The organism is Pseudomonas sp. Marseille-QA0332 (assembly GCF_054950175.1).
This window is the reverse complement of sequence record NZ_CM143106.1, coordinates 3,824,926-3,882,596: the sequence shown is the minus strand read 5'-3', so window position 1 is coordinate 3,882,596 and position 57,671 is coordinate 3,824,926. Positions and strand designations below refer to the sequence as shown.

Genomic DNA, 57,671 nt, shown 5'->3' with positions numbered 1-57,671 from the left:
ACGCGGGCAGATGGCACGCAGGAAGCCCGGACTAATAAGATGGCATTGAAATCCCCCGCGTTTCGTAGAAAGTTCCCGTTGCTGGTGACTGGCGGCCTGCTGGCGCTGCAACCTCTGGCCACGCCGTACGTGGTGGCTGCCGAGCAGTTCGACTGCCAAGTGTCCGCCTCCGGAGGCTGGGACTGCAAGCCCAAGAACGCCGTCGGCAACCTGCCCCCGCGCCCGGTGCACGAAGGTGCCGCCGCGGCATCGAGCGGCGGCTCGGCGGCCGCCTCGGCCGACAGCGCAGCCCCCGGCGAGGCCGAACCGCGTCCGGTGCTGGTCACCGAAAGCAAGGGCCGTGGCCTGAAATCGCGCAGCGAAGACTACAGCCACCTGGACTGGGTGCCACGCGAGAAGCTCACCCCGGCCCAGCTAGCCGAGACCGGCCCGTATTGCGGCGGTGCCTACATCGAGCCCGTGCGCCCCGGCATGAACGACAGCACGCCCAAGGACGAGTCGCCGACCTACCTGAACGCCAAGGTATCGCGCTACCAGCAGGAGCAGCAGATCGCCACCCTCGCCGGCGACGTGGTCATGCGCCAGGGCAGCATGCAGGTCGAGGCCGACGAGGCCAACCTGTACCAGGCCGAGAACCGCGGCGAGCTCAAGGGCAACGTCAAGCTGCGCGACAACGGTTCGCTGGTCGTCGGCGACCAGGCCGAGATCCAGCTCGATACCGGCGAGGCGCAGGTCGACAACGCCGAGTACGTGATGCACAAGTCGCGCATCCGCGGCAGCGCCCTGTACGCCAAGCGCGCCGAGAACGCGATCATTCGCCTCAAGGACGGTACCTACACCACCTGCGAGCCGAACAGCAACGCCTGGCAGCTCAAGGGCAACAACATCACGCTGAACCCGGCCACCGGATTCGGCACCGCGACCAACGTCACCCTGCGGGTCAAGAATATTCCGGTGTTCTACACACCCTATATCTACTTCCCGATCGACGATCGTCGTCAGTCCGGCTTCCTGCCGCCGTCGTTCAGCACCAGCAGCGACACCGGCTTCATGCTGGTCACGCCGTACTACTTCAACCTGGCGCCCAACTACGACGCCACCCTGTACCCGCGCTACATGACCAAGCGCGGGCTGCTGATGGAAGGCGAGTTCCGCTACCTGACCCAGTCCAGCGAGGGCCAGCTCGGTGGTGCCTACCTGAATGACAGGAACGACGACCGCAAGGACCAGACTGACTACGAGGATCAGCGCTGGATGGTCAACTGGCAGCACAAGGGCGGCCTGGACGAACGCCTGATGACCGAGGTGAACTACACCGACATCAGCGACCCGTTCTACTTCCAAGACCTGGAGTCCGACCAGATCGGGGTGGAAGACAAGGATGCGCTGGACCAGCAAGGCGCACTTACCTGGCGCGGCGACTCCTACACCGCTCGACTCAACCTGCACGCCTATGAAATGGCCACCATTTCGCAGATCACACCGTACGACAGGCTGCCGCAGATCACCTTCGATGGAATGCTGCCCTACCATCCAGGCGGGCTGGACCTCAGCTACGAGACCGAGGCAGTACGCTTCGAGCGTGACCTCAAGGACGATCTGGTATTCAACGAGGATGGCCTGCCGGATGGTTCCCTCGGTTACGTACGAGATGCAGCAGGCAACGTCATCGGCGGCCGCCGTATCGACGAAGGCGTTACTGGCATCGCACGCGCCAATGGCACGCGCCTGAACGTGGCGCCAGCCATCAGCCTGCCGATGCAGTCCAGCTACGGCTTCGTCACGCCGAAGCTGAAGTACGTCTATACCAACTACGACCTTGACCTGGACAGCCAGGGCAAGGCGCAGGCGATCGCGGAGGCTGCCGATCCGGCCTATGGCAGCTACAGCAGCAGCGTGACACGCAACGTGCCGATCTTTAGCGTCGACAGCGGCTTGTACTTCGACCGCAACACCCAGCTGTTCGGTACCAACTATCGCCAGACCCTCGAGCCGCGAATGTTCTATCTGTATGTCCCGTACAAGGACCAGAAGGACATTCCGGTCTTCGACACCAGTGAATACACCTTCAGCTACGCCTCGCTGTTCCGCGACAACCGCTTCTCCGGCGTCGACCGCATCGGCGACGAGAACAAGCTGTCGCTGGGCGTGACCAGTCGCTGGATCGAGGACAACGGCTTCCAGCGCCAGCGCGTCAGCTTCGGCCAGGCTTTGTACTTCAAGGATCGCAAGGTCCAGCTGCCCGGCATCGACTACCGCGACCGACATGGCGCCAGGTCGGACGTCTCGCCATATGCCCTGGAGTACGAATATGCCTTCAACCGTGACTGGCGCTTCAGCTCCGACTTCAATTGGGACCCGGATAGCCATAGCACCCGCTCGGGCAGCGCGATGTTCCACTACCAGCCCGAAGACAACCCCAACAAGGTGGTCAACCTCGGCTATCGCTACCGCAACGACATGGTCATCTACGATTCGCTGACGGGTAGATGGAAAGTCAATGGTGGCGACTACGGCACCCCGGGCGACCCGAACTACATCAAGGACTACTACAAGATCCAGCAGCATGACTTCTCGGTCATGTGGCCGATCGTACCCCAGTGGACCGCGATCGCTCGCTGGCAGCACGACTACAACCGCAACCGTACCCTGGAAGCCTTCGGTGGCTTCGAGTACGACAACTGCTGCTGGAAGCTGCGCCTGATCAACCGTTACTGGATCGACTACGACGACTTCAGCCAGGCTGTCCCGCAGAACGAGAAAGGCGACCATGGCGTCTTCCTGCAGATCGTGCTCAAGGGCCTCGGCGGCGTCGTGGGCAACAAGGTCGAATCCTTCCTCGACCAAGGCATTCAAGGTTACCGCGAACGTGAAGAGCAAGCTTATTGATCGACTGCGCCCAGCGCTGCTGGGCGTCGCAATGCTGAGTGGCGCGGTGCATGCCGCGGTGCAACCGCTGGACCGCGTGGTAGCCATCGTCGACAACGACGTGGTCATGCAAAGCCAGCTGGACCAGCGTACCCGCGAGGTGCAGCAGACCATCGCCAAGCGCGGCGGTGGCGCACCACCAGCCGGTGCCCTGCAGCAGCAGGTGCTCGAACGCCTGATCGTCGAGAACCTGCAACTGCAGATCGGCGAACGCTCCGGCATCCGCATCACCGATGAGGAACTCAACCAGGCCATGGCCACCATTGCCCAGCGCAACGGCATGTCCCTGGAACAGTTCCGCGCCGCGCTGGCCCACGATGGCCTGTCGTTCGACGATGCCCGCGAGCAGGTCAAGCGCGAGATGATCATCAGCCGGGTGCGCCAGCGTCGCGTGGCCGAGCGCATCCAGGTCTCGGAACAGGAGGTGAAGAACTTCCTCGCCTCGGACCTGGGCAAGATGCAGCTGTCGGAGGAGTTCCGCCTGGCCAACATCCTCATCCCGACGCCGGAAAGCGCCAACTCGGACACCATCAAGGCGGCGGCGCGGCAAGCGGGCGAGGTTTATCAGCAACTCAGGCAGGGCGCCGACTTCGGCCAACTGGCCATCGCCCGCTCGGCCAGCGAGAACGCCCTCGAAGGCGGCGAGATGGGCTGGCGCAAGGCCGGCCAGCTGCCACCGGACTTCGCCAAGCTGCTCAGCAGCATGACGCCGGGCGACATCACCCAGCCGATCCGCATCCCCAATGGTTTCATCATCCTCAAGCTCGAGGAGAAGCGTGGTGGCGCGACCAACGTGCTGCGTGACGAAGTCCACGTTCGCCACATCCTGATCAAGCCCAGCGAGATCCGCAGCGACGAGGCGACCAAGCAGCTCGCCGAGCGCCTCTACGAGCGCATCAGGAACGGCGAGGACTTCGCCGAACTGGCCAAGAGCTTCTCGGAAGACCCAGGCTCGGCGCTCAATGGCGGCGATCTGAACTGGGTCGATCCCAACAGCCTGGTGCCGGAGTTCCGCGAGCAGATGGCCAACGCCGCGCAGGGCGAAGTGACCCGTCCGTTCCGCACCCAGTACGGCTGGCACGTGCTGGAAGTGCTGGGCCGCCGTGCCACCGACAGCACCGAGCAGGCACGCGAACAGCAAGCCCTCAACGTATTGCGCAATCGCAAGTACGACGAAGAGCTGCAGAGCTGGCTACGCCAGATCCGCGACGAAGCCTACGTCGAGATCAAGCTGCCTGGCGCCGACCAGGCCGCCCAGTGAAGGCCCTGCGCTTCGCCGTTACTCCCGGCGAGCCAGCCGGCATAGGTCCAGACCTGTGCCTGCTGCTGGCCCGCCAGGCCCAACCCCATGTCCTGATCGCCATCACCAGCCGTGACCTGCTCGCCGAGCGGGCCGCGCAGCTGGGCTTGGCGATCGGGCTGCTGCCGGTCGGCCCGGCTGCCTGGCCCGAACGGCCGGCACCGGCAGGCAGCCTATATGTCTGGGATACGCCACTGGCCGCCAAGGTGGTGCCTGGGCAACTGGACAAGGCCAATGGCCGCTTCGTCCTGGAAACCTTGACCCGCGCCGGGCAAGGCTGCCTGGATGGTCATTTTGCCGGGATGATCACCGCCCCCGTGCACAAGGGTGTGATCAACGAAAGCGGCATCGCGTTCTGCGGCCATACCGAATTCCTTGCCGAGCTGACCCACACCGAGCAAGTGGTGATGATGCTGGCGACCCGCGGGTTGCGCGTGGCGCTGGTGACGACTCACCTGCCCTTGCGCGAGGTCGCCGAGGCCATCACGGCAGAGCGACTGGAACGCGTGACGCGCATCCTGCATGCCGACCTGCGGGGCAAGTTCGGCATCGCCCAGCCGCGCATCCTGGTCTGCGGCCTCAACCCGCATGCCGGCGAGAGCGGACACCTGGGCCGCGAGGAAATCGACATCATCGAGCCGACCCTGGAACGCCTGCGCACCGAAGGCATCGACCTGCGCGGTCCCCTGCCGGCCGATACCCTGTTCACCCCCAAATACCTGGAGCACTGCGACGCGGTGCTGGCGATGTACCATGACCAAGGTCTGCCCGTACTCAAGTACAAAGGCTTCGGCGCCGCGGTCAATGTGACCCTGGGCCTGCCGATCATCCGCACCTCGGTCGATCACGGCACCGCGCTCGACCTGGCCGGCAGTGGCAGGATCGACACCGGCAGCCTGCAGGTCGCGCTGGAAACCGCCTACCAGATGGCCGAGAGCTGATCAATGAACGAGCACTACCAACACCGGGCGCGCAAGCGTTTCGGGCAGAACTTCCTGCACGACGCCGGGATCATCGACCGTATCCTGCGGGCGATCAATGCCAAGCCCGGCGAACATCTGCTGGAAATCGGGCCAGGCCAGGGCGCCCTGACCGAAGGCCTGCTTGGCAGCGGCGCACAGCTGGACGTCGTGGAGTTGGACAAGGACCTGGTGCCTGTCCTGCAACACCGGTTCGGCCTGCGTGACAACTTCCGCCTGCATCAGGGCGATGCGTTGAAGTTCGACTTCAACCAGCTCGGCGTTGCGCCGCGCAGCCTCAAGGTGGTCGGCAACCTGCCCTACAACATCTCCACGCCGCTGATCTTCCACCTCCTGCAGCACGCCTCGCTGATCCGCGACATGCATTTCATGCTGCAGAAGGAAGTGGTCGAGCGCCTGGCCGCCGGGCCCGGTGGAGGGGACTGGGGTCGCCTGTCGATCATGGTGCAGTACCACTGTCGCGTCGACCACCTGTTCAATGTCGGGCCCGGTGCGTTCAACCCGCCACCGAAGGTCGATTCTGCCATCGTCCGCCTGGTGCCGCATGAAACCTTGCCCCATCCGGCCAAGGACCCCGCCCTGCTGGAACGCATCGTCCGCGAGGCCTTCAACCAGCGGCGCAAGACCCTGCGCAACACCCTCAAGGGCCTGCTCGACGGCCAAGCCATCGAGGCGGCAGGCGTCGATGGCAGCCTGCGGCCCGAACAGCTCGACCTGGCGGCCTTCGTGCGCCTGGCCGACCAGCTGGCCGAGCGTTCCAGCCTGGCCTGATCGTTCGCACCCTCGCTGCCGCAGGCATGGTCGGCAGCGAGGATCGAACGGCACGCCGCTGTCGCTGCCTGTCCATTGCCCCGCTTGTTTGCCGCCACCGCTGGCCTATCCCCCCGCCAATGACCTAGACTGCGGAAACAGCCGTATCCGCGTCCGCTTGTCCAAGGCCCCTTGCATGTCCGATCCTCGCTATCAGATCGACGTCAGCGTCGTGACCCACTATCTCAACGAACAATCCGATTTCGACAACGATCGCTACGCCTTCGCCTATACCATCACGATCAACAACCGCGGCTCGCTCAAGGCGCGCCTGATGTCACGTCATTGGCTGATCACCAATGGCAATGGCGAGGTCGAGGAAGTGCGTGGCGAGGGCGTGGTCGGCCAGCAGCCGGTCATAGAGCCTGGCGGCAGCCATACCTACACCAGCGGTGCCATCCTCGCCACCCACGTGGGCGTCATGCAAGGCAGCTATGAAATGCAGGCCGAGGATGGTCAGCGCTTCGCCGCCACCATCGCGCCATTCCGGCTGGCCGTTCCCGGAGCCCTGCACTGATGGCGGTCTATGCGGTCGGCGACCTGCAAGGTTGCCTGCAACCGCTCAAGTGCTTGCTGGAACGGGTCCGCTTCGATCCAGCGGTGGACCGTCTGTGGCTCGTCGGCGACCTGGTCAATCGTGGGCCGGAGTCGCTGGAAACCTTGCGCTATCTCTACTCCATCCGGCACTCGCTGGTATGCGTGCTGGGCAACCACGACCTGCATCTGCTGGCGGCCTGGCATGACGTCGAGCGTCTCAAGAAAGGCGACACGCTACGCGAGGTGCTCGAGGCGCCGGATGCCCACCTGTTGCTCGACTGGCTGCGCCAACAGAAGTTGCTGCATTACGACGAGGCTCTGGGCGTGGCCATGGTGCATGCCGGTATCCCGCCGCAGTGGACGCTGGGCAAGGCATTGGAACTGGCCGCCGAGGTCGAGCAGGTGCTGCGCGATGACACGCGCCTCAAGCCCTACCTGGACGGCATGTATGGCAACGAGCCGAACAAGTGGAGCAAGCACCTGACCGGCATCGAACGTCTGCGAGTGATCACCAACTACTTCACCCGCATGCGCTTCTGCACCATCGAAGGCAAGCTCGACCTCAAGAGCAAGGAAGGGCTCGGGAGCGCACCGAAAGGCTACAAGCCCTGGTTCGCCCACAGCGGGCGCCGGGCACGCCACGTGAAGATCATCTTCGGTCACTGGGCCGCCCTGGAAGGCCGGGTTGCCGAACCTGGCGTCGTCGCCCTCGACACCGGCTGTGTCTGGGGTGGCGCCATGACGCTCTACAATGTCGATACGGGCGAGTACCACCGCTGCGAATGCACCGAACATGGCACCCCACGCCCATCGACGCCAACCACCAGCCCGAAAGCGTCATCCTGAAGGAACCCCCTCATGAGCGAATTCAAGCGTATCTCCCCCGAACAGGCCCGGACCCTGCGCGAGCAAGGCGCGGTCGTGGTCGACATTCGCGACCCACAAGCTTTTGCCGCCGGGCACATCAGCGGCTCGGTCCACCTGGACAACCACTCGGTGGGCGATTTCATCCGCAACGCGGACCTCGACGCGCCCACCCTGGTGGTCTGCTATCACGGCAATTCCAGCCAGAGCGCCGCGGCCTACCTGGTCAACCAGGGCTTTTCCGACGTCTACAGCCTCGATGGCGGCTTCGAACTCTGGCGCGCCACCTACCCCGCGGAAACCGCCCAGGAGCGCTCCGAATAAATTTTTCATTTCCCCTGCAGCCCGCGTCCTTCGCGGGCTGCAACCGCAGCTGAAGACCGCTTGCGTGTAACCCGCGGGCCTTGCGCCCTTGACCTCTGCGATAACCAACTATCCTTAAGCCCAGGCCATCCAAGAAAGGGGAGAGCCGGTACACCGGCGCGCGGGTCATCGGTAAGGTTTCCACGGGTGTTCTGGGGGGTTTACAGCAGGCGGCAAAGCCGTCTGCATGCCAGCATCAGCTGAATGATCCGGCGTCGGCTCCACGTATCGAGCGAGGTGACGTCATGAGTATTTTTAGCCACTTCCAACAACGTTTCGAGTCAACGCGCCAGGAAGAACTCTCGTTGCAGGAGTATCTCGAACTCTGCAAGGCGGACCGCAGTGCCTACGCTTCGGCGTCAGAACGCCTGTTGATGGCCATCGGCGAGCCCGAACTGGTCGATACCTCGACCGACCCCAGGTTGTCGCGAATCTTTTCGAACAAGGTGATACGCCGCTATCCAGCCTTCGCCGACTTCCATGGCATGGAAGAATGCATCGAACAGATCGTGTCGTACTTCCGGCACGCTGCCCAGGGCCTCGAGGAGAAGAAGCAGATCCTCTACCTCCTGGGTCCGGTGGGCGGCGGCAAGTCATCGCTGGCGGAAAAGCTCAAGCAATTGATGGAGAAGGTACCCTTCTACGCCATCAAGGGCTCGCCAGTCTTCGAGTCGCCGCTGGGCCTGTTCAACGCGGCCGAGGACGGCGCGATCCTGGAAGAGGACTACGGCATCTCGCGCCGCTATCTCAACACCATCATGTCGCCCTGGGCCACCAAGCGGCTGCAGGAGTTCGGCGGCGACATCAGCAAGTTCCGGGTCGTCAAGCTCTATCCTTCGATCCTCAACCAGATCGCCATAGCCAAGACCGAACCGGGGGACGAGAACAACCAGGACATCTCGGCCCTGGTAGGCAAGGTGGATATCCGCAAGCTCGAGGAATTCCCGCAGAACGACGCCGATGCCTACAGCTACTCGGGCGCGCTGTGCCGGGCCAACCAGGGTCTGATGGAATTCGTCGAGATGTTCAAGGCGCCGATCAAAGTCCTGCACCCACTGCTCACCGCCACCCAGGAAGGCAACTACAACAGTACCGAAGGCCTCGGCGCCATCCCTTACTCCGGGATCCTGCTGGCGCACTCCAACGAGTCGGAGTGGCACAGCTTCCGCAACAACAAGAACAACGAAGCCTTCATCGACCGGATCTACATCGTCAAGGTGCCCTACTGCCTGCGCGTCAGCGACGAGATCAAGATCTACGACAAGCTGCTGGTCAACAGCTCGCTGTCCAAGGCCCACTGCGCGCCGGATACGCTCAAGATGCTGGCGCAGTTCACCGTGCTTTCGCGCCTGAAGGAGCCGGAGAACTCCAACATCTATTCGAAGATGCGCGTCTATGATGGCGAGAACCTCAAGGACACCGACCCCAAGGCCAAGTCGATTCAGGAATACCGCGATGCCGCCGGTGTCGACGAAGGCATGAACGGCCTGTCGACCCGCTTCGCCTTCAAGATCCTGTCCAAGGTGTTCAACTTCGACCCGCACGAAGTCGCTGCCAACCCGGTCCACCTGCTCTACGTGCTCGAACAGCAGATCGAACAGGAGCAGTTCCCGGCCGAGGTTCGCGAACGCTACCTGCGCTACCTCAAGGAATACCTCGCGCCACGCTACATCGAGTTCATCGGCAAGGAAATCCAGACGGCCTACCTCGAATCCTATAGCGAGTACGGGCAGAACATCTTCGACCGCTACGTGCTGTACGCCGACTTCTGGATCCAGGACCAGGAATACCGGGACCCGGAAACCGGCGAGATCCTCAATCGTATCGCCCTCAACGAAGAACTGGAGAAGATCGAGAAACCGGCCGGCATCAGCAATCCGAAGGACTTCCGCAACGAGATCGTCAACTTCGTGCTGCGTGCCCGCGCCAACAACAACGGCAAGAACCCGAGCTGGCTGAGCTACGAAAAACTGCGCGTGGTGATCGAGAAGAAGATGTTCTCCAATACCGAGGACCTGCTGCCGGTCATCAGCTTCAACGCCAAGGCCAGCAAGGAAGACCAGCAGAAGCACAACGACTTCGTTACCCGGATGGTGGAACGTGGCTACACCGACAAGCAGGTTCGCCTGCTGTCGGAATGGTACCTGCGAGTCAGGAAATCGCAATAAGCGGCAAGTGGCAAGCCGCAGGCCGCAAGTTGTCCAGCGCCGCCAACGGGCTGCGCTGCACCTTGCGGCAGCGGTGCCTGCTTTCCTTGCAGCTTGCAGCTGGCAACTGCACTGAAGCCGCAAGCCACAAGCCGTCCAGTGCCAGTGTTCTGGCCCGCGTTACGGATTGCGGTAGCGGTGGCTGCTTTTTCTTGCAGCTTGCAGCTTGAAGCTTGCGCTGCATCCAGTCACCGGAGGGACCATGAGTTACGTGATCGACCGACGCCTGAATGGCAAGAACAAGAGCACGGTCAACCGCCAGCGATTTCTGCGGCGTTACCGTGAGCACATCAAGAAGGCCGTGGAAGAAGCCGTGAGCCGCCGTTCCATCACCGACATGGAGCATGGCGAGCAGATCAGCATTCCGGGTCGCGACATCGACGAGCCGGTGCTGCATCATGGTCGTGGCGGCAAGCAGACCATCGTCCATCCAGGGAACAAGGAGTTCGTCAGCGGCGAACGCATCCCGCGCCCGCAGGGCGGCGGCGGTGGCGGAAGCGGGCGCGGCAAGGCTGGCAACGCCGGGGAAGGCATGGACGATTTCGTCTTCCAGATCACCCAGGAGGAATTTCTCGAATTCATGTTCGAGGACCTGGAACTGCCCAACCTGGTCAAGCGGCACCTGACCGGTACCGATACCTTCAAGACCGTTCGTGCCGGGATCAGCAGCGAGGGCAATCCCTCGCGCATCAATATCGTCCGAACCCTGCGCTCGGCCCATGCGCGGCGTATCGCCCTCACCGGCAGCAGTCGCGCCCTGCTGCGCGAAGCTCAGGCCGAACTGGCGCGCCTGAAGGTCGAGGAGCCGGACAACTTCACCGACATCCAGCAGGTCGAGACCGAGATCGCCCGCCTGAGCGTGCGCATCAACCGACTGCCCTTCCTCGATACCTTCGATCTCAAGTACAACCTGCTGGTCAAGCAGCCCAACCCAAGCTCCAAGGCGGTCATGTTCTGCCTGATGGACGTTTCCGGCTCCATGACCCAGGCCACCAAGGACATCGCCAAGCGCTTCTTCATCCTCCTGTACCTGTTTCTCAAGCGTAACTACGAGCGCATCGAGGTGGTGTTCATCCGCCACCACACCAGCGCCCGCGAAGTGGACGAGGAAGAATTCTTCTACTCCCGGGAAACCGGCGGGACCATCGTCTCCAGTGCGCTCAAGCTGATGCAGGAGATCATGAGCGAGCGATACTCGGCCAACGAGTGGAACATCTACGCGGCCCAGGCTTCCGACGGGGACAACTGGAACGATGATTCGCCGGTATGCCGCGAAATACTCTCCAAACAGATCATGCCGCATGTGCAGTACTACACTTACGTGGAAATCACGCCCCGCGAGCATCAGGCCCTGTGGTACGAATACGAGCGCATCGGCGAAGCGTTCGCCGACAGCTTCGCCCAGCAGCAGTTGGTCTCGGCCGGCGATATCTACCCGGTCTTCCGTGAACTCTTCCAGCGCAGGTTATCCACATGAGCGCCAGAGAACAGAGACGCCAGCCCATTTCCACCGGCTCCGAATGGACCTTCGAGCTGATCCGGACCTATGACCGGGAAATCAGCCGCCTGGCCGAACGCTACGCCCTGGATACCTACCCCAACCAGATCGAGGTGATCACCGCCGAGCAGATGATGGATGCCTACGCCTCCGTGGGCATGCCGCTGGGTTATCATCACTGGTCCTATGGCAAGCAGTTCCTGAGTACCGAGAAGTCCTACAGCCGTGGCCAGATGGGCCTGGCCTATGAAATCGTGATCAACTCCGATCCGTGCATCGCCTATCTCATGGAAGAGAACACCATGTGCATGCAGGCGCTGGTGATCGCCCACGCCTGTTACGGCCACAACAGCTTCTTCAAGGGCAACTACCTGTTCCGCACCTGGACCGATGCCAGCTCGATCATCGACTACCTGGTGTTCGCCAAGCAGTACATCGCCCAATGCGAGGAGCGCCACGGCATCGATGCCGTCGAGGACCTGATCGACTCCTGCCATGCACTGATGAACTATGGCGTGGACCGCTACAAGCGCCCTTATCCCATCTCCGCCGAAGAAGAGCGGCAGCGCCAGAAGGATCGTGAAGAGCATCTGCAGCGGCAGATCAACGACCTGTGGCGCACCATTCCGAAAAGCACCGACAAGGTCAACGAGCGGGACGACGCACGCTTCCCGGCCGAGCCGCAGGAGAACATCCTCTACTTCATCGAGAAGCACGCCCCGCTGCTGGAGCCTTGGCAACGGGAAGTGGTGCGGATCGTGCGCAAAATCGCCCAGTATTTCTATCCGCAGCGCCAGACCCAGGTGATGAACGAAGGCTGGGCAACGTTCTGGCACTACACCTTGATGAACGACCTGTACGACGAAGGCCTGGTCACCGACGGCTTCATGATGGAGTTCCTGCAATCGCACACCAGCGTGGTCTTCCAGCCTGGCTTCGACAGCCCCTACTACAATGGCATCAACCCCTATGCGCTGGGTTTCGCGATGTACACCGACATCCGCCGCATGTGCGAGCACCCTACCGAGGAAGATCGCCGCTGGTTCCCCGACATCGCCGGCAGCGACTGGCTATCGACCCTGAAGTTCGCCATGAGCAGCTTCAAGGACGAAAGCTTCATCCTCCAGTACCTCTCGCCGAAGGTGATCCGTGATCTCAAGCTGTTCACCATTCTCGACGATGACCAGCGCGACGACCTGCTGGTACCGGCGATCCACGATGACGATGGCTACCGCATCATCCGCGAGAACCTGGCGGCCCAGTACAACCTGGGCAATCGCGAACCGAACGTGCAGATCTGGAGCATAGACCGTCGTGGCGACCGCTCGCTGACCCTGCGCCACCAGCAGCACAACCGCAAGCCTTTGGGCGAGTCGACCGAGGAGGTCATGAAGCACTTGCACAGGCTCTGGGGTTTCGACATCCATCTGGAAACCGTCCAGGGCGACAAGGTGGTCAAGACCCATCATGTCCCGCCACGTACGGGTGAGCATGATCCCGGCGAGCTGGTTCGTCCCGGCTCGGTGGTACCGCACCACTGAGCACCCTCCGTTGCTGGCGACAGGGTATCCTGTCGCCAGCAACGGAGGATTCACCATGCAGATCTACAAAGTCGGCGGCGCTGTGCGCGACCGCCTGCTGGGGCGTCCGGTCAATGACATCGACTGGCTGGTGGTCGGCGCCACGGCCGAACAGATGCAAGCGCTCGGCTATCGGCCGGTCGGTGCCGACTTCCCGGTCTTCCTTCATCCACGCAGCGGCGAGGAGTACGCCCTGGCGCGTACCGAGCGCAAGAGTGGACGTGGCTACGGTGGCTTCGTCTTCCATGCTAGCCCCGAGGTGACACTGGAGCAGGACCTGGCCCGACGCGACCTGACCATCAACGCCATGGCCGAGGACGAGAACGGTAACCTCTACGATCCCTATCATGGCAAGGCAGACCTCGATCGGCGTATTCTGCGCCATGTATCCCCGGCATTCGCCGAAGATCCCCTCAGAGTCCTACGGGTCGCCCGCTTTGCCGCCCGCTATGCGCCGCTGGGCTTTCGCGTCGCTGACGAAACGCTGGCCTTGATGCGCAGCATCGCCGATTCGGGCGAGCTGCAAGCGCTCACGGCCGAGCGTAGCTGGAAGGAAATCGAACGTGCCTTGATGGAGGCCAGCCCCCAGGTATTCATCGAGGTGTTGCGCGCCTGCGCCGCGCTGGCGCAACTGTTGCCGGAGCTCGATGCGCTGTTCGTCCTCGAGCAGCCCTCTTCTCCGGAGCACGCCCCGAGCCGCGGAGCCCATGCCCTGGCGATGCTCGAACAGGCAGCCCGCCATGACCAGCCGCTACAGGTACGCTGGGCCTGCCTGTTGAACCCACTGGGGCAGGCCAGTACCGCCGCGCAGCAGGCGCCGGCAGCGCATGACCTGCCGCCACGGCCTGCCAGCCAAGTCGTGACGGCAATCAACCAGCGCTTCAAGGCGCCACGCGAATGTCAGGAACTGGCGTTGCTGGCCGCTGAGTTTCATGGTCGGGCTCACCTTGCCTTGCAACTGGATGCGCCTGCTTTGCTGGAGCTGCTGCAGACGTTCGACATCTATCGCCGACCACAGCGGTTCGAAGATTTCCTCGCCGTTTGCGAAATGGATGCATATGCAGAGCAGGCGCCTGGGCCCTGGGATTATCCCGAGGGCGCCTATTTGCGCGGTGCGGCTGCCGTGGCCAAGTCGGTACAGGCCAAGGCCCTGGTGGAGCTTGGCTTGAAAGGCCAGGCCCTGGGCGAGGCACTCAGGGCACGGCGGCTCAAGGCTCTGGAAGCCTATGTGCAGGCGCGCCTGCCCGACGAGGCGACAAAGCCGTTGGGCAAGTCCTGACTGGCTGGGATCAGGCTCGGGTCAGCTGCTGTCCCCGCCATTCGAATGGCACTGGTGCCAGCGCCTGATCGATGCGTGCCTCCTGCCAGAGCTGGGCCATGCGCTTGCCCTCTCCAGGGTGGACCAGGTCAGGCGCAATCAGGGATAAGGGCCAAAGCACGAAGGCGTTCTTCAGGATTTCCGCTCGAGGCAGCACCAACCCGTCGAAGGTGCCCAGCAGGTCGTCGAACATCAGCACGTCGATATCCAGCGGCAGTCCCTTGCGCTCCGGCGCGTAGCGGCCATTGTCCGCCTCGATGAACTTCAAGCGGCGGTCCAGCTCCAGCAAGGGCAATCGGGTCCGGCCGGTGACCACCAGGTTGTAGAACGGTCCGCTCTTGATGCCGACCGCCTGGCTTTCGAACACCGGCGAGCAGCGCATGTCCTCGAGCAGCCCCGACAGCGCCTCGAGGCCAGCGCACAGATGCGCCTGGCGATCGATATTGCTGCCCAGCCCCAGGTAAACCGTACTCAGAGACATCCGCGCTCGATCTCCACGCCGACCCCACCACGCGCCGCGGGAACCGCGCCGGGCTTGGTCAGCCGCAGACGCAACCAGGGGATGCGGAACTCTTCCATCAGGACGGCGGCCAGCCGCTCGGCGAACGTCTCGACCAGCTCGAAACGCGCCTGCTCGGCAAAGGCCTGGATGCGTGCCGACACGCTGGCATAGTCCAGCGCGAGCGCGAGATCGTCGCCGGCGGCGGCTGGCCGGTTGTCCCAGGCGCAACTCAGGTCCAGGCGCAGGCACTGGCGAATGTCGCGTTCCCAGTCATAGGCGCCGATCACGGTATCGACTTCCAGGCCTTCGATGAACACTCTGTCCAAGCACTTCTCTCCACAGCACGACAAGGGCGACTGGCGCCGTTAGAATCAGGGCGTCCTCGCCCGGAATAGTTAGCATGTTTTGGTCACTGGCGCTGCTCGCCTACCTGCTCGGCTCGCTGTCCTTCGCCATCGTCCTGAGCCGCCTCAATGGCAGCCCGGACCCGCGCTCCAGCGGCTCGGGCAATGCCGGGGCCACCAACATGCTGCGCCTGGCCGGGCGCAGACTGGCGATCCTGACGCTGCTGGGCGACCTGTGCAAGGGGCTGTTGCCCGTGCTGGTGGCGCGCCAGGCCGGCCTGGACCTGCAGGATCAGGCCTGGATCGGGATCTGCGCCGTGCTCGGCCACCTGTTTCCCCTGTATTTTCGCTTCAAAGGTGGCAAGGGCGTGGCTACCGCCGCCGGCATGCTCATGGGACTCTACTGGCCAGCAGCCCTGCTGGCCATCGCCACCTGGCTGCTGACACTTTATCTCACCCGCACCAGTTCGCTGGCCGCGTTGATCGCCACGCCACTGACCTTGCCGCTGCTGGCCTGGCGCGAACCCGAAGCACTGCTACCAATGGCCGTGCTCACTGTAATGATCGTCTGGCGTCATCGCAGCAATCTACGCGACCTTTTTGCAGGCCGCGAACGACACTTCTGAACGCGCGGACTGAAACGGCCGGGATCAGATGGCGGGCAACTGCTCCATCGGCCAGCGTGCCTGCACGCTGATCGCCAGGTCCTGGCGCTGTCCGGCCAGCAGCCGCTGGCAACCGGCATAGGCGATCATCGCCCCGTTGTCGGTACAGAACTTGGGCCGTGCATAGAACACCTGGCCCTTGATTCCAGCCAGCATCTGCTCCAGGGAAGCACGCAGCGCCTTGTTGGCGCTCACCCCGCCAGCGATGACCAGTCGCTTGAGTCCGGTCTGCTTGAGGGCCCGCTTGCACTTGATGGTCAGCGTTTCGACCACCGCCTGCTGGAAAGCCAGCGACAGGTCGCAGCGTGTCTGCTCGCCATCGTCGCCGGCATCCCGACATTGCTGCCAGGTATTCAAGGCGAAGGTCTTGAGCCCGCTGAAACTGAAGGCCAGGCCAGGACGATCGGTCATGGGCCGGGGAAAGACGAAGCGCCCAGGGGTGCCCTGCTCGGCCAGGCGGGCGATTTCCGGCCCGCCCGGGTAGTTCAGGCCGATCAGCTTGGCGGTCTTGTCGAAGGCTTCGCCAGCTGCGTCATCCAGGCTTTCGCCCAGCAGTTCGTAGCGGCCGATGCCATCGACCCGCACCAGCTGGGTATGCCCACCCGACACCAGCAAGGCGACGAACGGGAACTGCGGCGGCTGCTCTTCGAGCATCGGTGCCAGCAGATGGCCTTCCATGTGGTGCACGCCGATGGCGGGGATATTCCAGGCAAAGGCCAGGGCCTGGGCGCAGGAGGCGCCCACCAGCAGCGCACCGACCAGGCCAGGCCCGGCGGTGTAGGCGATCGCCTCGATGTCGGCGGGCGCTCGGCCAGCCTGCTCGAGCACTTCGCGGATCAGCGGCAGCATGCGCTTGACATGGTCGCGCGAGGCCAGCTCGGGCACCACCCCGCCGTAGACGCGGTGCAGGTCGATCTGGCTGAACAGCGCATCGGCGAGCAGGCCGCGCTCGCTGTCATACAAGGCGACGCCGGTTTCGTCGCAGGATGTTTCCAATCCCAGTACTAGCATGGGTTCGTGCCTTTCGGGGGCTCAATTCGAAGGCGCGCATGATAGTCTTCGCACTGGATGCCGACCAGCGGTTTTCGATCAGAGGCTTTGCATTCCGGCTGGCTAACGGTTAACATCCGCAACCCTTGAAAACCGACGTTCTCCAGCGCACCTTTGTTCAGGAGTACGTCCACCCCGGTAATGAATTAAGGTAGCCCTGGATGCCAGCCGTCAAAGTTAAAGAGAACGAACCCTTCGACGTAGCTCTGCGTCGTTTCAAGCGCTCCTGCGAAAAAGCCGGTGTACTGGCTGAAGTTCGTAGCCGCGAGTTTTACGAGAAGCCGACTTCCGAGCGCAAGCGCAAGGCTGCTGCAGCCGTCAAGCGTCACGCCAAGAAAGTCCAGCGCGAACAGCGCCGCGCCGTTCGTCTGTACTGATTACAGGCGTTCATCGCAAGGCTTCTGCCCCGCCCGGCCTCGTGCCGGGCCGATGGCAGATGTCGCTCCAGCCCCTTGGCCATGCGCCCTGGGCGCCCGGCCAAAAGCCCACGGGCAACCTGCCTTTCCCGTCAAGCTGGCATGAGCCGACACGCGCTTGATCACCAGCGGGCCTGCCTGGCCGACGCAGCCACACCTCCGAACTCCCGTATATCGCCACTTGCCGCCAAAGCGCGCCTGGACGATTAGACTTGCCAGTTGCCAGATGACGAGACTGCCATGGCCGGGCTGATTCCCCAAAGCTTCATCGATGACTTGCTCAACCGCACCGACATCGTCGATGTGGTGTCTTCCCGCATCCAACTGAAGAAATCCGGCAAGAATCATTCGGCGTGCTGCCCGTTCCACAAGGAGAAGACCCCCTCCTTCACCGTCAGCCCCGACAAGCAGTTCTACTACTGCTTCGGCTGCGGGGCCGGTGGCAACGCGCTCGGCTTCATCATGGACCACGACAACCTGGACTTCCCCCAGGCGGTCGAGGAACTGGCCAGGGCCGCGGGCATGGAAGTGCCTCGCGAGGACAACCGGCGCGGCCAGAAGCCCCGCCAACCGGTCGACTCGCCGCTCTACCCATTGCTCAGCGCGGCCGCCGAATTCTATCGCCAGGCCCTGCGCAGCCACCCGGCGCGCAAGGCGGCGGTCGACTATCTCAAGGGCCGCGGCCTTTCCGGCGAAATCGCCCGCGACTTCGGCCTGGGCTTCGCGCCGCCTGGCTGGGACAATCTGGGCAAGCACCTGGCCAACGACAGCCTGCAGCAGAAGGCCATGATCGATGCTGGCCTGCTGATCGAGAACGCCGAAAGCGGCAAGCGCTACGACCGCTTCCGTGACCGGGTGATGTTCCCGATCCGTGATACTCGTGGGCGAGTCATTGCCTTCGGCGGACGCGTGCTGGGCGACGACAAGCCCAAGTACCTGAACTCCCCGGAGACCCCGGTATTCCACAAGGGCCAGGAACTCTACGGGTTGTACGAGGCGCGCAAGTTCAACCGCAACCTCGAGGAAATCATCGTCGTCGAGGGCTACATGGACGTCATCGCGCTGGCCCAGCAGGGCTTGCGCAATGCTGTCGCGACCCTCGGCACCGCGACCAGCGAGGAGCACCTCAAGCGTCTGTTCCGCGTGGTGCCGCACGTGCTGTTCTGCTTCGACGGCGACCAGGCTGGCCGCAAGGCGGCCTGGCGCGCCCTGGAGTCGACCCTGTCGAGCCTGCAGGATGGGCGCCGGGCGCGCTTTCTGTTCCTGCCCGAGGGCGAGGACCCGGATACCCTGGTTCGCAGCGAAGGCACCGATGCCTTCCGTGCGCGCATCAACCAGCACGCTCAGCCCCTGGCGGACTACTTCTTCGAGCAGCTGAGCAACGAGGCTGATCCGCGCTCGCTGGAAGGCAAGGCGCACATGGTGACGCTTGCCGCGCCGTTGATCGAAAAGATTCCCGGCGCCAATCTGCGCGCCTTGATGCGCAATCGGCTCAAGGAAATCACCGGGCTGGACCCGCAGCAGATGCAGGAACTGGCGCAGGCCAGGCCTGCCGAAAGCGTGCCGGACTATGACTCAGGCCTGGACTACGATGCCCTGTCCGGCCATGCCTTCGATCACCAGGCCATGTACACCGGCGGCCACGATCACCTCGCCCCAGCCCAGCCGTGGACGTCTGGCAAGGGCGCCAGGAAGCCTTGGGAGGGCAAGCCCTGGGACAAGAAAGGTGGCAAGCCCTGGCGCCGCGATGGCCAGCAAGAGCAGCCCGCCCCTCGCGTGCCCGCCCCGGTGGAACCTCCTACCCTGGCTGCCCTGCGCAGCTTGCTGCATCATCCGCAGTTGGCCACGAAGGTCGAGGACGCAAGCCGTCTTGCCGACGAAGACCATCTCTATGCCCAGCTGCTGGTGGCCTTGCTCGAGGCCTTGCAGAAGAATCCTGGGCTACGCTCTCTACAGTTGATCGCGCGTTGGCACGGCACGGAACAGGGCCGACTGCTGCAGGCATTGGCGGAGAAGGAATGGCTGATCGACGCCGACAACCTTGAACAGCAATTTTTCGACACCATAACTAGGTTGTCCGCTCGCCAGCGCGAGCGCTCTTTGGAACATCTGCTCAGGAAAGCACGTCAAAGCGAGTTGAGCGCAGAGGAAAAAAGCCAGCTGCGCGACCTGCTGAGCAGGAATGTTCCCGCACAAACCCCGACCTCATCTGGCGCGTGAGGTCCATGCTCGGGTATAATCCTCGGCTTGTTTTTTGCCCGCCAAGACCTTCAGTGGATAGGGTGTTATGTCCGGAAAAGCGCAACAGCAGTCTCGTATCAAAGAGTTGATCACCCGCGGTCGTGAGCAGGGCTACCTGACTTACGCGGAGGTCAACGACCACCTGCCCGAGGATATTTCAGATCCGGAGCAGGTGGAAGACATCATCCGCATGATCAACGACATGGGGATCAACGTATTCGAGAGTGCTCCGGATGCGGATGCCCTTCTGTTGGCCGAGGCCGACACCGACGAAGCCGCGGCCGAGGAAGCTGCCGCCGCGTTGGCAGCCGTTGAAACCGATATCGGCCGCACGACCGACCCGGTACGCATGTACATGCGCGAGATGGGTACCGTCGAGCTGCTGACCCGCGAAGGCGAGATCGAGATCGCCAAGCGCATCGAGGAAGGCATCCGCGAAGTGATGGGCGCCATTGCCCACTTCCCGGGTACCGTCGATTACATCCTCTCCGAGTACGACCGCGTCACCACCGAAGGTGGCCGTCTGTCGGACGTCCTCAGCGGCTACATCGACCCTGACGACAGCATCGCCACGCCCACCGAAGATGCGCCGCAGCTTGGCGCCAAGCCCGCGGCCGCCAAGGAAGACGAGGACGAGGACGAAGATGCCGAAGCCAGCGGTGACGACACCGAGGAAGAAGGCGAGAGCGGTCCGGACCCGGAGATCGCTCGCCAGCGTTTCGGCGCGGTGGCCGAGCAGCTCGAAGTCACCAACAAGGTCCTGAAGAAGCAGGGTCGCGGCAGCGAGCAAGGCGTGGCCGAGCTTTCCGCGCTGGCCGAGCTGTTCATGCCGATCAAGCTGGTGCCCAAGCAGTTCGAGGTTCTGGTCGAGCGCGTTCGTGGCGCGCTGGATCGCCTGCGTGCCCAGGAACGCGCGATCATGCAGTTGTGCGTCCGTGATGCCCGCATGCCACGCGCCGACTTCCTGCGCCTGTTCCCGGGCAACGAGGTGGACCAGACCTGGAGCGGCGATCTTTCCCGTCGTAATACCAAGTGGGCGGCAGCCTTGGGCGAGAAGGACGCTGCCATCGTCGCCTGCCAGCAGAAGCTGATCGACCTTGAGGCCGAAACCGGTCTGACCGTCGCCGAGATCAAGGAGATCAACCGCCGCATGTCGATCGGCGAGGCCAAGGCGCGCCGCGCGAAGAAGGAAATGGTCGAGGCCAACCTGCGCCTGGTCATCTCCATCGCCAAGAAGTACACCAACCGTGGCCTGCAGTTCCTCGACCTGATCCAGGAAGGCAACATTGGCCTGATGAAGGCGGTGGACAAGTTCGAATACCGCCGTGGCTACAAGTTCTCGACCTATGCCACCTGGTGGATTCGTCAGGCGATCACCCGCTCGATCGCCGATCAGGCACGTACCATTCGTATTCCGGTGCACATGATCGAGACGATCAACAAGCTCAACCGCATTTCCCGGCAGATGCTCCAGGAAATGGGCCGCGAACCGACCCCGGAGGAGCTTGGCGAACGCATGGAAATGCCCGAGGACAAGATCCGCAAGGTATTGAAGATCGCCAAGGAGCCGATCTCCATGGAAACGCCGATCGGTGACGACGAGGATTCCCACCTGGGCGACTTCATCGAGGACTCCACCATGCAGTCCCCGATCGACGTGGCAACGGTGGAAAGTCTCAAGGAAGCCACCCGTGACGTGCTGTCCGGCCTCACCGCACGCGAAGCCAAGGTGTTGCGCATGCGTTTCGGCATCGACATGAACACCGACCATACCCTCGAAGAAGTCGGCAAGCAGTTCGATGTGACCCGCGAGCGAATCCGTCAGATCGAGGCCAAGGCGCTGCGCAAGCTGCGCCATCCGACCCGAAGCGAGCATCTGCGCTCCTTCCTCGACGAGTGACGAAGAACCCCGGCCCCGGCCGGGGTTTTCTTTGATGACAAAATGCCTTCATTTGGGCTTGCCGTTGCCCAGCCTTTACAATGCCCGTCTACACTCGAATCAGTCCCACTGATCGAGAGGCCGATGATGCCCTTCCTGCCGGCCCTTCTATTGTCGCTCCTGCTCATCTGGACGACCACTGCCGGCGCGCTTACCCTGACTGCAGAAGAACAAGCCTGGCTCAGCGCTCATCCGAAGCTGCGCCTGGGTGTAGATGCCTCCTGGCCACCGTTCGAATACCGTGACAGGAATGGCAGCTACCAGGGACTGGCCGCCGATTACATCGCCTTGATCGAGAAGCGCCTGGGCGTGGTGCTCGAACCCATGCCAATCGACAACTGGTCGCAAGTGGTCGAGCAAGCGCAGCACAACCGCGTGGACCTGCTGCCCGGCATCATGTCCACGCCCGAGCGACGCCGCTACCTGACCTTCACCCGTCCCTACCTGGATTTTCCGATCGTCATTCTGGCCCACGATAGCGGGCCGCAACCGCGAAAGCTGGATGATCTTTATGGGCTGAAGATCGCCGTGGTGGAAAACCACGCGCCTCATGAACTTCTGCGCACCCACCACCCCGATCTCAACCTGCTGGTACTGCCAACGGTCGATGTCGCACTGCATGCCGTGGAAACCAGGCAAGTCGACGCGATGGTCGGCGACCTCGCCTCGAGCGTCTGGGGCTTGCGCCAGCTTGGACTGGAGCATTCGCATGTCAGCGGAGCTACCCCGTATCGCTACCAACTGGCGATGGCCACGCCTGCAGAGCAGAAGATCCTGGTGACGATCCTGGACAAGGTCTTCGCTGACATCGACGGCAACGAGATGGCCGCCATCCAGCAACGCTGGGTCGGCGACGTCGCCGGGCACCAGCGCCTGTGGAACGACGCGCTGATGTATGGCCTGCCCGCCATCCTGTTGCTGATGGCCATCCTGACCGCGGTGATCCGCATCAACCGTCGGCTGAGTTCGGAGATTTCCCGACGCATCGCCCTCGAGCAGGAGCTACGCAGTAGCGAGTATCACTATCGCAGCCTGATCGAAAGCCTTTCGGCGATCGCCTGGGAGGCCGATGCCATCGACTTCACCTTCACCTACGTCTCGCCACATGCCGAAGGGCTGCTTGGCTATGCGCTGAATGAATGGCTCAAGCCGGGATTCTGGCGCGACATTCTTCATCCAGAGGATGCGCAATGGGCATTGGCTTTCTACAAGGACGGAACAGCCGGTCGTGACCATAGCCTTGAATATCGCGTCATTCGTGCCGATGGGCACTGCCTGTGGGTACGCACCATCGTCAGCATGATCGAGCACGGTCACAAGCCCGTGATGCGTGGATTGATGATCGATATCAGCGAAACCAAGCGCACGGAACATGCATTGCGTCTTTCGGAGCAGAAGTTTTCCTCGGTGTTCGAGCAATGCCCGGACATCCTCGTGCTCGCCCGGCACAGCGACGGTTGCCTGCTCGAAGTCAACCAGGCTTTCCAGGAGCAGATCGGCCTGAAGCCTGCCCAAGTCATCGGGCGCACCGCGACCGAACTGGGGCTGTGGGGCCTGGAAGGCGCCGGGCCGGCGCTGCTCGAGCGTCTGAGCAGCGGCGGCGTGCGCAACCTGGAAATGACTTTCCGACGCAGCAATGGCCAAGTGTTCATCGGTCTGACCTCGGCAGGCATCTTCGAATTGGACAGTAGCCGGACACTGGTGGTAGCAGTGCGCGATATCAGTCAGTTGAAGGAGACCCAGCAGCAGCTGCAAACCTCCGAGGAAAAGTTCGCCAAGGCTTTCCACGCCTCGCCCGATGGCCTGCTGCTGTCTCGCCAGGAAGACGGTCTGTTGATCGAAGTGAACGAAGGTTTCCGCCGCCTGACCGGCTACGATTTCCATCCATCGCGCAACCAGACCTCGCTGGACCTGGATATCTGGGCCGACCCTGCCGAACGCAAGCGCCTGGTCGAGCTGCTCAAGCGGGACGGCTATGTGCGTGACTTCACCTGCCTGATCCGTCGCAGCGACGGCTTGGTCCGGCTCTGTGAGGTGTCGGCCAGGCCATTGCCGATCGGGGGCGTCGACTACATGCTGACCATTGCTCGAGACATCACCGAGCGTCACCTGATGCAGGAAAAACTGCAACTGGCTGCCACGGTATTCGAGAACACGGCCGAAGGCGTGCTGATCACCGACACCGACCAGCGCATCAGTGCGGTCAATCGCGCCTTCAGCGAGATCACGGGCTACAGCGAACTCGAGGCGCTGGGGCAGACGCCCCGCCTGCTCGCCTCTGGCCAGCACGACAGCGCTTTCTATGCAGCCATGTGGCATCAGCTGAGCGCCGCGGGCCACTGGCAAGGCGAGATCTGCAACAAGCGCAAGAACGGCGAAATCTACCCAAGCTGGCTGACCATCAGCGCCGTGCGCAACGGCGATGGCGAACTCAAGCATTTCGTCGCGGTATTCGCCGATATCTCCAGCATCAAGCATGCCCAGGCCAAGCTCGACTACCAGGCCCACCATGATTCGCTGACCGGCCTGCCCAATCGCTCGCTGTTCGAAAAGCGCCTGCAGGCAGTGCTGTCCGGGCCCCAGGATGCCAATCGCCAGGGCGCCGTACTGTTCCTTGACCTGGACCGTTTCAAGCACATCAACGACAGCCTGGGACACCCCGTTGGCGACCTGTTGCTCCAAGGCATCGCCCAACGCCTCAAGGAACAGGTACGCGACCTTGATACCGTGGCCAGGCTGGGCGGCGACGAGTTCATCATCCTGTTGCCGGGGTTGCACAAGGCCAGCGATGCCGGGGTGATCGCCAGCAAGGTCCTGGCCTGCTTCCATGCACCATTCCAGGCTGGCGAACATGAGTTCTTCACCAGTGCCAGCATCGGCATCAGCCTGTATCCACAGGATGGTACCGACGTCGCTTCGCTGATCCGCAACGCCGACGCGGCGATGTACCGCTCCAAGGCCAAGGGCCGCAATCGGGTGGAGGTGTATACACGCGACCTGACTGTCCAGGCCAGCGAGCGCATCGCCTTGGAGCACGAACTGCGCCGCGCCATCGAACGCAACGAACTGAGCCTGTGCTACCAGCCCAAGCGCAGCCTCAAGAGCGGCGGCCTGGTCGGCGCCGAAGCGCTGGTACGCTGGACCCATCCGACCCTCGGGGACGTGCCACCAGAGCATTTCATCACCTTGGCCGAGGAAAACGGCACCATCCTGCAGTTGGGCGACTGGGTGCTGGAGCAGGCCTGCCAACAGATGGACTACTGGAAAGCGCATTACCAGGCGTTCGGACCGCTGTCGATCAACCTTGCCGGGGCCCAGTTGCGCCAGCCCAACCTGGCCAAGCGTATCGAGCACCTGCTGCGGCGCTACCAGCTCCAGGCAGGCGATTTGCAGCTGGAAATCACCGAAAACTTCATCATGAGCCAGGCCGAGGAGGCGCTGGCCGTCCTGCACCAGCTCAAGAACCTTGGCGTGCAGTTGGCCATCGACGATTTCGGCACCGGCTATTCCTCGCTCAGCTACCTCAAGCGGCTGCCCCTGGATATCCTCAAGATCGACCAATCCTTCATTCGCGGCCTGCCTGACGATCCACACGATGCCGCCATCGCGCGCGCCATCATCGCTCTGGGTCGCAGCATGCAACTGACGATCATCGCCGAAGGCGTGGAAAACCAGGCGCAGCAGCAGTTCTTGGCCGCCGAAGGCTGTGAGCAGATCCAGGGCTACATCGTCAGCCTGCCGCTGCCTGCCGAGGAATTCGCCAAGAAGTTTCTTCGTATAGCACTTTCCGATCTTTCGGATGGCACACACCGCAAACCGTCGTTATAATCGCCCGACCACCGGATCCTGGGTCCGGCTGGTCGAGTCACCTGCAGCAAAGGGCCCTTAGCTCAGTCGGTTAGAGCACACGACTCATAATCGTTCGGTCCCCGGTTCGAGCCCGGGAGGGCCCACCATTTTCCTACCTGGATCCTTCGATCCTTCGCCTGGTCTGACAGCCACGTTCCGAACCCTATCTTTCATGCCTTTGCGCTAGCGTCACGGTTTCTCGCAGTCGTCGTTCGAAGCCGTTGTGCAATCACGGTGTTCGCGGCATTCAGGATTTCCCAACCCTAGGGAAGCGCCCACGACGCCCCTTGCATCGGCAGATGCAGGCTGGCTACCCTAGCCAGTCCCTCCGCCGAGCTCGCACATGCCAGATTCGCGCCCACCCACTCTCGATGAAATCGATCGCCAACTGATCGACCTGCTACGCATCAACGCTCGCGAAAGCGTCGCCAGCCTCGCGCGCCAGCTCGGCATCGCACGCACCACCGTCGATGCCCGCCTTGCCCGGCTGGAGAAGGGCAATGTGATCATCGGCTACGGCGTACGCCTTGGACAGGCGCTGATCGATGGTGGCTTGCAAGCGTATGTCGGCATCAGCGTGCGACCACGATCAGGCAAGGACGTGGTACGAAGACTCAGCGCCATGGGCCAGGTCCGGCAGCTGTGCGCGGTGAGTGGCGAATATGACTACGTGGCCTGGCTGCGCGGCGACTCGCCCGAGCAGCTGGATCAACTGCTCGACCAGATCGGCAGCGTCGAGGGAGTGGAAAGGACCACCACCTCGATCATCCTCAGCAGCAAGGTGGACCGCAGGTAGCCTGTTCGCCGGCATGACCGTTGGGCATCGGCAGACACCTCGCTGACTGATTTCGTCATAACTGCCCATGCATCTAGCAAAGCGACGAAAACCAGCCCATATCGCCAATACTCTTCGTCTTAACTCCGAAACGCCTACTGCGCAAACTGACCACCAGTGATTACCTATACTCAGGCTGTCCAGCCTCCCACCACTGGCAAGGTCAAGACATGAAGAAGAACAACCGTCACCCCATCGATGGCAAGCCGCCAGTCACCGTGTTCGGTCCGGACTTTCCATTCGCCTTCGACGACTGGCTGGAGCATCCGGCCGGCTTGGGCAGCATCCCGGCGCAGCGGCATGGTGAAGAGGTGGCGATCGTCGGGGCCGGGATCGCCGGGCTGGTGGCCGCCTACGAGCTCATGAAGCTGGGCCTCAAGCCCGTGGTCTACGAGGCTTCCAAATTGGGTGGACGGCTGCGTTCTCAAGCGTTCAATGGCACCGACGGGATCGTTGCCGAGCTGGGCGGGATGCGTTTTCCGGCCTCCTCCACTGCCTTCTACCATTATGTCGACAAGCTGGGCCTGCAGACCCGGCCATTTCCCAACCCGTTGAGCGCTGCCTCGAGCAGCACGGTGATCGACCTGGAGGGGCAGACTTTCTATGCCGAACGGCCGAGCGACCTGCCAGCCTTGTTCCACGAAGTCGCCCAGGCCTGGGCCGATGCGCTGGAGGAGCGGGCGCAGTTCAGCGACATCCAGCAAGCTATCCGCAACCGCGACGTGCCTCGCCTGAAGCAGCTGTGGAACAGCTTGGTGCCATTGTGGGACGACCGCACCTTCTATGATTTCGTCGCCACCTCCAAATCCTTCGCCAAGCTGAGCTTCCTGCATCGCGAGGTATTCGGCCAGGTCGGCTTCGGCACGGGCGGCTGGGATTCGGACTTCCCCAATTCGATGCTGGAGATCTTCCGCGTGGTGATGACCAACTGCGACGACCACCAGCACCTGGTGGTCGGTGGCGTGGAGCAGGTACCGCAGGGCATCTGGCGCCACGCACCGGAGCGTTGCCAGCATTGGCCGGCCGGCACCAGCCTGCGTTCGCTGCATGGCGGCGCGCCACGCACCGGGGTCAGGCGCATCGCCCGGGCCGCCGAGGGGCGTCTGGCAGTGACCGATAACTGGGGCGATACCCGCGAGTATGCCGCGGTCCTGGTGACCTGCCAGAGCTGGCTCTTGACCACGCAGATCGACTGTGAGGAAGCGCTGTTTTCCCAGAAGCTGTGGATGGCCCTGGATCGGACCCGCTACATGCAGTCGTCGAAGACCTTCGTCATGGTCGACCGTCCTTTCTGGAAGGACAAGGACCCGCAGACCGGCCGCGACCTGCTGAGCATGACCCTGACCGACCGACTGACCCGTGGTACCTATCTGTTCGACAATGGCGATGACAAGCCGGGAGTGATCTGCCTGTCATACGCCTGGATGAGCGATGCCCTGAAGATGCTGCCGCACCCGGTGGAAAAGCGCGTGCAGCTGGCCCTCGACGCGCTGAGAAAGATCTATCCGAAGACCGATATCGCTGGGCATATCATTGGCGATTCGATCACCGTTTCCTGGGAAGCCGACCCTTACTTCCTTGGCGCATTCAAAGGTGCCCTGCCCGGCCACTATCGCTACAACCAGCGCATGTACGCGCATTTCATGCAGCAGGCCATGCCGGCCGAACAACGTGGCATCTTTCTGGCCGGCGACGACGTGTCATGGACACCGGCCTGGGTGGAAGGAGCGGTCCAGACATCGCTCAACGCGGTGTGGGGTATCATGAACCACTTCGGTGGCAAGACCCACCCCGACAACCCTGGTCCTGGCGATGTGTTCGACGCTATCGGCCCGATCGCCTTGCCTGACTGAAAGGAGATGCCCATGCGCCTTGCCGTGTTCCAGGGAGAACCTGGCCCGCTGGATGTACCTGGCAATCTGCAGCGACTTCAGCAGCAAGCCAGTATCGCCGCGCAGCGTGGCGCCCACCTGCTGGTCTGCCCGGAAATGTTCCTGACCGGCTACAACATTGGCCTGGCGGCGGTGGAGCGCCTGGCCGAAGCGGTCGATGGCGCCTCGGCCATGGCCGTCGGGAAGATTGCCCAGGCCCATGGCATCGCAATCGTCTACGGCTATCCAGAGCGGGCGGAGGACGGGGCGGTCCATAACAGTGTGCAACTGATCGACGCCCACGGGCGCAGCCTGTGCAACTACCGCAAGACCCACCTGTTCGGCGAGCTGGACCGCAGCCTGTTCAGCGCCGGCGCCGACCATTTCCCGGTGGTGGAGCTCGATGGCTGGAAGCTGGGGCTGCTGATCTGCTACGACATCGAGTTTCCGGAAAACGCCCGGCGCCTGGCGCTGGATGGGGCCGAACTGATCCTGGTGCCCACGGCGAACATGACGCCGTATGACTTCATCTGCCAGGTGACCGTGCGTGCCCGTGCCCAGGAGAACCAGTGCTACCTGGTCTATGCCAACTACTGCGGCGCCGAGCAGGACCTCCGGTATTGCGGCCAGAGCAGCATCGTCGGGCCCGATGGGAGCCTGTTGGCCATGGCCGGGCACGATGAATGCCAGTTGCTGGCCGATCTGGAACAGCGCCGCGTGCAACAAGGACGAGCGGCATTTCCCTACCTGAGCGACCTGCGTCGCGACCTGCATGGTGGATCGCGCCGCACCTGAGTTTTCCGCTAGCATGGTGGTTCGCCTTGCCGGAGCTGCCATGCCTGACGCAACCCGCCACCTGATCCTGGACAACGGCCTGCACCTGACCCTGCGCCAGGCGTCGCGCCTGAAGCGTTGCGCCGCGGCGCTGCGGGTGGAGGCCGGCAGCCACGACGCGCCAGCGGCCTGGCCAGGGCTGGCGCACTTTCTCGAACATCTCTTCTTTCTCGGCACCGCCCGTTTTCCCTTGCAGGACGGGCTGATGCGACATGTCCAGGGCGTGGGCGGCCAGCTCAATGCCAGCACCGGTGAACGGGCCACGGACTTTTTCTTCGAAGTGCCCCCGCCAGCGCTGGCCGGCAGCCTCGAGCGTCTGTGCCAGATGCTGGCCGAACCGGACCTGACGCTCGAGCGACAGGTTGGCGAGCGAGAAGTGATCCATGCCGAGTTCATCGCCTGGTCGCGCGACAGCGAGGCGCAACGACGCTTCAAGGTCCTGCGGACAGCGGCACCGGGCCATCCGCTGGCAGCCTTCCATGCCGGCAACCGGCATACCCTGCCCCTGCGCAACCCAGCTTTCCAGCAGGCCCTGCGGCAGTTCCACCGGCAGTTCTACCGGGGAGCCGGCATCACCCTCAGCCTGTGCGGGCCACAATCGCTCGATGCCTTGCAGATTCTGGGCAAAACCTTCGGCAGCCTGTTCGCCCAAGGCACCAGGCACAGGCGCGCAGCGCCACCGGCGATGGCAAGCCAACGCTCCGGCTTCGTGTCGTCAACGGATGGAATGGACCTGTGGTTCTGCCATCAAGGCTTGCCCGATGGGGCGGACCAGGCACTGGAATGGTTGCTCGCCTGGCTGTCCGACAGCCGTCCCGGAGGCTGGCTCGACGCGCTTCGTCGACGCGGTTGGCTGCGAGGCTGCGAGTTCGAAACGCTCTACAGCCATGCCGGCCAGCTGCTTTGGCAAGTGCGTGTGCGGTTGAGCCGGCAGGCCTCGGCAAACGAGGTTCAGGCACTGCTTCACGACTGGCTGGGCTCGATCAGCCAAGCCGGGCAAGATGCAGCATTGCATGCCGAATTCGCCCTTCTGCAAGCGAGCCGCGCATTGGCGGCCAATGCCTTGGAGCTGGCGCAGCGCGACAGTGTCGGCAAGCCTTGGCAGGCCTTGGATGCGCAAGGACGGGAGGCGCTACGTGCGTTGCTCGCCGATCTGCCTGGTGCGTCCCGAAGGCACTGGCAGTTGCCACCAGGCGAACCCTTGCTGCAACCCTTGCCGGACCTCCAGCCCGGCGCGCTGCCGCAAGGCCTGGCAGTCGACCATGAGTTGCCGGCCTGCCGCGGATTCGCTGCGCTGTACCTGCGCTGGCAAATTCGCTCGCCTGCGTACGCGCCTCTGTCGCGGGTGCTAGAGCAAAGCCTGCAGCCGTTGCAGGCGCGCGCCCGACGCGTGGCGCTGCACCTGCGCTTCGAAGCCTGTGGCAGGTATTGGCAGCTACGCTGCATGGGACGCGCGCCGGCTGTGATCCGTGCGGTCGCCGAGGCGCTTGCGATCGTGAATGCGCCTGGCCCGGACGCTTGGCAAGCCTTGCCGCCAGCGCCGCCCCCTTCGATGCCGATCCGTGCGCTGCTCGCGCAGCTGCCTGGCATCCTGCTGGGCGAATCCGCGGCAGCTTCGCCGAGCGGCGCGGCGGCCGACCAGGCAATGCTCGAACTGGCCTGGCAGCAAGCGCGCTGGCAAGGCCTGGCAAGCGGCTTCAGCCCATCCGCGCAAGCCGCCTTGAGCACTGCCCTGCGGATGCTTGCCGGCCAACCTGCATCGTCCGCCTGCACGGCTCTCGGTCGCGGTCTGCACTGGCATCGCCTGCCGGGGGTGAGCAGCGAACATGCCCTGCTGCTTTTCTGCCCACTGCCTGGAAGCAGGGAGGCCGAGGGCCGCCTGCTCGCACGCTTGCTGCAAGGGCCGGTCTACCAGCGACTGAGGGTCGAATTGCAGCTGGGCTATGCGGTGTTCAGCGGGTTTCGTCAGTGGCACGGTCACGGCGGACTGCTGTTCGGCGTGCAATCGCCCCATGCCAGTCCGGCTTGCATCCTTGGCCACTTGCGCGAACTGCTCGAGAGCGAGGTACACATTCACCCAGCTGTCAGCCAGGCACTGGCCGAGCAGTTCGAGCAGACCACGCTGGACAATGCCGAACAGGCGGAGTGGACCTGGCAAGCTCACCTGGCCAGGCGTGTCGGCGGGCTGCAAGGCTTGCGCAGGGCGATCCGCGAGCTTCGGCAAGCCGACCTGGACGCTACGTTGCAAGAGGTCCGCGAGGCCAGGCACGGCTGGGTCTGCCTGGCCACCGCAGCGTTGCCGGCCGAGAGGATGCCGTAGTCGTCCTTGGTAGAGGGCCCATGCCCAGGGATCAGAGGGCGCGAACGCCATGGCCTGCTGGCCCCGAGAAAGACCAGCGCCGGACCGCGGCCGCTACGGACACTTCGACTCGTGGGCTGTTCTGCGCTCATGAAATCCGGCAGCATTTTGTAGGAATTCTCCTACGCTCTAAAGGAACCTCTCCCAGCAGCCAGCACCAAAGACCTAGCGGACCCCCCTCAGAACCTAAACGGAAGGAGTAAGCCCATGTGGACCAAACCTGCATACACTGACCTGCGTATCGGCTTTGAAGTGACCATGTATTTCGCAAGCCGCTGAGCCTGTTCGCGTTCGGACGCCTCGGCCTGCCGAGGCGTTTTCATTTTCCGCAACGGAGAGGCCATGTACATCCAGATTCTCGGTTCCGCCGCCGGAGGCGGTTTTCCCCAATGGAACTGCAACTGCGGCAACTGCAATGGGCTGCGTGAAGGCACCCTGCGTGCCACGCCGCGTACCCAGTCATCGATTGCCCTGTCCGACGACGGCGAGCACTGGATTCTCTGCAATGCCTCGCCGGATATCCGCGCGCAGCTGCAAGCCTTCGCGCCCATGCAGCCGGCCCGCGCGCTGCGCGACAGCGGCATCGATGCCATCCTCCTGCTCGACAGCCAGATCGACCATACCACCGGGCTGCTCAGCCTGCGCGAAGGCTGCCCGCATCAGGTCTGGTGCACCGAAATGGTTCATCAGGACCTGAGCACGGGTTTTCCGCTGTTCAACATGCTCGAACATTGGAACGGTGGCCTGCGCTGGAACCGCATCGAGCTACACGACTGCTTCGTCATCCCCGCCTGCCCGGACCTGCGCTTCACCCCGTTGCCACTGCGCAGCGCCGCGCCGCCCTACTCGCCGCACCGATTCGACCCGCATCCCGGCGATAACCTGGGCCTGCTGGTCGAAGACCTGCGCACCGGTGGCAAGCTGTTCTATGCCCCCGGCCTGGGCCAGGTCGATGACTCGCTGCTGGCGCTCATGCGAGCAGCCGATTGCCTGCTGGTCGACGGTACGCTGTGGGAAGACGATGAAATGCAGCGGCGCGGAGTCGGCACGCGCACTGGCCGCGAAATGGGCCATCTGGCGCAGAACGGGCCAGGCGGCATGCTCGAGGTACTGGAGCCGTTCGCCCGTCAGCGCAAAATCCTCATCCACATCAACAATACCAACCCGATTCTCGACGAAGACTCGCCGGAACGGGCCGAGGTCCATCGGCGCGGCATCGAAGTCGCCTACGATGGCATGAGCATCGAGCTGTAGGAGGATTCGATGAGCGGAGCCAAGCCGATGTCCCCTGCCGAATTCGAACAGGCCTTGCGCGCCAAGAGCGCCTATTACCATATCCACCACCCTTACCATGTGGCGATGTACGAAGGTCGCGCCACCCGCGAGCAGATCCAGGGCTGGGTCGCCAACCGCTTCTACTATCAGGTCAACATTCCGCTCAAGGACGCGGCGATCCTGGCCAACTGCCCCGACCGGGAAGTGCGCCGCGAGTGGATCCAGCGTCTGCTCGACCATGACGGCGCGCCCGGCGAGGACGGCGGCATCGAAGCCTGGCTGCGTCTGGGCCAGGCCGTCGGCCTCGACCCGGACCAGTTGCGTTCGCAAGAACTGGTGCTGCCCGGTGTACGCTTTGCCGTGGACGCCTATGTCAATTTCGCTCGCCGGGCAAGCTGGCAGGAGGCTGCCAGCAGCTCGCTGACCGAACTGTTCGCGCCACAGATCCACCAATCCCGCCTGGACAGCTGGCCGCGGCATTACCCCTGGATCGATCCGGCCGGCTACGAATACTTCCGGACCCGGCTGGGACAGGCGCGGCGCGACGTGGAGCACGGTCTGGCGATCACCCTGCGGCACTACACCACGGCCGAAGGCCAGGCGCGCATGCTGGAGATCCTGCAATTCAAGCTGGACATCCTCTGGAGCATGCTCGACGCCATGAGCATGGCCTACGAACTGGGGCGCGCGCCCTATCACAGCGTCACCCGCGAGCGGGTCTGGCACAAGGGAATCCGTCCATGAGTTTCGACCGCGAGCAAGTGCCCATGTGGCGCCCCGGCTACCGTTTTCAATACGAGCCGGCGCAGAAAGGCCATGTGCTGCTTTATCCCGAAGGGATGATCAAGCTCAACGAGAGCGCCGCGCTGATCGGCGGGCTGATCGATGGCCAGCGAAGCGTTGCCGCGATCATCGGCGAGCTGACCGACCAGTTTCCCGATGTCCCGCAGGTCGCCGAAGACATCGAGCAGTTCATGGAGGTGGCCCATGCCGAACACTGGATCGTCTATGCCTGACGCGCAAGCCAGGTCCGAGATCGGCCTCCCCTTGTGGCTGCTGGCCGAGCTGACCTATCGCTGTCCGCTGCAGTGCCCGTACTGCTCCAATCCCCTGGATTTTGCCACCCAGGGCCAGGAACTGAGCACGCAGCAGTGGTTCCGGGTCATGGCCGAGGCACGCGAGCTGGGCGCGGCGCAGCTGGGCTTTTCCGGTGGCGAACCGCTGGTCCGCCAGGATCTGGCGGAACTGATCGGCGAAGCGCGCAGGCTGGGCTACTACACCAACCTGATCACCTCCGGCATCGGCCTGACCGAGCGCAAGATCGCCACTTTCCGCGACGCCGGGCTCGATCATATCCAGATCAGCTTCCAGGCCAGCGATGAACAGGTCAACAACCTGCTGGCCGGCTCGCGCAAAGCCTTCGCGCAGAAGCTGGCAATGGCCCGGGCGGTCAAGGCCCACGGCTATCCGATGGTACTGAACTTCGTCACCCATCGGCACAACATCGACCGCATCGATCGGATCATCGAGCTGTGCATCGCCCTGGAAGCGGACTTCGTCGAGCTGGCCACCTGCCAGTTCTACGGCTGGGCGCACCTCAACCGGCTCGGGCTGCTACCCACACGCGAGCAGCTGGAGCGGGCCGAGCGAATCACCAACGAGTACCGCGCCCGACTCAAGGCCTCCGGCAATCCCTGCAAGCTGATCTTCGTCACCCCGGACTACTACGAGCAACGACCGAAAGCCTGCATGAACGGCTGGGGCAGTCTGTTCCTTACCATCACGCCCGACGGTACCGCACTGCCATGCCACGGCGCCCGCCAGTTGCCGGTGACCTTTCCCAACGTGCGCGAGCATGATCTGCGACATATCTGGTACGACTCGTTCGGCTTCAATCGCTTCCGGGGCTACGAATGGATGCCTGAACCCTGTCGCTCCTGCGACGAGAAGGAGAAAGACTTCGGCGGCTGTCGCTGCCAGGCTTTCATGCTGACCGGGAATGCCGCCAATGCCGACCCGGTATGCGCCAAGTCCGCCGATCACGGCCTCATTCTCAAGGCTCGGGAGGAAGCAGAACATGCCCAAGTGGCCATCGAACGACTCACCTTCCGCAACGAGCGCAACTCCAAGGTCATCGCTCGTGGCTGAAGTATTCAGCGCCGACCAGGCCGTGGCTGCCAGCACCGATTTCGCCGAACTCAAGGTCGACGCCTGCGGCGTGTTCTGGAACGAGTATCGGCCCGCCGACGGCGCTTGCCGGATCTGGCGCTGGCATGAGCGACAGGCCCGTTGCCTGACGCCCGATGGCTTCAGTGTGCGCAGCCGAGTGTACGAATATGGTGGTGGCAGTTTTGCCGTGGGTGGCGACGGCGTGCTGTTCGTCAACGAAGCCGACCAGCAGATCTATACCCAGCGCCTGGAGGGTGGCGCGCCGCGCCCGCTCACCCAGGATCCGCGACGACGCCATGGCGACCTGCACTGGCATGCGGGGCAGGTACTGGCGGTAGAGGAAGAGCATGCCGACCAGGTCGTCCACCGCCTGGTGGCGATCAGCGCCGGCCAGCGCATCGTGCTGGCCGAGGGCGCGGACTTCTACGCCGCGCCCACGCTCAGCGCCGACGGCCAGCGGCTGGCCTGGATCGAGTGGGACCGCCCGGCCCAACCATGGACGGTCACGCGATTGATGTGTCGGCAGCGCGGCGCTGACGGCTGGCAACCCGCTCGTTGCATCGCGGGTCTTGGAGACATCGAGCAATCGCTGCAGCAGCCGCGTTTCGATCCGCACGGGCGCCTGTATTGCCTATCGGACCGAAATGGCTACTGGCAGCCGTGGGGCGAGATCGATGGGTACTGGCAAGCCTTGCCAGCCGAGGCGGCCGACCATGCCTCGGCGCCCTGGCAACTCGGTGCGAGCACCTGGCTGGCGCTGGGGCCTGATGCTTACCTGGCCAGCTGGTTCGAGGACGGCTTCGGCGTGCTCGCCCTGCGCCAGGGACCGGCCGCGCAGCGCCTGGCCGCCGAGTACAGCCGCCTGCGCAGCCTGGCCATGGACGATACGCATGTCTATGCCATCGCCGCGTCGACCTCCCGTCCGGCGGCCGTCATCGCCATCGGTCGCAATGACGGCGTGGTCGATGTCCTTGCCGGCGCAAGCCTGGCGCTGCCCATCGAGGACATCGCCAAGCCGCGGCCGCTCCACTATCCCAGCGGGGACGGCCAGGCCCACGGTTTCTTCTATCCAGCCCGCTCAGGCGAGGCGCTGCCGCCACTGGTGGTGTTCATCCATGGCGGCCCGACCTCGGCCTGCTACCCGGTGTTCGACCCGCGCATCCAGTACTGGACCCAGCGTGGCTTTGCCGTGGCCGATCTCAACTACCGTGGCAGCACCGGTTACGGTCGTGCCTACCGCCAGGCATTGCACCTGCGCTGGGGACAGGTGGATGTTGAGGATGCCTGCGCGGCGGTCGCCTACCTGGCCGAACAGGGATTGGTCGATCCAGCCAAGGCGTTCATCCGTGGTGGCAGCGCCGGTGGCTACACCACGCTTTGCGCGCTGGCCTTCCATGATGTGTTTCGCGCCGGCGCGAGCCTCTATGGTGTCAGCGATCCTCTGGCCTTGGCGCGAGCGACCCACAAGTTCGAGGCCGATTACCTGGACTGGCTGATCGGCGATCCAGGCACTGACATCGAGCGCTACCGAGCACGCACGCCCCTGCTGCATGCCGCAAGGATCGAGGCACCCGTCATCTTCTTCCAAGGCGAACTCGATGCCGTGGTGGTCCCACAGCAGACCCGGGCGATGCTTGCCGCCCTGCAAGCCAATGGCGTGCAGGCCGAAGGGCATTTCTATGCCGATGAGCGACATGGTTTTCGCAAGTCCGCGAATCTGGCACATGCCTTGGAAAACGAATGCAGGTTCTACAGCGATATATTGGCACGCAGGCGCTGACGATCAGTGTCGCCCATCCTGCCTCTGCCGGCATGCTGCAAAACCATCATTCTTGCCAGTTTCCACCGTGGCCTGGCCCGCCTAGATTGATGCACCAGCCCACCAGCTTGGAGACGGCAGCCCATGAGTAATCCAGACAACTTCCTGTTTTGGCTCGGCACGACAGTACCGGAAGGCACTCAGATCGACGACGAGCAAAAAAACCCGTTGGAAATCTTTCGCCGAGTGGAAAACGGCGGAACAGGCAACAGCGCCTCGAGCATCCGGGTTGTTCAGGACGCGCAACGAGGAAAGGTCTGGCTGTTCGAAAAACCTTCCGACGAAGAGAATTATCGTTGCGAATCGAACGGCATCGTCTGGCGAGGAAGCTCCTACGAATCCTGGCTGGAAGGACAAACCTACGAGTTTTCCTGGAGCAGCCGGCTTCCCGATACCCGCAGCCTGGAGCATGGCGACTTCGTCATTTTCCAGTGGAAGTCATACCAGGAAGGCATTCAGAACTACCCTTTCCTGTTCACCGTCAACCGCAACGTATTGTCGATGATCCACTCGAACGAACGACAGGAATGGATCGTCGTTTGGCAAGGGCATGTCAAGAGCGACCAATGGTTCGACATCCGGGTACGAGCCGGATTGTCCAGGGACAAGAACAAGGGCACCCTCTGTCTATACCTGAATGAACAAAGGCAGACGTTTTCGCGCAACAGGAACAACGAGGCCATGCTGGATGACACACTGCTCTGCAGGACACTCGACGAACAGCGCGGCAACTATCCAAAATGGGGCGTTTACAATCGCGATCAGCCTAAACAGACGCTTCGGCATTTCGTCGACAGACTTATGATCAAGCGGATCGAATGAACAGGCTGTCGCGCTCGGCTTCGACAACCTGTGAATTCATCGCAGTAGGATTTGCGCGTTGCCAACCTTGTTTTCAACGCAACCTGCTCGCCGCGCAGTCGCTTCGTGCCAAAGCCTAACGCTTGGCGATGATGTATACCGCATGCACGATGCCAGGAATGTAGCCCAGCAGGGTGAGCAGGATGTTCAACCAGAACGCACCGCCGAAGCCGACCTGCAGGAATACCCCCAGCGGCGGCAGGATGATGGCGATGAGAATTCGGATCAGGTCCATGTCGCGGCTCCTTGGCTAAGTTAAAACAACAGACTGCGGGCCCTGAACAGAGGTTCCGACAGCCGGCCGGCATAAAAAAACGCCCCAGGCCAACTGATACCGGCCAGGGGCGATGCGCAGGAACGCGAGACGGTTCTTTGAATTCGTAAGAAATATTTTCAAGCAGAGGCTTTACCGCTGTTGCCGGGATGTGCATGCACGCGGGCGAAGGCGCGCGCAAGGCGTGTCAGCATCTCGTCGATGTTGCCCTTGCTCACGGTCAGCGATGGAGAGAAGCGCAGCACATCCGCTTGCGGCGCAGCGAGCAACAGGCGCTCTTGCGAGGCAGCCTGCACCAGCTCGACGGCCAGCTCATCGTGCAATTGCAGCCCCCACAGCAAGCCTTGACCACGCACCTCGCCCTGGCCATAGCGCCCGGCCAGACGGCTCAAGCCATCACGCATATGGCGACCGGTATCCTGGACACGCTCGAAGAAACCCGGTTCGAGCACGTTGGCCAACACGGCACTGCCCGCAGCGCTCATCAGTGCATTGCCGTGATGACTGCCACCCAGGTCACCAGGCGCGGCGCAGCAGGCACTGCCACGCGCCAGCAAGGCCGCCAGCGGCACGCCTGCGCCAAGCCCCTTGCCCAGGGTCAGGATATCGGCGCGCACACCATAGAGTTGTTCGGCCAGCAACGCACCGCAGCGACCGATGCCCGTCTGCACCTCATCCAGGATCAGCAGGATGCCCAGCTCCCGGCACAATTGCTCCACGCCTTTGAGATAGTCGCGAGTCGCCGGGATCACACCTGCCTCGCTCTGGATCGGTTCGAGCATGATCGCGACGGTGTGCGAGTCCACGGCAGCATGCAAGGCGGCCAGGTCGTTGAATGGCACCCTGCTGAAACCAGGCGCTGTTGACCCATGCTGATTGCGGGGCGACGAATCGGAGGCCGCCAGGGTAGCCAGGCTGAGGCCGTGGCATGCATGGCTGGCGGTGATGATGTGACCGGCACTGTTACGATGCCGCTGACCCCACTTGCGCGCCAGCTTGATCGCGCTTTCGCACGCCTCCGCACCGCTGTTGAGCAGGTATGCCTGGTCGCTGCCGGTGTTGCGACACAACTGTTCCACCAGTTCCAGCAGGCCCTGGGCATGATAACCGGCGCCAGGATGTATCAATGCCCGAGCCTGCTCGGCCAGTGCCTTGGCAAGTACCTGCGGGCTGTGGCCCAGGCTGTTGATGCCACCGCCCTGGTTGAAATCCAGGTACGCATGACCTTCGCTGTCCCATAGCCAGGAGCCTTGGCCGCGCACGAAGACCTGCTCGCTATGCCGCTCGCCGGGCATCAGCCACTGGCGCGAGGCACCAGGCGTGGCGGCCTGAGCAGCCGGCACGCTGATGCGCTCGTCGGCGGCAGGAGCCCCACGGCGCAGCTTGAACAGGTTCATGAAGGCTCCAGCGAATCACGGTCGAGAAGGTCAGGGTCGGTCATGTGCCGGACGGCAAGTCCGCTGCGATGCGGTTTTTTTGCCTGGCCTATCCAAAATCACTTTCATCCGAATCGGTTCGAGTCGCTTCAGGAGACTGCGAACCGCTGTAATGCCGGATAGACTAGGCACTTAGCGGTCCTTCGACCATTTCGTTTTTCGAGCTTTTTCGATAAGTAGTACTTATGGATTTCCGCCAACTGCGCTATTTCGTCGCGGTCTATGAAGAAGGTCATGTCGGGCGCGCGGCCGAGCGGCTTTCGCTCTCGCAACCGGCGCTGTCGCAACAGATCCGCCAGCTCGAGCATGGCCTTGACCTGAACTTGTTCGAGCGCAGCAACAAGCGCCTGCTGCCGACCCTGGCCGCGCATACCCTGTACAACCATGCCGTGCCGCTGCTCGATGGGCTGCAGCGTGCGCGCGAAGCCATGCGCAGCTTCAAGGGGCAGTCGTTGCGGACGCTGGCCATCGGCGTGCTGCAGACCGTGCGCCCAAGCCTGGTGCCGCGCCTGCTGGAGCGCCTGCGCAAGGCGCAGCCGCATCTGGTCGTGCAGATCTACGAGCTGTCGGGCCTGGAAATCGAGCGGCGGCTGCTCAACGGTAGCCTGGACATCGGCATCAGCTACCTCTCGCCACGGCAGCCAGGCCTGCATGGCTTGCTGCTCTACGAAGACGAGTTGCAGCTGGTCATTCCGGACAATCATCCGTTGAAGGACTTCAAGAAGGTCTCGCTGCGCCAGGCGGCCGAGCTGCCCATGCTGATGCTGGGCGAGGAATTCCAGATCCGTCAGATCTGGCAGGCCGAGTTGGCCAGCCTCGGTCGGCGTCCGCAGGTCCAGGCCGAGATGAACAACATGGTCGGCATTCTCGACAGTCTGGCGCACACTTCGCTGGCCACCATCCTGCCGGGGCGGGCCAAGGAAGCTGCCGAAGACGAGCAGGCACTGTTGTGGAAACCGTTGAGCGAGCCACGTGTAGCCCTGAAGGTCGGCCTGGTGTTCCGTGACGCACAGCGCCAGCAGGCCTCGGTGGATCTGTTGCGCACACTGCTCGAGGAGGAAAGCGACCCTCGCCAGCTTGGCGCTCCACCACTGGAAAGCCTTGGCTGAAGAACGCGCAAAAAGGAAACCCCGCCGAGGCGGGGTATTCCAGACTGTTTCCCTGACATCCTTTTCGCCCCGCCTCCCTGGCAGGCCATCCTGTGAGTTCCCTTGCTTTCCCTTGCGCCCTGCCATCCTGGCAGAAATTCCTTCAAGTCCTGAGCGCTTCCTGCGCGTCGTCCATGTAAGAAAGATTAACCGTGGATCCAATCTTAGGAAAGTGGAGAAAAGCCACCGCGTGATGTAAGAAAATGCTTACAAATCAGTTTCATTCCCAGACACTTCGTACTATCGCCTGTCATGCCCAAGGCTTAGAACTGGGTTTCATCGAGCAGATAAAGGCTCTGGCTCCCGGCCTTTACCGACATTACCAACGACTGCAGGCGCGGCAGCAGGCGGGCGTAATAGAAGCGTGCCGTGCCCAGCTTGGCGCCGTGGAAGGCTTCGTCGCCCGTACCGGCCAGGGCGGCGCGTGCCATCAATGCCCACATGTAGGCATAAGCCACATAGCCGAAGGCATGCAGGTATTCCACCGAAGCCGCGCCGATTTCCTCTGGACGCACCTTGGCTTGCTTCAGCACCCAGCCGGTGAGATCGTCGAGCTGGTCCAGCGCCCCACCCAGCGGTGTCACGAACTCTTCGAGCCCGCTTTCGGCATCGGCCATGAACGCCCGGACCTCGTCGCTGAACAGCCGATAGAAAGCGCCACCACTACCGACCACCTTGCGTCCCATCAGGTCCAGGGCCTGGATGCCATTGGTGCCTTCATAGATCTGGGTGATGCGTACGTCGCGCACCAGCTGCTCCTGACCCCATTCGCGAATGTAGCCATGCCCGCCGAATATCTGCTGGCCATGAATCGTGCACTCCAGGCCCAGATCGGTCAGGAAGGCCTTGGCGACCGGTGTCAGCAAGGCGACCAGGTCCTCGCTGCGCCTGCGTGTGGCAGGGTCGGCGCTGAACTTGGCGCTGTCGAGCTGCAAGGCCACATAAGTGGAAAAGGCGCGCCCGGCCTCGATCAGTGCTTTCATCGTCAACAACATGCGCCGGACGTCGGGATGCACGAGGATCGGGTCGGCCACCTTGTCGACAGCCTGCGCGCCGCTTGCCGCACGGCCTTGCAGGCGCTCCTTGGCATACGCCACCGCGTTCTGGTAAGAGCGCTCGGCCGAGGCCAGCCCCTGGATGCCGACACCCAGCCGCTCGTAGTTCATCATGGTGAACATGGCTGCCAGGCCCTTGTTCGGCTCGCCAACCAGGTAGCCCGTGGCGCCGTCGAAGTTCATCACGCAGGTAGCCGAAGCCTGAATGCCCATCTTGTGTTCGATCGAACCGCATTGCAGCGCATTGCGCGCGCCCAGGCTGCCGTCGTCCTCGACCAGGAACTTGGGCACCAGGAACAGCGAGATGCCCTTGGCTCCAGCCGGAGCATCGGGCAGCTTGGCCAGCACCAGGTGGATGATGTTTTCGGTCAGGTCATGTTCGCCGCCGGTGATGAAGATCTTCGTCCCGCTGATCCTGTAGCCGCCATCGGCCTGTGGCTCGGCACGGGTGCGGATGATGCCAAGGTCGGTGCCGGCGTGGGGTTCGGTGAGGCACATCGAGCCGGCCCAGGTGCCGTCATACATGCTCGGCAGGTACTTGCGCCTGAGCGCTTCGCTGGCGTGAGCGTTGATCGACAGGCAGGCACCTGCCGTCAGCATCGGATAGAGCCCGAACGACAGGCTCGCGGCATTGACCATCTCCTCGACCTGAGCCGAGATCGCCTTGGGCATGCCCATGCCACCATGTTCCGGGTCGCCACCAACCCCTACCCAGCCACCCTCGGCATACGCCTTGTAGGCGTCAAGGAAACCGGCCGGCGTGCGCACCTCGCCATCCTGCCAGTGGCACCCTTGTTCATCGGCGGCGCGGCTCAACGGCGCGATGGTCCTGGCGGCGAGCTTGCCTGCCTCTTCCAGTACCGCCATGGCCATGTCGGCATCGACCTGCTCGGCCAGCCCAGGCCACTGCGACCACAGGCGCGATACCGCGAAGACTTCATCGAGAACGAAGCGCATGTCGCGCAGGGGAGCTTTGTAGTCAGCCATGACAACCTCGGTCAAATGAGCACGCCAGGCAGGCAAGCGCGCAGGAAGGAAAAAAGGCGGCGAGCTTTTCACTCCACCGCCTTCGCTTTTAGCTTCTAGGTTTTAGCCTGCCCTCAGACGGGCAAGCCGAAATGCTCTTCGTCCATCGCCATCAGGTTGGCTGCGCCGGAAAGAATCGCTGCCACGTGCGCGCGGGTGCGCGGCAGGATGCGCTGATAGTAGAAGCGCGCAGTGTGCAGCTTGGCGGTGTAGAACGCCTGCTCGCTGGTGCCTTCGGCCAGCTTCTGGGCCGCCACGCGCGCGATGTCCGCCCAGAAATAGGCCAGGCACGCATAGCCCGAGTACATCAGGTAGTCCACCGAGGCGGCTCCAACCTCCTCGCGATCCTTCATGGCGGCCATGCCGATCTTCATGGTCAGCTCGCCCCACTCCCTGTTGAGCTGGGCCAGGGGCTCGACGAACTCCTTCAGGGCCTGGTTGCCTTCCTGGGCCTGACAGAATTTGTGGACGATCTTGGTGAAACCCTTGAGCGCTTCGCCCTGGGTCATCAACACCTTGCGACCGAGCAGGTCCAGGGCCTGGATCCCGGTGGTGCCCTCGTACAGCATGGAGATACGGCTGTCACGCACGTTCTGCTCCATGCCCCATTCGGCGATGAAGCCATGCCCACCATAGACCTGCACGCCATGGTTGGCGGCCTCGAAGCCCACTTCGGTCATGAACGCCTTGGCGATCGGGGTCATGAAGGCCAGCAGCGCATCGGCCTTCTTGCGGGCCTCCTCGTCCTGGCTGTATTTGGCGATATCCACCTGCTTGGCGGTGAAGTAGACCATGGCCCGGTTGCCTTCGGCGAAGGCCTTGATGGTCAGCAGCATGCGGCGCACGTCCGGGTGGACAATGATCGGGTCGGCTGCCTTCTCCGGCGCCTTGGGGCCGGTGAGCGAACGCATCTGCAGACGCTCGCGGGCATACTTCAAGGCCCCCTGGAATGCCACTTCGGCATGGGCCAGGCCCTGCAATGCGGTGCCCAGACGCGCCGTGTTCATGAAGGTGAACATGCAGTTGAGCCCCTTGTTCGCCGGGCCGATCAGGTAGCCGGTGGCTTCGTCGAAGTTCATCACGCAGGTGGCGTTGCCGTGGATGCCCATCTTGTGCTCGATCGAGCCGCAGTTCACCGCGTTGCGCTGGCCGATGTTGCCGTCGGCGTCCGGCAGGAACTTCGGCACGATGAACAGCGAGATGCCCTTGGTTCCGGCAGGTGCGTCGGGCAGACGAGCCAGGACGATATGCACGATGTTGTCGGCCATGTCATGCTCGCCGGCGGAGATGAAGATCTTCGTGCCGGAAATCCTGTAAGAACCATCGGCCTGGGGCTCGGCCCGGGTACGCAGCATGCCCAGGTCGGTACCACAATGAGGCTCGGTCAGGCACATCGTGCCGGTCCACTCGCCGGTGACCAGCTTGCTCAGGTAGGTGTGCTGCTGTTCGGCGGTGCCATGGGCGGACAAGGTGTTCATGGCGCCATGGGACAGGCCTGGGTACATGCCCCACGACCAGTTCGCCTCGCCGACCATTTCGCTGATCGCCAGGCCCAGGGACTCGGGCAGGCCCTGCCCGCCATGGTCCATGTCGTGTGCCAGGCTCGGCCAGCCGCCCTCGACGAACTGTTTGTAGGCCTCCTTGAAGCCACTGGGCGTGCGTACCCCCTCTTCGCTCCAGGTGCAGCCTTCCAGGTCGCCGACCCGGTTCAGGGGCGCCAGGACCTGCTCACAGAACTTCGCACCCTCCTCGAGGATCGCGTCGACCATGTCCGGCGTGGCCTCCTCGCAGCCTGGCAGGCTCTGGTAGTGCGCGTCATAGCCAAGCAACTCGTCACGCACGAAGCGAATGTCACGCAAGGGGGCTTTGTAATCAGGCATGGCGAGGAACCTCTGCTGGAGTCCGGATGGGGCGACCAGGATGACGCCGACCAGCATGCGTCGGCCACAGGTCAAACAGTTGTTTGAAACTTACGTTTAGCCCAGGTGCTTGTCAAGGAGGGTCAGGCAGGGCTTTGCTGCCACGAAAAGGGCCATTTTGGCCACGATCGGAATGACCGCCCGGTCATGGCCTGGACGCGTCGTCGCGCAGGCCATGTGCTAGTCCAGAAGGTCCAGTTGCAGGTAATGAGCCACGCTTTGCGCGTCGGCCATCTTCAACCTCGGCACGCGCCCCAGGCAAGGCGCTGGCAGGCGCTCGGCCAGGCTGGCCAGGTTCTGCTCGAGACGCGAGGTGCGCGGCTCGACGATGTTGGCGACCCAGCCGGCCAGCTGCAGGCCATCGCGACCGATGGCCTCGGCACTGAGCAACGCATGGTTGATGCAGCCCAGACGCACGCCGACCACCAGGATCACTGGCAGCTTCAAGGCAATGGCCAGGTCCGACAGGTTGGCATGCTCGGACAGTGGCACACGCCAGCCACCGGCGCCTTCCACCAGGGTGAAGTCCGCTTGATGGGCAAGGACCTGGCGCATCGACGCCAGCAGCGACTGCACCGAAAGCGCCACCCCGGCTTCGCGGGCCGCCAGGTGGGGGGCGATCGCAGGCTCGAAGGCGAATGGATTGACCTGATCGTAGGGTAGCTTGATGCTGCTCTGCTCGATCAAGGCCAGCGCATCCGGATTGCGCAGTCCCTTGCTGGTCACCAGGCAGCCGGAGGCCACCGGCTTGGCGCCGAGCGTGGCCTGGCCCATCGACCGCGCGGCATGCAGCAGTCCGGCGGCAATGGTGGTCTTGCCGACGTCGGTATCGGTCCCGGCAATGAAATAGGCCCGGCTCATCTCATGCGTCTCCTGCTCGTGGCTTGCGCAACACACCATAGACCACCTGGTAGGTCGCTGGCAGGCCGGCAGGCTGGCGCCAGCCCTCGTAGGCCTGAAGCAGGCCCTGCATGCGAGCCCTGCCGGTCAGTCCGCCGGGCCGTCCCGGGTTGAGGTTGTGCGCGCCAAGCGCCTTGAGCTCATGGGTCAGGCTGCGTACATCCGGGTAATGCAACACCTGCGCCTGGCGATGCAGGCCGAGGAGCTGCAGGCCACTGGCATGGCAATGCTGCTGATACGCCTCGAACTGCCGGAAGCGATTGACATGCACCATGCCATCGACCTGCTGCCAGCTGGCCCGCAGCTCCTCGAGCGTACCGACGCACAGGCTGCTCAATGCCAGCACGCCGCCCGGGCGCAGGACCCGGCGTACCTGCGCCAGGACCTGGTCGAGGCGGCTGCACCATTGCACCGCCAGACTGGAAAACACCAGGTCCACGCTGTCATCGGCAAGGGGCAGGCGTTCGGCATCCCCGACCACGTGAAACGAAGCGCCACCCTCGCGCCGGGCGTGCTGGAGCATGCCCTCGGCGATATCCAGGGCGATCCCCTGGGAGCCGCCGAAACGTTCGCTCAAGCGGCGGCTGAAGTGACCGGTGCCGCTGCCCAGGTCAAGCCAGCGCGAAACCGCCAGGTCGGCTGGCAATTGCCCGAGCAGGTGCTCGCCGACTGCCCGCTGCAAGGCAGCGACGCTGTCATAGGTGGTCGCGGCCCGGGAAAACGAAGCCGCCACCTGGCGCTTGTCCGGCAGGCCGGTGGCCTGGTTCGGCCAGGAAAGATCAGTCATCGCCACTCTCATGCAGGAAATTTTTGATGCTCACGGCCAGATCCTGTGGATATTCCACCAGGAAGGCATGGCTGCAGTCTTCCACCAGGCCCACCTCGACATCCGGCAGCATGTCGCTCAGGGCTTGGGCCGCCTCGGCGGGCACCAGGCCATCGCCCCCCGCGAACAGGTGCAGCTGGGGGCCGTCATAGGCCTGCAGCGCGGCGCGGGTATCCAGTTGCTTGAGCACCTCCAGGCCATTGGCCAGGTACAGCGGGTCGGTATCCGGAACACCGATGCTCAACTGGCGCAGCACGCCGCGCGGCTCGCGCGCGCCTTCGCTGCATAGCGTGCGAAAGCGCCTGAGGGTGACCTGGGTATGGCTGCGGCAGCCATCGAGGAAGGTTGCGAAGGTGTCGGCCGCCATGCCCTGGGGCCAGTCCGGACGGCTGACGAAACTCGGGTTGCTGGCCAGGGTGAGCAGGCCGCAGCAGTGGTCGCCACGCCTGGCCGCCAACTGGCTGGCCAGCATCCCGCCCAGCGACCAGCCTCCCAGCCAGGCATCGGTCGGCAGCTTGCGGTCCAGATGATCGACCCAGGCTCGCCAGTCGGCCTCGGCCAGTTCGGGAAGCGCCGCCAGCTCCACCTGCAGGCGCGGGTCCTGGGCACGCAGGCTGGCAGCCAGAGGTTCCAGCGAGGCGGTACCCAGCCCCCAGCCAGGCAGAAGGATCAGTCGATTGCGCATTGGCAGGCTCCGGCTATGCATGACATTCGTCCAATGCATTCAACAATAGCCGGACCTGCGCCGCGCTGTGCGCCGCGCTGAGCGTCACGCGCAAGCGCGCACTGCCCATGGCCACGGTCGGCGGACGGATGGCGGTGACCAGCAGGCCACGCTCGCGCAGGCGCTGCGACAGATGCAAGGCCCGCGCGCTGTCGCCGATGAGGATCGGCTGGATGGCCGTCGGGCTGTCCATCAGGCGCAGGCCAATGCGCTGGGCGCCTTCGCGAAACTGCGTGATCAGCGCCGCCAGATGCTCGCGGCGCCAGTGCTCGCGACGCAGCAGTTCGAGGCTCTTGAGCGTGGCGCAGGCGAGCGCCGGGGGCTGACCGGTGGTGTAGATGTAGGGGCGGGCGAACTGGATCAAGGCCTCGATCAACTCCTCGCTGCCGGCGACGAAGGCGCCCGCCGTGCCGCAAGCCTTGCCGAGCGTACCGATCAATACCGGGACTTCATCCAGGCCCAGGCCAAAGTGCTCGACGATACCGCCGCCCTGGATGCCCAGGGTACCGAAACCGTGAGCATCGTCGACCACCAGCCAGGCGGCGTGCCGCCGGGCCACCTGGCTCAGCGCCGGCAGGTCGGCCAGGTCGCCATCCATGCTGAACACGCCATCGGTCACCACCAGGGTGTCGCCATTGGCCTTGGCCAGGCGCGTGGCCAGACTATGCGCATCGTTGTGCAGGTAGCGGCTGAAACGCGCCCCGCTGAGCAGCCCGCCATCGAGCAGCGAGGCATGGTTGAGCCGGTCCTGCAGCACCGTGTCGCCTTTGCCGGCCAGTGCGGTGATGACCCCGAGGTTGGCCATGTAGCCGGTGGAGAACAACAGTGCCCTGGGACGCCCCGTCAGTTCCGCCAGCGCCTGCTCCACGGCATGATGCGGTGTGCTGTGGCCGACGACCAGGTGCGATGCCCCGGCGCCAACGCCCCAGGTCTGTGCTGCGTCGCGCCAGGCGGCGATCACCTCGGGATGATTGGCCAGGCCCAGGTAGTCGTTGCTGCAGAACGCCAGCAACGGCTGGCCGTCGACCACGACGTGTGGCCCCTGTGGGCTTTGCAGCAACGGCCGCTGCCGGTAGAGGCCTTCCGCGCGCCGCTGCGCCAGCCGCGAGGTCAGGTCGAAGGCCATGCTCAGGCCGACGCTGCGTCGTGGAACAGCTCGCTGTTGCGCTGCTCGACCAGTGCCTGTTCGATCGCCGCCTGGTGCACCTCGTCGGCATGCTCCTCACGGGCCTCAGGCTGGATGCCGAGCCGGGCGAACAGCTGCATGTCCTTGTCGGCCTGCGGGTTGCCAGTGGTCAACAGCTTCTCGCCATAGAAGATCGAATTGGCGCCCGCCAGGAAGGCCAGCGCCTGCATCTGCTCGTTCATCTGCTCGCGGCCGGCCGACAGCCGCACATGGGACTTGGGCATGAGGATGCGTGCCACGGCCAGCATGCGGATGAAGTCGAACGGATCGACATCGTCCTCGTCGGCCAGCGGCGTACCGGCGACCTTGACCAGCATGTTGATCGGCACCGACTCGGGGTGCTCGGGCAGGTTGGCCAGCTGGATCAGCAGGCCCGCTCGGTCGTCGAGCGACTCGCCCATGCCGAGGATGCCGCCCGAACAGATCTTCATCCCGGCATCGCGCACGTAGGCCAGCGTCTGTAGGCGTTCGGCGTAGGTGCGCGTGGTGATGATGCTGCCGTAGAACTCCGGCGAGGTATCGAGGTTGTGGTTGTAGTAGTCCAGCCCGGCCTCGGCCAGCGCCTGGGTCTGCTCGCGGTCCAGGCGGCCAAGGGTCATGCAGGTCTCCAGGCCCATGGCCTTGACCCCCTGAACCATCTGCAGCACATAGGGCATGTCCTTGGCCGATGGGTGCTTCCAGGCCGCGCCCATGCAGAAGCGGGTCGAACCGATGGCCTTGGCCCGCGCAGCTTCCTCGAGCACCTTCTGCACTTCCATCAGCTTCTGTTTTTCCAGCCCGGTGTTGTAGTGGCCCGATTGCGGACAGTACTTGCAGTCTTCCGGGCAGGCGCCGGTCTTGATCGACAGCAGGGTCGAGACCTGCACGCGGTTGGCATCGAAATGCGCGCGGTGCACGCTCTGGGCCTGGAACAGCAGGTCGTTGAACGGTTGCAGGAACAGTGCCTTGACCTCGGCCAAGGTCCAGTCGTGACGTGTTGTTGCAGTTGCGCTGGCGCTCATCGGCGTTTCCTTGTTTAGGCTTTGACAGGCGCCGGGACAGCAAGCCCACCAGCGCATCACGGGATGATCGGCATATTTACGGAAGCCTCATGAACTGTCAACTCGCTATGAAAAACCTGGTTTACAAGTGTGCAAATATCAAACAAAGCTGTCTGTTATGCGACCGTGATGCGCAGCAGCCTCTGCCGCTGTGCATGGATTGCGAGGCCGAGTTGCCCTGGCTGGACGCCCGCTGCCGGATCTGTGCCCTGCCGCTGCCCCTCGATGGCCTGGCCTGCGCAACCTGCCACCGGCGTCGGCCGGCCTATCAGCGGGTCGAAGCGCTTTGGCACTATGGATTCCCGGTCGATACCTTGATCACCCGCTTCAAGCACAATGCGCAATGGCCCGTCGGTCACCTGCTCGCCGCCCAGCTTGGCCAGGCGCTGTCGTATCGGTTCACCCAAGGCTTGCCGCGACCTGACCTGCTGTTGCCTGTCCCGCTTGCCCGGCGTCGGCTGCGCCTGCGCGGCTTCAACCAGGCAGCCATGCTGGCCCGCTGGCTGTCACGCCAGCTGTCGATCCGCTGCGAAGACGGCTTGCTGCAGCGTACCCGCGATACGCCAGCACAACAGTCGCTCAGTGCTGCCAGCCGGCGGCGCAATCTGCGCCACGCTTTCGGCCTGCGCCAGGCTGCCGTCGTGCAAGGCCTGCACCTGGCGCTGGTCGATGACGTGCTGACCACCGGCGCCACGGCCCAGGCGCTGGCTGCCCTGCTGCGCCAGGCCGGTGCGCGCCGGGTGGATGTGTATTGCCTGGCCCGCACGGCCAAGCCCGGCCAGTGTTGACTTGGCCAGGCAACTGGCGTCACTTTCGCAGCTTCGTTCGTAGCGCAGCCCTCGCCATGCCATTGCCTGTCCTGCTGACCCAGCTCATCACTCATCGTCCGCAACGCATCGCCTTGCTGCAGCATGTCGCCGAGCAGGGCTCTATCACCCAGGCGGCCAAGGCGGCCGGCATCAGCTATAAGACGGCCTGGGACGCCATCGACGAGCTCAACAACCTGGCTGGCCGCCCGCTGGTCGAACGCAGCACCGGGGGACGCGGCGGTGGCGGCGCCCGGCTGTCTGCCGAAGGCGAGCGCATGGTGCGGCTCTACCAGCGCCTGCAAACCTTGCAGGCCCAGGTGCTCGAAGCCGCCGAGCAGGCTGGCGACCTGGACGTGCTCGGGCGCCTGATGCTGCGAACCAGCGCGCGCAACCAGCTACCGGCACAGGTCAGCGGCCTGCAGCGCGAAGGACGACATGACCGTATACACCTGAGCCTGGCGGGTGGGCTGGCGATCACGGCATCGATCACCCAAGACAGCACCGAACGCCTGGAGCTGACCGTGGGAAGCAACGTGGTGGCGTTGTTCAAGGCTGGCTGGGTCAGGCTGCTGGGCGATGACGAACAGCCCGACCCGCACTGCAACTGCCTGCGCGCCAAGCTCCAGACCATTCTTGCCGACCCTGCCGATGCGAGCGAGGTCGGGGTGCTCCTGGAAAACGGTCAGACCTTGTGCGCCTTCGCCGAGGCCCGCTGGCTGGCCGAACGGCAGCTTGGCCCGGGCGACGAACTGCGCGTGCAGTTCCACCCCGCCCAGGTGCTGCTTGGCGTGCCCGTGTGAACCCGGAGGGCGCTGCCAGGTCGCAGGCGGTCCGTCGCACGACGCGCGATGCGCTACCATGGCCGCACGTAGCCTAACCCGGAGTCAGCATGTCCCACCCTTTCGATACTCTCACCCCCGACCTGGTCCTGGACGCGGTCGAGAGCCTGGGTTTTCTCAGCGACGCCCGCGTGCTGGCGCTCAACAGCTACGAGAACCGTGTCTACCAGGTTGGCCTGGATGACGGCCCGCCGCTGATCGCCAAGTTCTACCGTCCCGGACGCTGGAGCGACGCGGCGATTCTCGAGGAGCATGCCTTCAGTGCGGAGCTGGCCGATTGCGAGGTTCCCCTGGTGGCGCCGATTCGGCACGCGCAACAGACCCTGTTCGAGCACCAGGGCTTTCGCTTCGCCTTGTTCCCGCGACGGGGCGGGCATGCGCCGGAACCCGGCGATCTCGAGCAGCTCTATCGCCTCGGCCAATTGCTCGGCCGTCTGCACGCGGTCGGCGCGGCGCGTCCCTTCGAGCACCGCGAAGCGCTGACCGTGGCCAACTTCGGCCATGCTTCGCTGGAAACCCTGCTGGCCGGCGATTTCGTGCCTGGCGAGCTGTTGCCGGCCTTCGAGTCCGTGGCCCGGGATCTGCTCGAACGGGTCGAAGCGGCCTACGCGGCCATACCCCATCAAGTCATCCGCCTGCACGGCGATTGCCATCCTGGCAACCTGATGTACCGCGACGAATGCTTCCATGTCGTCGACCTCGACGACTGCCGTACCGGCCCCGCGGTACAGGACCTGTGGATGATGCTGGCCGGCAGTCGCGAAGAACGCCTGGCCCAGCTGGCCGAACTGATCGATGGCTACAGCGAGTTCCATGACTTCGACCCGCGCCAGCTTGGCCTGATCGAACCCTTGCGTGCCCTGCGCCAGTTGCACTACAGGGCCTGGCTGGCACGTCGCTGGGACGACCCGGCGTTTCCCCGCAGCTTCCCCTGGTTCGGCCAGCCCCGCTACTGGGGCGATCAGATCCTGGCCTTGCGTGAACAGATCGCAGCCTTGCAGGAGCCTGCGCTGAGATTGTTCTAGGGTTTGCGAAAGACACGCGGCGCGACCAGGCCGGCGCACGCGCCTGTTTCCAACACGGCCTGGGCTGCGTCCTGATCCTTTTCGTCAGCCCCTGCGGGACCGCACGTCCCTGGCTAGAATAGCCCCCGGCTTCATTCGTCATTCGAGCAAGGAATCTGCATGCATGCTGCAAACCCGCGCCGCGGGTATCTCCTGGGCCTTGCGGCCTACATCATATGGGGCTCGTTCCCTCTCTACTTCAAGGCGATCCAGAGCGTGCCGGCGACGGAGATCATCGTCCATCGCGTGCTCTGGTCAGCGCTTTTCGGCTCGCTGCTGCTGGCCGCCTGGAAACACCCTGGCTGGTGGCGCGAGCTGCGCGAGCACCCCCGCCGCCTGGCCATCCTGGCGCTGAGCGGCAGCCTGATCGCCGGCAACTGGCTGACCTATGTGTGGGCAGTGAACAACGGGCGCATGCTCGAAGCCAGCCTTGGCTACTACATCAATCCGTTGGTCAACGTGCTGCTGGGCATGCTGCTGCTCGGCGAGCGCCTGCGCCGGCTGCAATGGCTGGCCGTGCTGCTGGCCGTGCTCGGGGTGGTGCAACAGGTATGGCAGGCGGGCAGCCTGCCCTGGGTCTCGCTGGTGCTCGCCTTGAGCTTCGGCTTCTACGGCCTGATTCGCAAGCAGGCGCCGGTGGCCGCCCTGCCAGGGCTGGTGGTGGAAACCTGGATGCTGGTCCCGCTGGCCTGCGCCTGGTTGTTGCTGCATCCAGCGGCAAGCACCGCCCAGGCCAGCTTCTACGGCAGCAGCGAAGCCTGGTGGCTGATCGCCGCGGGGCCAGTGACCCTGATACCCCTGATGTGCTTCAACGCGGCTGCCCGCCACTTGCCGTACACCACCTTGGGCTTTCTGCAATACCTGGCTCCCACCTTGGTGCTGTTGCAGGCGCTGTGGCTGTTCGATGAGCACCTGTCTGCCAGCAGCCTGGTGGCTTTCATGTTCATCTGGGCCGGCCTGGTGGTCTACAGCGTCGATATCTGGAAAAGCTTGCGCAAGCGCGCCTGATCAAAATGCTGCACATGTTGCCGCAGCCTGTGGCCGACCAGGTCTGCGGCATGCTCCCCCAAAGGTTATCCACAGCTTCTTCCCGAAACCTTGCGCACGCGCCCTGCATCTGATCACTTTTCGTACAAACCTCTACACCCCTTGCTATGTCTGCCTTACAGCGGTAGGCCCCCAGCTTATCCACAGGTCGATTCACGAAAATCCGGGATAACCTTCCGATGCCTCTTCCAGGTGCGACCCTCGGGCCAGGCACCGGCGCTTTAGTCTTATGCCATGGCTCGCGCGCTTCATGTAGTATCTTTTTTCGAGCACTACAGGATGTCCGGATGCTCCACGTCGCCCGCCCTTGGCCACCCTTCATCCGGCAGGCGACACCCAAGACCAAATACAAGAGCCAAGCAGCTGAGCAGAGTGAGCCAAGCAATGACTGAATACGTTCAAGTCGGCGACCTTCAGGTCGCCAAGGTCCTGCATGACTTCATCGAGCAGGAAGCCATCCCCGGTACGGGCATCGTTGCCGACCGCTTCTGGGCCGATGCGCAACAGCTTTTCGACGACCTCGCTCCGCGCAACAAGGCCCTGCTCGCCAAGCGCGACGAACTGCAGGCCAGGATCGATGCCTGGCATCGGGCACGCCAGGGCGAGGCTCATGATCCAGTGGCGTACAAGGCTTTTCTCGAACAGATCGGCTATCTGCTGCCGCCGGTGGAGGATTTCCAGGTCACCACTGCCGATGTCGACGAGGAAGTGGCACGGATGGCAGGCCCGCAACTGGTGGTCCCGGTCATGAATGCCCGCTTCGCCTTGAATGCCGCCAATGCCCGCTGGGGGTCGCTGTATGACGCGCTCTATGGCACCGATGCCATCGCCGAGGAAGGTGGCGCCGAACGGGGCCGCGACTACAACAGGGTGCGCGGCGACAAGGTCATTGCCTTCGGCCGTGCGTTCCTCGACCAGGCCGCACCGCTGGAAGTTGGCAGCCACGCCGAGGCCAGCGGTTATCGCATCGACCAGGGCAAGCTGGTCGTGGCGCTGAGGGACGGCAGCACGAGTGCGCTGCGCCAAGCCGCTCAGCTGGTCGGCTACCGAGGCGACGCGGACACACCGACAGCCATCCTGCTCAAGCACAATGGTCTGCATTTCGAGCTGCAGATCGATGCCGACACGCTCGTAGGTGGGATCGACGCCGCTGGCATCGAGGACATCCTGCTCGAATCGGCCCTGACCACCATCATGGACTGCGAAGACTCGGTCGCGGCCGTGGATGCCGAAGACAAGGTCCTGGTCTATCGCAACTGGCTAGGCCTGATGAAAGGCGACCTGGCTGAGCCGGTGAGCAAGGCGGGCCGGACCTTCACCCGGACACTCAACGCGGATCGTCGGTATACCGGCATGGATGGATCGGAGCTGACGCTACACGGCCGCGCGTTGCTGTTCGTACGCAATGTCGGCCACCTCATGAGCAACCCGGCAATCCTCGATGCACAGGGCAATGAGCTTCCCGAGGGTATCCAGGACGCGCTGTTCACCGGGCTGATCGCCCTGCATGACCTCAAGGGCAATACCGCTCGACGCAATAGCCGCAGCGCAAGCGTCTACATCGTCAAGCCCAAGATGCATGGCCCAGAGGAGGTCGGCTTCGCCGTGGAGATCTTCAGCCGCGTCGAAGACCTGCTGGGCATGCCGCGCAATACCCTGAAGATTGGAATCATGGATGAAGAACGGCGGACCACCGTCAATCTCAAAGCTTGCATCAAGGCCGCGTCCGAGCGGGTAGTGTTCATCAACACCGGTTTCCTCGACCGCACCGGTGATGAAATCCATACCTCGATGGAGGCCGGGGCCATGGTACGCAAGGGCGCCATGAAGCATGAACGCTGGATCGGCGCCTACGAGAACAACAACGTCGATGTCGGCCTGGCCACCGGCCTGCCGGGACGCGCCCAGATCGGCAAGGGCATGTGGGCCATGCCCGACCTGATGGCGGCCATGCTCGAGCAGAAGATCGCGCACCCGCTGGCCGGCGCCAACACCGCCTGGGTGCCTTCGCCGACCGCGGCCGTGCTGCATGCCTTGCACTATCACAAGGTAGACGTGCCGCAACGTCAGGCCGAACTGGCCAGGCGCGTCCCGGCCGCGCTGGATGACCTCCTGAGCATCCCGCTGGCGACCACCCCCGACTGGTCGCCCGAGGAGATCGGCAACGAGCTGGACAACAATGCCCAAGGCATCCTTGGCTACGTGGTGCGCTGGATCGACCAAGGCATAGGCTGCTCCAAGGTACCCGACATCAACGATGTAGGACTGATGGAGGACCGGGCGACCTTGCGCATTTCCAGCCAGCTGCTGGCCAACTGGCTGCGCCACGGGATCATCAGTCAGGCCCAGGTCATGGAAAGCTTCGAGCGGATGGCGCAAGTGGTCGACCGGCAAAATGCCGATGACCCAGGCTATCGTCCAATGGCGCCGGACTTCGCAGAGAACATCGCCTTCCAGGCAGCCGTGGAACTGGTGCTCGAAGGCGCCCGGCAGCCCAACGGTTATACCGAACCGGTCCTGCACCGGCGGCGGCGCGAGTTCAAGGCACGCCAGCGCTGATCGCGATCGGTGATTCCGGGGCCGCCTGGCGGTCCTGGAATCCCATGCCCACTGCCCTACTACGCCAGCCGCAATTCCTTTCTCACCAGCTCCAGCAACCTGTCCAGGTCGACCGGCTTGAGCAGGAAGTCCACCACGCCCAGGCGCATGACATCCACGGCTTCCTTCACGTCGGTATCACCCGAGACCACGATGATGGAAAGCGCGGCCCGCTCCGACTCGCGAATCTGCCGGATCAGCTCCAGACCGTCCTTGGGCACCATGCGCAAGTCGGTGATCATCAACCCGATCCCCGGTTCGCGACGCAGGGCGTCGAGCGCCGCCTGGGCACCATTGGCCTCCAGACAGTCGATTCCCTTGGTCTTGAGGTAGAGGCACAACGCTGTGCGATTGACCACATTGTCATCTACCACCAGCACCTGTTGCGCCGGGGCCGGTGGCGCCGAAACCGTAGCCAGGGCTTCGCGCTCGGCATCGCTGAGGATTTCATCAAGCTCAACCATGGTCCACTCGTCAAAAAAATTCCCTTTAGCAAGTTCAGACCGCAAAACACCGTTGCGCAAACTGCCTTTCGTCGGATATTTGACACATCCACCGGCTGGGCCAGGCCGCATGATCGCGCGCGCGGGCGCCTTTCGTACAAGCCTAGACTTACGTCCAATGGGCAGGACCAGGCCCGCCTCTCACCATTGATGCACCACAAGACGCCGTGCGCGTCCAGATGCAGACCTCTACATGCGGTAGTTCCATGAGCAGACAGGACGCCTACAGCCAGGCGGGCAAGACCGCCGTACTGCAGAATATCCAGGGCACCATGCAGTTCCTGCAGCGCTTTCCCCCGTTCAACCAGATGCAGCAGGCACACCTGGCCTACCTGGTCGAGCAGTGCCAGCTGCGTTTCCATGCCGCCGGCGAAAGCATTCTCAAGCCATCGGACGGGCCGGTCGAACACTTCTACATCGTCAAGCAAGGCCGGGTGATAGGCGAGCGCCAGCAGATGACCCGAGCAGGGATGGAAACCACCTTCGAAATCACCACCGGCGAGTGTTTTCCGCTAGCCGCGCTGCTCGGCGAGCGCGCCACGCGCACCGAGCACCTGGCCGCCGAGGATACGTTCTGCCTGCAGCTGGACAAGACGGCGTTCATCAAGCTGTTCTCGCTGTCGGACGTATTCCGCGATTTCGCCCTGCGTGGCGTCAGCAGTTTGCTCGACCAGATCAACCAGCAGGTCCGGCGACGCGCGGTCGAGACCCTTGGCACCCAATACTCGCTCAATGCGCCCCTGGGTGAGCTGGCCATGCGCCATCCCATCACCTGCACACCGGCGACCCCGCTGCGCGACGCCGTGCGCGCCATGCACGAACAGCAGGTCGGCAGCATCGTGATCGTCGATCCGCAGCGCTTCCCCATTGGCATCTTCACCCTGCGCGACCTGCGCGAAGTGATCGCCGAACCGAGTGCGCAACTGGATGCTCCGGTCGGCCAGTACATGACCGCATCGCCGTTCTACCTGGCCCCTTCGGCGACCGCCTTCGACGCTGCCATGGCCATGACCGAGCGGCACATCGCCCATGTCTGCCTGGTGGAAAATCAGCGACTGTGCGGGGTGGTTTCCGAGCGTGACCTGTTTTCCCTGCAGCGGGTCGACCTGGTGCACCTGGCACGCACGATCCGCCATGCGCCACGGCTCGATACGCTGGTGGCGCTGCGCGGCGAGATCGGCCTGCTGGTCGAGCGCATGCTGGCCCATGGGGCTTCTTCGACTCAGATTACCCAGATCATCACCTTGCTCAACGATCACACGGTCTGCCGAGTCATCGAACTGGTCCTGGCCGAACGCGGCGATCCGGGCATCGCCTTCAGCTGGCTGTGCTTCGGCAGTGAAGGACGGCGCGAACAGACCCTGCACACCGACCAGGACAACGGCATTCTTTTCGAGGCCCAGGACGCGGCCGAGGCCGAGGCCATCCGCGCGCGCCTGCTGCCACTGGCGCAGTCCATCAACCAGTGCCTGGCGCAATGCGGCTTCCGGCTATGCGAGGGCAACGTGATGGCAGGCAACCCGCAACTGTGCCTGTCGCGCGCGGAATGGGCCCAGCGCTTCGCCGGGTTCATCCGCCAAGCCACGCCGGAAAACCTGCTCGGTTCGAGCATCTACTTCGACCTGCGCGTGGTCTGGGGCCAGGAATCGGCTTGCGAAGGTCTACGCCAGGCCATGCTCTACCAGGTCGCAGATAACCGCCTGTTCCAACGCATGATGGCCGAGAACGCCCTGCGCCAGCGCCCGCCGGTAGGACGCTGGCGCGAGTTCGTGCTGACGCGCCAGGGCAACGACCGCACCGCGACGCTGGACCTGAAGGTCCAGGGCCTGACGCCGTTCGTCGACGGTGCGCGCCTGCTGGCGC

At 63.6% G+C, this 57,671-nt stretch carries 47 protein-coding genes and 1 tRNA gene (1 of these 48 running past the window's edge); 35 read left to right on the top strand and 13 right to left on the bottom strand.

The genetic code is table 11. The features are described 5' to 3' along the window. Window positions 1-39 precede the first annotated feature (39 nt). From ACY8GK_RS17885 to ACY8GK_RS17835, 11 genes are all read left to right on the top strand, one after another. The gene (locus tag ACY8GK_RS17885; protein WP_196179250.1) at window positions 40-2,889 is read left to right on the top strand and encodes an LPS-assembly protein LptD; all 2,850 of its coding nucleotides are present in this window, start codon (window positions 40-42) and stop codon (window positions 2,887-2,889) included. Next, complete coding sequence (gene surA / locus ACY8GK_RS17880; protein ID WP_196179252.1) at window positions 2,870-4,189, top strand: peptidylprolyl isomerase SurA; 1,320 nt, start codon at window positions 2,870-2,872, stop codon at window positions 4,187-4,189. The genes ACY8GK_RS17885 and surA overlap by 20 nt, the downstream gene beginning before the upstream one ends. Then, window positions 4,186-5,169, top strand: a complete 984-nt coding sequence (pdxA, locus tag ACY8GK_RS17875; RefSeq protein ID WP_196179254.1) for a 4-hydroxythreonine-4-phosphate dehydrogenase PdxA — start codon at window positions 4,186-4,188, stop codon at window positions 5,167-5,169. Before surA ends, pdxA begins: the two co-directional genes overlap by 4 nt. Before the next feature lie 3 nt (window positions 5,170-5,172). Next, window positions 5,173-5,979, top strand: a complete 807-nt coding sequence (gene rsmA / locus ACY8GK_RS17870; protein ID WP_196179256.1) for a 16S rRNA (adenine(1518)-N(6)/adenine(1519)-N(6))-dimethyltransferase RsmA — start codon at window positions 5,173-5,175, stop codon at window positions 5,977-5,979. Window positions 5,980-6,154: 175 nt separating this feature from the next. Continuing rightward, entirely contained in the window at window positions 6,155-6,535 is a 381-nt protein-coding gene (gene apaG / locus ACY8GK_RS17865) for a Co2+/Mg2+ efflux protein ApaG (RefSeq protein WP_462401746.1), read from the top strand. Beyond that, window positions 6,535-7,401, top strand: a complete 867-nt coding sequence (locus ACY8GK_RS17860; protein ID WP_196179260.1) for a symmetrical bis(5'-nucleosyl)-tetraphosphatase — start codon at window positions 6,535-6,537, stop codon at window positions 7,399-7,401. The genes apaG and ACY8GK_RS17860 overlap by 1 nt, the downstream gene beginning before the upstream one ends. A gap of 12 nt (window positions 7,402-7,413) precedes the next feature. Next, window positions 7,414-7,743, top strand: a complete 330-nt coding sequence (glpE, locus tag ACY8GK_RS17855) for a thiosulfate sulfurtransferase GlpE (protein WP_462401745.1) — start codon at window positions 7,414-7,416, stop codon at window positions 7,741-7,743. Between the two features lie 284 nt (window positions 7,744-8,027). Continuing rightward, window positions 8,028-9,950: a PrkA family serine protein kinase gene (locus ACY8GK_RS17850; RefSeq protein ID WP_196179264.1), complete on the top strand. Its 1,923-nt coding sequence runs from the start codon at window positions 8,028-8,030 to the stop codon at window positions 9,948-9,950. A gap of 241 nt (window positions 9,951-10,191) precedes the next feature. Continuing rightward, window positions 10,192-11,466: a YeaH/YhbH family protein gene (locus tag ACY8GK_RS17845; protein ID WP_462401744.1), complete on the top strand. Its 1,275-nt coding sequence runs from the start codon at window positions 10,192-10,194 to the stop codon at window positions 11,464-11,466. Continuing rightward, a complete protein-coding gene (locus tag ACY8GK_RS17840; RefSeq protein WP_196179268.1) occupies window positions 11,463-13,028 on the top strand; it encodes a SpoVR family protein in 1,566 nt (521 codons plus the stop codon). Before ACY8GK_RS17845 ends, ACY8GK_RS17840 begins: the two co-directional genes overlap by 4 nt. A 55-nt stretch (window positions 13,029-13,083) precedes the next feature. After that, window positions 13,084-14,346 carry a multifunctional CCA addition/repair protein gene (locus ACY8GK_RS17835; protein ID WP_462401743.1) on the top strand — a complete coding sequence of 421 codons (1,263 nt, stop codon included), beginning with the start codon at window positions 13,084-13,086 and terminating at the stop codon, window positions 14,344-14,346. Window positions 14,347-14,356: 10 nt separating this feature from the next. Here the strand turns inward: ACY8GK_RS17835 and folK are convergent, their stop codons facing one another. Together folK and folB are read right to left on the bottom strand one after the other, a co-directional pair. Then, the gene (gene folK, locus ACY8GK_RS17830) at window positions 14,357-14,866 is read right to left on the bottom strand and encodes a 2-amino-4-hydroxy-6-hydroxymethyldihydropteridine diphosphokinase (RefSeq protein ID WP_462401742.1); all 510 of its coding nucleotides are present in this window, start codon (window positions 14,864-14,866) and stop codon (window positions 14,357-14,359) included. Further along, the gene (gene folB / locus ACY8GK_RS17825; RefSeq protein ID WP_196179274.1) at window positions 14,857-15,213 is read right to left on the bottom strand and encodes a dihydroneopterin aldolase; all 357 of its coding nucleotides are present in this window, start codon (window positions 15,211-15,213) and stop codon (window positions 14,857-14,859) included. The genes folK and folB overlap by 10 nt, the downstream gene beginning before the upstream one ends. Before the next feature lie 74 nt (window positions 15,214-15,287). Here folB and plsY point away from each other — a divergent pair, with 74 nt between their 5' ends. Continuing rightward, window positions 15,288-15,857 (top strand): glycerol-3-phosphate 1-O-acyltransferase PlsY, encoded by a 570-nt coding sequence (gene plsY / locus ACY8GK_RS17820; RefSeq protein ID WP_196179276.1) that lies wholly within the window; start codon window positions 15,288-15,290, stop codon window positions 15,855-15,857. A 24-nt stretch (window positions 15,858-15,881) separates the two neighbouring features. On the opposite strand, the gene tsaD is transcribed toward plsY, so the two are convergent. After that, the gene (gene tsaD / locus ACY8GK_RS17815; RefSeq protein ID WP_196179279.1) at window positions 15,882-16,907 is read right to left on the bottom strand and encodes a tRNA (adenosine(37)-N6)-threonylcarbamoyltransferase complex transferase subunit TsaD; all 1,026 of its coding nucleotides are present in this window, start codon (window positions 16,905-16,907) and stop codon (window positions 15,882-15,884) included. A gap of 200 nt (window positions 16,908-17,107) precedes the next feature. Between tsaD and rpsU the strand changes: the two genes are divergently transcribed. The 16 genes from rpsU (at window position 17,108) to ACY8GK_RS17735 (ending at window position 37,375) form a co-directional block, all read left to right on the top strand. After that, a complete protein-coding gene (gene rpsU, locus ACY8GK_RS17810; protein ID WP_002551877.1) occupies window positions 17,108-17,323 on the top strand; it encodes a 30S ribosomal protein S21 in 216 nt (71 codons plus the stop codon). Window positions 17,324-17,602: 279 nt separating this feature from the next. Beyond that, complete coding sequence (gene dnaG, locus ACY8GK_RS17805; RefSeq protein WP_462401741.1) at window positions 17,603-19,582, top strand: DNA primase; 1,980 nt, start codon at window positions 17,603-17,605, stop codon at window positions 19,580-19,582. A gap of 67 nt (window positions 19,583-19,649) precedes the next feature. Continuing rightward, on the top strand, window positions 19,650-21,503 hold the full coding sequence (gene rpoD / locus ACY8GK_RS17800; protein WP_196179282.1) for an RNA polymerase sigma factor RpoD: 1,854 nt from the start codon (window positions 19,650-19,652) through the stop codon (window positions 21,501-21,503). 126 nt (window positions 21,504-21,629) lie between these two features. Continuing rightward, the gene (locus ACY8GK_RS17795; protein WP_462403040.1) at window positions 21,630-25,370 is read left to right on the top strand and encodes a bifunctional diguanylate cyclase/phosphodiesterase; all 3,741 of its coding nucleotides are present in this window, start codon (window positions 21,630-21,632) and stop codon (window positions 25,368-25,370) included. Between the two features lie 51 nt (window positions 25,371-25,421). Then, window positions 25,422-25,498 (top strand) — tRNA-Ile (locus tag ACY8GK_RS17790). 236 nt (window positions 25,499-25,734) lie between these two features. Further along, window positions 25,735-26,187, top strand: a complete 453-nt coding sequence (locus ACY8GK_RS17785; protein WP_196179284.1) for an Lrp/AsnC family transcriptional regulator — start codon at window positions 25,735-25,737, stop codon at window positions 26,185-26,187. Between the two features lie 209 nt (window positions 26,188-26,396). Then, on the top strand, window positions 26,397-28,079 hold the full coding sequence (locus ACY8GK_RS17780; RefSeq protein ID WP_462401740.1) for a flavin monoamine oxidase family protein: 1,683 nt from the start codon (window positions 26,397-26,399) through the stop codon (window positions 28,077-28,079). Between the two features lie 12 nt (window positions 28,080-28,091). Beyond that, a complete protein-coding gene (locus tag ACY8GK_RS17775; protein ID WP_196179288.1) occupies window positions 28,092-28,892 on the top strand; it encodes a carbon-nitrogen hydrolase family protein in 801 nt (266 codons plus the stop codon). Between the two features lie 40 nt (window positions 28,893-28,932). After that, window positions 28,933-31,251: a pyrroloquinoline quinone biosynthesis protein PqqF gene (gene pqqF / locus ACY8GK_RS17770; RefSeq protein WP_462401739.1), complete on the top strand. Its 2,319-nt coding sequence runs from the start codon at window positions 28,933-28,935 to the stop codon at window positions 31,249-31,251. A gap of 246 nt (window positions 31,252-31,497) precedes the next feature. Next, on the top strand, window positions 31,498-31,569 hold the full coding sequence (pqqA, locus tag ACY8GK_RS17765; RefSeq protein WP_008365141.1) for a pyrroloquinoline quinone precursor peptide PqqA: 72 nt from the start codon (window positions 31,498-31,500) through the stop codon (window positions 31,567-31,569). A gap of 63 nt (window positions 31,570-31,632) precedes the next feature. Continuing rightward, on the top strand, window positions 31,633-32,544 hold the full coding sequence (pqqB, locus tag ACY8GK_RS17760) for a pyrroloquinoline quinone biosynthesis protein PqqB (RefSeq protein ID WP_196179292.1): 912 nt from the start codon (window positions 31,633-31,635) through the stop codon (window positions 32,542-32,544). A gap of 9 nt (window positions 32,545-32,553) precedes the next feature. Next, entirely contained in the window at window positions 32,554-33,309 is a 756-nt protein-coding gene (gene pqqC / locus ACY8GK_RS17755; RefSeq protein ID WP_196179293.1) for a pyrroloquinoline-quinone synthase PqqC, read from the top strand. Beyond that, entirely contained in the window at window positions 33,306-33,581 is a 276-nt protein-coding gene (gene pqqD, locus ACY8GK_RS17750; protein ID WP_196179295.1) for a pyrroloquinoline quinone biosynthesis peptide chaperone PqqD, read from the top strand. The genes pqqC and pqqD overlap by 4 nt, the downstream gene beginning before the upstream one ends. Continuing rightward, a complete protein-coding gene (gene pqqE, locus ACY8GK_RS17745; RefSeq protein ID WP_196179298.1) occupies window positions 33,553-34,713 on the top strand; it encodes a pyrroloquinoline quinone biosynthesis protein PqqE in 1,161 nt (386 codons plus the stop codon). Before pqqD ends, pqqE begins: the two co-directional genes overlap by 29 nt. Further along, window positions 34,643-36,514, top strand: a complete 1,872-nt coding sequence (locus ACY8GK_RS17740) for a S9 family peptidase (protein ID WP_462401738.1) — start codon at window positions 34,643-34,645, stop codon at window positions 36,512-36,514. The genes pqqE and ACY8GK_RS17740 overlap by 71 nt, the downstream gene beginning before the upstream one ends. 123 nt (window positions 36,515-36,637) lie before the next feature. Beyond that, window positions 36,638-37,375 carry a heparin lyase I family protein gene (locus tag ACY8GK_RS17735; RefSeq protein ID WP_196179302.1) on the top strand — a complete coding sequence of 246 codons (738 nt, stop codon included), beginning with the start codon at window positions 36,638-36,640 and terminating at the stop codon, window positions 37,373-37,375. Window positions 37,376-37,490: 115 nt separating this feature from the next. Here ACY8GK_RS17735 and ACY8GK_RS17730 read toward each other — a convergent pair whose 3' ends face one another. Beyond that, window positions 37,491-37,649, bottom strand: coding sequence for a YqaE/Pmp3 family membrane protein (locus tag ACY8GK_RS17730; protein WP_009615518.1), 159 nt, complete (start codon window positions 37,647-37,649; stop codon window positions 37,491-37,493). A 158-nt stretch (window positions 37,650-37,807) separates the two neighbouring features. Further along, window positions 37,808-39,085 (bottom strand): aspartate aminotransferase family protein, encoded by a 1,278-nt coding sequence (locus ACY8GK_RS17725; protein WP_462401737.1) that lies wholly within the window; start codon window positions 39,083-39,085, stop codon window positions 37,808-37,810. A 224-nt stretch (window positions 39,086-39,309) separates the two neighbouring features. Here ACY8GK_RS17725 and ACY8GK_RS17720 point away from each other — a divergent pair, with 224 nt between their 5' ends. Continuing rightward, window positions 39,310-40,233, top strand: a complete 924-nt coding sequence (locus tag ACY8GK_RS17720) for a LysR family transcriptional regulator (RefSeq protein WP_462401736.1) — start codon at window positions 39,310-39,312, stop codon at window positions 40,231-40,233. Window positions 40,234-40,535: 302 nt separating this feature from the next. Here the strand turns inward: ACY8GK_RS17720 and ACY8GK_RS17715 are convergent, their stop codons facing one another. From ACY8GK_RS17715 to bioB, 7 genes are all read right to left on the bottom strand, one after another. Then, a complete protein-coding gene (locus ACY8GK_RS17715; RefSeq protein WP_462401735.1) occupies window positions 40,536-42,314 on the bottom strand; it encodes an acyl-CoA dehydrogenase C-terminal domain-containing protein in 1,779 nt (592 codons plus the stop codon). 113 nt (window positions 42,315-42,427) lie between these two features. Beyond that, the gene (locus tag ACY8GK_RS17710; protein ID WP_462401734.1) at window positions 42,428-44,233 is read right to left on the bottom strand and encodes a phenylacyl-CoA dehydrogenase; all 1,806 of its coding nucleotides are present in this window, start codon (window positions 44,231-44,233) and stop codon (window positions 42,428-42,430) included. A 219-nt stretch (window positions 44,234-44,452) separates the two neighbouring features. Continuing rightward, the gene (gene bioD, locus ACY8GK_RS17705; RefSeq protein ID WP_196179312.1) at window positions 44,453-45,133 is read right to left on the bottom strand and encodes a dethiobiotin synthase; all 681 of its coding nucleotides are present in this window, start codon (window positions 45,131-45,133) and stop codon (window positions 44,453-44,455) included. 1 nt (window position 45,134) lies between these two features. Continuing rightward, on the bottom strand, window positions 45,135-45,959 hold the full coding sequence (bioC, locus tag ACY8GK_RS17700; RefSeq protein WP_196179314.1) for a malonyl-ACP O-methyltransferase BioC: 825 nt from the start codon (window positions 45,957-45,959) through the stop codon (window positions 45,135-45,137). Further along, entirely contained in the window at window positions 45,952-46,683 is a 732-nt protein-coding gene (locus tag ACY8GK_RS17695; protein WP_196179316.1) for an alpha/beta fold hydrolase, read from the bottom strand. Before ACY8GK_RS17695 ends, bioC begins: the two co-directional genes overlap by 8 nt. 13 nt (window positions 46,684-46,696) lie before the next feature. After that, entirely contained in the window at window positions 46,697-47,848 is a 1,152-nt protein-coding gene (bioF, locus tag ACY8GK_RS17690) for an 8-amino-7-oxononanoate synthase (RefSeq protein ID WP_196179318.1), read from the bottom strand. A 2-nt stretch (window positions 47,849-47,850) separates the two neighbouring features. Next, window positions 47,851-48,909: a biotin synthase BioB gene (bioB, locus tag ACY8GK_RS17685; RefSeq protein WP_196179320.1), complete on the bottom strand. Its 1,059-nt coding sequence runs from the start codon at window positions 48,907-48,909 to the stop codon at window positions 47,851-47,853. Between the two features lie 89 nt (window positions 48,910-48,998). On the opposite strand from bioB, the gene ACY8GK_RS17680 reads away from it, so the two are divergent. The 5 genes from ACY8GK_RS17680 (at window position 48,999) to ACY8GK_RS17660 (ending at window position 55,266) form a co-directional block, all read left to right on the top strand. Then, window positions 48,999-49,736, top strand: a complete 738-nt coding sequence (locus ACY8GK_RS17680) for a phosphoribosyltransferase family protein (protein WP_462401733.1) — start codon at window positions 48,999-49,001, stop codon at window positions 49,734-49,736. 56 nt (window positions 49,737-49,792) lie between these two features. Beyond that, complete coding sequence (locus ACY8GK_RS17675; RefSeq protein ID WP_462401732.1) at window positions 49,793-50,557, top strand: TOBE domain-containing protein; 765 nt, start codon at window positions 49,793-49,795, stop codon at window positions 50,555-50,557. Between the two features lie 89 nt (window positions 50,558-50,646). Next, window positions 50,647-51,621, top strand: coding sequence for a serine/threonine protein kinase (locus ACY8GK_RS17670; protein WP_462401731.1), 975 nt, complete (start codon window positions 50,647-50,649; stop codon window positions 51,619-51,621). A 159-nt stretch (window positions 51,622-51,780) separates the two neighbouring features. Beyond that, window positions 51,781-52,668 (top strand): EamA family transporter RarD, encoded by an 888-nt coding sequence (gene rarD, locus ACY8GK_RS17665; protein WP_462401730.1) that lies wholly within the window; start codon window positions 51,781-51,783, stop codon window positions 52,666-52,668. Between the two features lie 423 nt (window positions 52,669-53,091). After that, the gene (locus ACY8GK_RS17660) at window positions 53,092-55,266 is read left to right on the top strand and encodes a malate synthase G (RefSeq protein ID WP_462401729.1); all 2,175 of its coding nucleotides are present in this window, start codon (window positions 53,092-53,094) and stop codon (window positions 55,264-55,266) included. A 59-nt stretch (window positions 55,267-55,325) separates the two neighbouring features. On the opposite strand, the gene ACY8GK_RS17655 is transcribed toward ACY8GK_RS17660, so the two are convergent. Further along, a complete protein-coding gene (locus ACY8GK_RS17655; RefSeq protein ID WP_196179332.1) occupies window positions 55,326-55,769 on the bottom strand; it encodes a response regulator in 444 nt (147 codons plus the stop codon). Between the two features lie 245 nt (window positions 55,770-56,014). Here ACY8GK_RS17655 and ACY8GK_RS17650 point away from each other — a divergent pair, with 245 nt between their 5' ends. After that, window positions 56,015-57,671: the 5' portion of a putative nucleotidyltransferase substrate binding domain-containing protein gene (locus tag ACY8GK_RS17650; RefSeq protein WP_462401728.1), read on the top strand. 281 nt of this gene lie beyond the right edge of the window; only the first 1,657 of its 1,938 coding nucleotides appear in the window; the start codon lies at window positions 56,015-56,017; its stop codon lies beyond the right edge, outside the window.

Coding starts and splice junctions, on each gene's coding strand:
- ACY8GK_RS17860 (WP_196179260.1), top strand. CDS start 6,535: ATGGCGGTCTATGCGGTCGGCGACCTGCAAGGTTGCCTGCAACCGCTC.
- ACY8GK_RS17740 (WP_462401738.1), top strand. CDS start 34,643: ATGCCCAAGTGGCCATCGAACGACTCACCTTCCGCAACGAGCGCAACT.
- bioF (WP_196179318.1), bottom strand. CDS start 47,848: ATGGCCTTCGACCTGACCTCGCGGCTGGCGCAGCGGCGCGCGGAAGGC.
- ACY8GK_RS17735 (WP_196179302.1), top strand. CDS start 36,638: ATGAGTAATCCAGACAACTTCCTGTTTTGGCTCGGCACGACAGTACCG.
- ACY8GK_RS17695 (WP_196179316.1), bottom strand. CDS start 46,683: ATGCGCAATCGACTGATCCTTCTGCCTGGCTGGGGGCTGGGTACCGCC.
- folK (WP_462401742.1), bottom strand. CDS start 14,866: ATGTCTCTGAGTACGGTTTACCTGGGGCTGGGCAGCAATATCGATCGC.
- ACY8GK_RS17725 (WP_462401737.1), bottom strand. CDS start 39,085: ATGAACCTGTTCAAGCTGCGCCGTGGGGCTCCTGCCGCCGACGAGCGC.
- rsmA (WP_196179256.1), top strand. CDS start 5,173: ATGAACGAGCACTACCAACACCGGGCGCGCAAGCGTTTCGGGCAGAAC.
- bioB (WP_196179320.1), bottom strand. CDS start 48,909: ATGAGCGCCAGCGCAACTGCAACAACACGTCACGACTGGACCTTGGCC.
- rpoD (WP_196179282.1), top strand. CDS start 19,650: ATGTCCGGAAAAGCGCAACAGCAGTCTCGTATCAAAGAGTTGATCACC.
- ACY8GK_RS17840 (WP_196179268.1), top strand. CDS start 11,463: ATGAGCGCCAGAGAACAGAGACGCCAGCCCATTTCCACCGGCTCCGAA.
- ACY8GK_RS17885 (WP_196179250.1), top strand. CDS start 40: ATGGCATTGAAATCCCCCGCGTTTCGTAGAAAGTTCCCGTTGCTGGTG.
- pqqC (WP_196179293.1), top strand. CDS start 32,554: ATGAGCGGAGCCAAGCCGATGTCCCCTGCCGAATTCGAACAGGCCTTG.
- ACY8GK_RS17670 (WP_462401731.1), top strand. CDS start 50,647: ATGTCCCACCCTTTCGATACTCTCACCCCCGACCTGGTCCTGGACGCG.
- ACY8GK_RS17655 (WP_196179332.1), bottom strand. CDS start 55,769: ATGGTTGAGCTTGATGAAATCCTCAGCGATGCCGAGCGCGAAGCCCTG.
- ACY8GK_RS17720 (WP_462401736.1), top strand. CDS start 39,310: ATGGATTTCCGCCAACTGCGCTATTTCGTCGCGGTCTATGAAGAAGGT.
- rarD (WP_462401730.1), top strand. CDS start 51,781: ATGCATGCTGCAAACCCGCGCCGCGGGTATCTCCTGGGCCTTGCGGCC.
- ACY8GK_RS17785 (WP_196179284.1), top strand. CDS start 25,735: ATGCCAGATTCGCGCCCACCCACTCTCGATGAAATCGATCGCCAACTG.
- ACY8GK_RS17780 (WP_462401740.1), top strand. CDS start 26,397: ATGAAGAAGAACAACCGTCACCCCATCGATGGCAAGCCGCCAGTCACC.
- ACY8GK_RS17850 (WP_196179264.1), top strand. CDS start 8,028: ATGAGTATTTTTAGCCACTTCCAACAACGTTTCGAGTCAACGCGCCAG.
- ACY8GK_RS17730 (WP_009615518.1), bottom strand. CDS start 37,649: ATGGACCTGATCCGAATTCTCATCGCCATCATCCTGCCGCCGCTGGGG.
- apaG (WP_462401746.1), top strand. CDS start 6,155: ATGTCCGATCCTCGCTATCAGATCGACGTCAGCGTCGTGACCCACTAT.
- pqqF (WP_462401739.1), top strand. CDS start 28,933: ATGCCTGACGCAACCCGCCACCTGATCCTGGACAACGGCCTGCACCTG.
- rpsU (WP_002551877.1), top strand. CDS start 17,108: ATGCCAGCCGTCAAAGTTAAAGAGAACGAACCCTTCGACGTAGCTCTG.
- ACY8GK_RS17795 (WP_462403040.1), top strand. CDS start 21,630: ATGCCCTTCCTGCCGGCCCTTCTATTGTCGCTCCTGCTCATCTGGACG.
- bioD (WP_196179312.1), bottom strand. CDS start 45,133: ATGAGCCGGGCCTATTTCATTGCCGGGACCGATACCGACGTCGGCAAG.
- ACY8GK_RS17680 (WP_462401733.1), top strand. CDS start 48,999: ATGAACTGTCAACTCGCTATGAAAAACCTGGTTTACAAGTGTGCAAAT.
- ACY8GK_RS17775 (WP_196179288.1), top strand. CDS start 28,092: ATGCGCCTTGCCGTGTTCCAGGGAGAACCTGGCCCGCTGGATGTACCT.
- pqqE (WP_196179298.1), top strand. CDS start 33,553: ATGCCGAACACTGGATCGTCTATGCCTGACGCGCAAGCCAGGTCCGAG.
- ACY8GK_RS17835 (WP_462401743.1), top strand. CDS start 13,084: ATGCAGATCTACAAAGTCGGCGGCGCTGTGCGCGACCGCCTGCTGGGG.
- ACY8GK_RS17715 (WP_462401735.1), bottom strand. CDS start 42,314: ATGGCTGACTACAAAGCTCCCCTGCGCGACATGCGCTTCGTTCTCGAT.
- plsY (WP_196179276.1), top strand. CDS start 15,288: ATGTTTTGGTCACTGGCGCTGCTCGCCTACCTGCTCGGCTCGCTGTCC.
- tsaD (WP_196179279.1), bottom strand. CDS start 16,907: ATGCTAGTACTGGGATTGGAAACATCCTGCGACGAAACCGGCGTCGCC.
- dnaG (WP_462401741.1), top strand. CDS start 17,603: ATGGCCGGGCTGATTCCCCAAAGCTTCATCGATGACTTGCTCAACCGC.
- bioC (WP_196179314.1), bottom strand. CDS start 45,959: ATGACTGATCTTTCCTGGCCGAACCAGGCCACCGGCCTGCCGGACAAG.
- ACY8GK_RS17660 (WP_462401729.1), top strand. CDS start 53,092: ATGACTGAATACGTTCAAGTCGGCGACCTTCAGGTCGCCAAGGTCCTG.
- glpE (WP_462401745.1), top strand. CDS start 7,414: ATGAGCGAATTCAAGCGTATCTCCCCCGAACAGGCCCGGACCCTGCGC.
- ACY8GK_RS17845 (WP_462401744.1), top strand. CDS start 10,192: ATGAGTTACGTGATCGACCGACGCCTGAATGGCAAGAACAAGAGCACG.
- ACY8GK_RS17710 (WP_462401734.1), bottom strand. CDS start 44,233: ATGCCTGATTACAAAGCCCCCTTGCGTGACATTCGCTTCGTGCGTGAC.
- pqqB (WP_196179292.1), top strand. CDS start 31,633: ATGTACATCCAGATTCTCGGTTCCGCCGCCGGAGGCGGTTTTCCCCAA.
- ACY8GK_RS17675 (WP_462401732.1), top strand. CDS start 49,793: ATGCCATTGCCTGTCCTGCTGACCCAGCTCATCACTCATCGTCCGCAA.
- pqqD (WP_196179295.1), top strand. CDS start 33,306: ATGAGTTTCGACCGCGAGCAAGTGCCCATGTGGCGCCCCGGCTACCGT.